Origin of the sequence: Desulfovibrio desulfuricans (assembly GCF_024460775.1) — a bacterium.
GTDB classification, from domain to species: Bacteria; Desulfobacterota; Desulfovibrionia; order Desulfovibrionales; family Desulfovibrionaceae; genus Desulfovibrio; species Desulfovibrio desulfuricans_E.
This window is the reverse complement of the sequence record NZ_JANFYZ010000003.1, coordinates 230551-288221: the sequence shown is the minus strand read 5'-3', so window position 1 is coordinate 288221 and position 57671 is coordinate 230551. Positions and strand designations below refer to the sequence as shown.

Genomic DNA, 57671 nt, shown 5'->3' with positions numbered 1-57671 from the left:
CCCACTCCGGTGAGACCGTCCACCAGCGACATTTTTTGAAAGTGGTCATGTTCCGAGGCCAGTTTTTGCGAACGCACCGTGGCAAGCGACAGATAGGTGCCAAGATTTTCAAGCGCAGCCGATATGTTGTGCAGTTCGGTGATAAAGCTGTGTTTGGGCGGCTGGCTGGGAGAGCCTGTGCCCAGCTGGTTGAGAAAGACCATGATGCTTTGCAGCGGGCGCGCAAGGTGCAGGCGCAGCAGGCCGAACAGCAGCGCCAGCCCTGCGCCCAGCAGCAAAAAGCCCATGAGCAGGCGGTTTTCAAATTCGTGCGCCAGCGTAGCTGTGCGGCGCAGTTGCAGCAGCATTTCATCGGTTACGGGCTGTGAAGTAGCCAGTTCCGCTATGGCGGCGGAAAGCTCCGCCAGAGCGGCGCTGGCCTCCGGCTCCGCTTGTTTTACAGCCAGTGAAGGCAAGGCCGCCAGTGCGGCCTCTGCGCCTCGCAGGCGCGCCATGTTGCGGCTGTCGGTCAATTTTTCGTTCTCGGCCAGCGTCATGAAAAGCCCGTAGGTTCGTGTGCCGGACACGCTGACCTCGCGCGCCATGCTCATAAAATAGAAAAAGCTGGCAGTAAAAAGCAGGGTCATCACCGTCAGGCCCAAGGCAATATACGCGCGTATGCCCATGCCGGGTGCGCGTCCTGTACGTTTGATCATCATACGTCCATCCAGAAAAAGCGGTACGTCTGATACACGCCCACGGCCATGCCGAAGGCCAGCAGCGTGTTGAAGGCAATGCTGAATGCCACCCACTTCCAGCTTCCCGACTCCTGCCGGATGACAACCAGAGTGACAAAGCAGGGGGCGTAGAGCATGACAAAAACAAGCAGAGCCAAGGCCGTGCCCTGATTCCACGTTGGGTCGGCACGCAGTAGTTCCGCCAGCGAGGCCGGGTCTTCAGGGTCCTGCTCCCCAAGGGCGTAGGCCGTGCCCAGTGTGGAAATGATGGCCTCCTTGGCGGCAATACCGCCGATAAGGGCCACGTCGGTGCGCCAGCTGAAACCCGCGTAGGACGTTGCGCCTTCAAGCCATGTGCCAAGGCTTCCGGCAAGGGTGTGCCGCAGGCGCTCGGCATCCAGTTCCTCCTGCACTTTTGCAAGGGCTTCTTCCTGATTGGCGCGCGCTTCCGCAGGCAGATCTTCGCGTTCAAGCCCGGCGCTCAGGCGGGCGATTTCGTTTTCAAAAGGCAGGGCCGTTTGCGGATCAAGGGCCGGAAAGGTCATGGCCGCCCAGATGAGCATGGACAGCGGCACAAGCACCGTGCCCGCCTTTTTGAGGTACATCCAGGTGCGCTCCCAGCAATGTATGCAGATGCCCCGCACGGTGGGCATGCGGTAGGGCGGCATTTCCATGACCAGAGGCGTCGCTTCGCCGCGCAAGACGGTTTTGCGCAGCAGCAGAGCCACGCAAAAGGCCAGCACCCACGAGAGCATAATGATGGCAAACATCATGTTGGCGGCATTGTGCGGAAAAAACGTGCCCACCAGCAGCAGATACACGGGCAGTTTGGCCCCGCAGGCCATGTAGGGCAGGGTGAGCATGGTGGCCAGTTTTTCCTTGGGGCTGCGCATGGTGCGGGTGGCCATGACGCCGGGGATGGCGCAGCCGCCCGCAATGCCGCCGGAAATGATATAGGGCATCACCGATGCCCCGTGCAGGCCGAAAAACTGGAACACGCGGTCGGCAATATAGGCCATGCGCGCCATGTAGCCGCTGTCTTCCACAATGGCGATGAGCGCAAACATGATAAGCACCAGCGGCACAAAACTCAGCACCCCGCCAACGCCCGCGATCACGCCGTCCACCAACAGGGAGGAAAGCAGGCCTTCTGGCAGTGTGCCCCGCACCGCGCCAGCCAGCGCGCTGAACGCGCCCTCCAGCCAGCCCTGGGGGTAGGAGCCAAGAACAATGGTGATCTGAAACATGGCGTAGAGCACGCCAAGCATGATCAGCGCGCCCCACACCGCGTGGGCCAGTATGCGGTCGAGCCTGTCCGAGAGGCTGAGGCGGTGGCGCTTGCCGGTTTTGACCACGCAGGCGGCGGCAATTTTGCGCACAAAGGCGCTGTGTCCGTCTGCTATCAAGCCTTCCGCATCGCGGCCAATGCTGCCCAGCTCTTCCTGCACAAAGCGGCAAACCTGGGCCATGTCGGCCGCAAGGTCTGCATCCGCCGCCTGCAAGGCTGCCACGGCTTCCGCATCATCCTGGAGCAGGCTCAGGGCCAGCCAGCGCGGCGCACAGTGGGCATAGGGTGAGGATGCCATGCCCTGGCTTTCCGCAATGCGTTTTTCCATGGTTTCCAGTATCGGGTCTAGCAGGGGGCCGTAGCTTATGTGCAGGGCAGAACTGTGGATTTCGCAGGGCGAAGCTGCGGGAATGCCAGGCTGCTGGCTGCTGTTTTCTGCATCAAGGGCAACCTGACGCGCCGCAGAAAGGGCCTCGCGCAGGCCATTGCCCGAGGTCCCGACCGTGGGCACGGCGATGGCCCCCATGAGTTCCGACAGGCGCAAAAAGTCAATGCTGATGCCCGTCGCCCGCGCTTCGTCCATCATGTTGCAGGCAATGACCACAGGGAGGCCCATCTCGCGCAACTGGGCCGTGAGCAGCAGCCCGCGCTCCAGAATGCCAGCGTCCACAACGTTGATGACCGCCTGCACCGCGCCGCTCAGAAGCACGTTGCGCGCCACCACCTCCTCCTGCGAATAGGCAGAAAGAGAATACGCACCGGGCAAATCCACAAGTATGATTTCCTGCCCTTCGTGGCGAATGAAGCCTTCTTTCTTTTCAACCGTTACGCCGCTGTAGTTGCCCACATGCTGGTGCGCGCCTGTGAGGGCATTGAAAACTGTGGTCTTGCCGCAGTTGGGGTTGCCCGCGATGGCAAGCCTCAGGGAATAGGCCAGACCGCCGATAAGCGTACGGGCATTGCCGCCGCGCGCCCCGACAGTTGCGGAAAGGGATTCCGGCATGCTGTGCGCTCCTGTCATCGCCGCACCGGATCAGCCGGGGTGGCTCAATTTGAATGGAATTGAAATCTATTTTCAAATTATAGCGAAGTCAAGCGCATTGCCCGGTATTGACATGCGGCGAACATCGAATAATGTATGTACATACATGAAAACGCGGAGCACCCATGCAACTGCCTTGTCTTTTTCTCCAAATCCGAAAGGCGGATCGGCAACTCAACCAGCTTTACGGCAAATTTCTGGCGCGCAAGGGAATGCGTATCACCCAGTATGGTTTGCTGCGGGCGATTGCTGGTCTGGAGGAGCCTTCGATAACGGAGATTGGCCGGGTTTTGGGCATTGACCAGACAACCGTGACCAGAAATGTGGAAAAGCTGGAAAAAATGGGGTTTGTTGCGAGTGCCCCGGCCCCGGCGGATTCACGCAAAAAGATCATGCAGTTGACGGCCCTTGGTGCAGACAGCCTCAAAGAAGCCCACCCCCATTGGGAAGAGGCGCAGCAGCTTATGATTTCAGAATTGGGGGACGATGATGTTCAGGAATTGCTGCGACTTTTGCTCAAGGTTTCCCGTATTGCAGAAAAGGACAGCGCCTAGTGCAGACTGCAAATTGTGAGTGTATTGGGCTTGGTGCATCCATATTCATGTATATACATATAAATTAACAGGCCAGGAGACGCCATGCGTAAAGTAGTTGTAACAGGCTTTGGGGTTATATCTTCTTCAGGAAACGACCCTGAAACCATGTGGAAGAACATCAGTTCCGGAAAATCCGGCATCAGGTATATGGACGATCCCGCGTTTGATGAATCCCCGGTGAGAATCGCCGGGAAGGTGGACGATTTTTTGGCTGAAACGTATTTTTGTGCAAAGGACGCAAAAAAATACGACAAATATATCCAGTTTGCCGTTGCTGCGGCCTTGCAGGCCGTTGAAATGTCCGGTCTGGAAGGTGCCGATTGGGATCCGGAACGCGCCGGGGTTTATGTGGGTTCTGGCATCGGCGGCATAGAAACGATCATGAAAAATCATGAAGCATTTCTGGCCAAAGGCGCACGGCGGGTTTCGCCTTTCATGATTCCCATGATGATCGTCAACATGGCTTCGGGCGTGGTTGCTATCAGGACGGGTTTTAAAGGGGCGAACTATGCGCCTGTGTCCGCTTGCGCCACTGCCAACAATGCCATCGGCGAGGCATTTTTGAGCATCGCCCACGGGCAGGCGGATGTCATGCTGGCAGGCGGAAGCGATGCTGGCATTCAGCCGTTTTTGCTGGCGGGTTTTTCCAGCATGAAGGCTCTTTCAACCCGCAATGATGTGCCGGAGCAGGCCAGCCGTCCCTTTGACAGCGGGCGTGACGGCTTTGTTATGGCTGAGGGCGCTGCTGTGTTGCTGCTGGAGGAAGAGGAACATGCCCGCCGCCGTGAGGCGACAATCCTTGGCGAGGTGGTTGGGTACGGTGCAACGTGCGATGCGGGGCATATCACATCGCCAGACTTTCTGGGCGGAGCGCGGGCCATGGAAATCGCCATCCGCCAGTCCGGCGCTTCCGTGGCAGAAATTGGCTACATCAATGCCCACGCCACAGGAACAAAAGAAGGCGACAGGTCTGAAGCCGCAGCAATCAGGAGCGTTTTTGGCGACAGACTTGAAACGGTAAAGGTCAGCGCCACAAAGTCCATGACAGGGCATCTGTTTGGGGCGGCTGGCGGCATAGAAGCCATCATTACTCTTGAGGCCTTGCGGCATGGCCTGTTGCCGCCGACAATAAATCTGGATGCACCCGATGCCGAGTGCGATATCCCGCATATCTGCAACCGGGCCGAACAAACATCTACCTGTTATGCGCTCTCCAATTCTTTTGGTTTTGGGGGGCATAACGCTTCGCTCGTCTTCAGGAAATATGAAGAATAGACGGTAGTAAACATGCAAAACGGCCCGGCATCTGCCGGGCCGTTTTGCACAAAGTGATGTTCCTTCTAGCCCTCGTCAAGCAGGGCGGCGCGTATGCGGCACACGCCGCAACGGTCGCCGGAAGATGTGGGGTAGCCGCATTCCGTGCACGGGGCCAGTTCCAGGCCTTCCTCCGCCTCACGGCGGGCAAAAACGGGCCGCCCGCGCGAGAGAAAACCCTGATAGAAATCCAGCTTGCGGCCGGGCATGGCGGCCTCGAGATTCTGCATCAGACCCTTGAGCGTGGTGAAGCTCGCGCCGGGGCTGTACGGGCAGGGGGCGTAGTGGTTTTCTATGCCCATAAGAAAGGCGTAGTTGGCCGTTTCAAATTCCGAGAGCCGCCACAAGGGCTTAACCTTGCGCGAAAAGCCGTGTTCGCTTTCCAGCCGCGGCCCCTGATCTGAAAGATAGGAGGTATCCCAGCGCAGGGTGTTGCTGAAAAGGCGGGCCACTTCATCGTCCAGGTTATGCCCCGTGGCAAGGGCGTCAAAGCCTTCGTCCAGGGCGACCTTGTTGAAGAAATGGCGTTTGATCTTGCCGCAGGCCGAGCAGATGGGGCGGTGCAGCCTTTCCTTGACCAGCGGAATGGAGAGGCCTTCTGCGGCCATTTCCTTGACCATGAGCTTGAGGCCGTGCTTGGCGCAGAAGCGTTCAACCACGCCGCGCGCCGCGGCGGAAGAAACCGGAATGTCCAGATCAATGTGCAGGCCGGTGACGTTGTAGCCCTGGCGGGAGAGTTCGAGCATGAGCGCCAGGGAATCCTTGCCGCCAGAAAGGGCCACCAGCACCCGTTCATCGCGGGTAAACAGCTTTTGGCCTTCAATGCCGCGTTCTACCTGGCGGGCAAAAAAATCCTTGTAACAGTCAGGGCAAAAGGCGGCGTTGTGGCTGCGCAGGGCCACCACGGCCTCGGCTTTGCAGATTTTACATTTCATACGGTTCCTGTATGTGTTTGCGGTATTGCCTCACGCTCAGGCGGCATGCTGCCGCCACTGGCGCGGGGCGCGCTGATGATCGTTGCTTGTTTACTACTGTTGCGGGGCTTGCGGCTGACCGCTTTTTTCAAGCCAGCCAAGCTGACTGCACCAGCCTTCGTGCCGGGTGCAGGTCGCAAGGGCAAAGGATTCATGGCTCAGACCGGGCCGCAATGCGTTGCCCGCTTCCACAATACGGCGGCGCTGGGTTGCATCCGTCATGACGTTTATCATGCATTCGGCCAGCGATTGCGGATTGTTTTCTTCAAACATGCAGGCGGCATCAGGGGCGACGGCAAGCCGCTGCTCATGCAGGGCGCTCTGTCCGCAGATGACGGGCGTTTGGGCCGCCAGTCCAGCCCCGAGTGTTTCCGGCAGTTCGTCCGGCGCGGAGCCGGGCGCTATCCATGCATGGCAGGTGCGCAGCAGGTGCGGCAGGCTTTGCTCGTTGAGCAGGCACAGGCGCGACTGCACGCCCAGCGATTCCGCTTCGTCCAGTACTTCCAGAAAGCGGGGGCCACCCCCGGCGGCGCGTACTTCCCATGCGGGCAAATCGCGGCGCTGCCAGATGGCGGCCATGGCCCGGATGACAATATGCGCGCCCGAGCGGGGCGTGAGGGCATCACCCATGCAAAAAACAAAACGCTGATCCTCTGCGGGTTCAGCAGGCCATTCGGGCGCAGGTTCAAAACCTTCAATGCTCATGCCCGGCGCTGCCAGTGTGAGCGTGTCGCCCGGCAGGGGCAGCGCGCGGTTTTTGGGACCGCGCCATGCCGTTTCGCCCTCGGTGATGCCGCTGGCTTTGGCAATGCGGTCGCGCACATAACTGGAGCCGCAAAGTATTTTGTGGGCTGCCAGCATTCCCTTGCCAAAGCAGACTTCCGGGCGCGGCGCGCGCAGCAGAAATGCATGGCTCAAAAGAGTGGAGGCCGGGGGACGCATGATCAGCACCCGGCGGCCAAGGGGCATGCCGCTTTCTCCAAAAGTCTGCACCAAAAGGTGCTTGTGCTTGCGCTGCCAGAGCCACAGACGCATGAAATCCATTGGTCCGCCTGCCGTGAGTATGGGCAGGTTCAGCGCGGCGGCGCGGCGGTGCAGGCGCGAATTTTTCTGGCACAGCAGCATGGGGGCCAGCCTGCCGCCGTCTCGCATGGCGCAGGCCAGGGCCAGCGCGTGGTCTTCTTCCAGCCGGGCAAGGCGTATGGGCGCGCCCATTTCTGTCCAGTGGCGCTGCTCTTCGGGTGAGGCGGGGCCGTCAGTGGTCTGTTGCAGGGCAATAAGCAGAACACGCATCAGAGGGGCGCGCCTTTTTTCAGCATATAGTCCAAAAGAACATCCTTGAGCCACAGGGCCACAGGGCCGGGCTTGCCAGCATGCGCGCCATGACCCACGGGCTTGCCGTCAAAATGGGTGATGCCCACGCAAAGGGTGGAGCTGGTGAACAGCAGCATTTCACTGGCGCTGTCTATGGCTGCGCGGGGAATGGGCATCTGCACGACAGGCATGCGCTCTGCGGCAACTTCCATGGCGGCCAGCAGGGTGGTGCCCGGCAGAATGCGCCTGATTTCAGGGCAGAGCAGGCGGCCCTGCGCGTCCACAAGGCCCACGTTGGCCACGGCCGCCTCGCCCATGATGCCGTTTTCGTCAAAGGTCACGGCCACGTCCATGCCCTTCTGGCGGGCTTCCATGGCCATGAACACATTGGGCAGATAGTTGGTATTCTTGATGCGGGCCAGATATTTCTGCTTGGGCGGGATGGCGCTGGCAAAGGCTGTGAGGCCTTTTTCATAGAAGGCCGCCGTGGGCAGGGCCTTTTTGAGGGCCACAATGTACAGGCCAGCCTGGGGGCATTCGGCGGGTGAAATGCCGAATCCGCCGGGGCCTCGGCTCAGAAAAACGCGCAAGTCGCCATTGTCCACGCCTGCGGCAAGGGCCACATCAAGTATGTGCTGGCGCAGGGCTTCCCATGTGCAGGGCGGCGTGATGGAAAGGGCCGCAGCGCCGTCCACCAGCCGGGCCAGATGCGCATCCAGCCCAAAAATTGTGCGTTGACGAAAACTGATGCTTTCAAAAAGGCCGTCGCCGCGATGGCAGATATGGTCATCAAGGGGCAGCAGCAGAAGACGCGGGTCGGTGCAGATATGCCCCACCCGGTGGTCATAAAAAGCGAGAACCTGCTCCGACCCTGGCCGGGGCGCGGAAAGCAGGGCCTTGAGATATGTTTCAGCGTCTACAGCTTGCACCGCAAAGGCCTCCAAAGCGCACGGGCGCGCAGATCAACGAGACCCGCGCGCCCGTAGGCAATTACTTCAGGAACACGTTTTTGTCGGTCACGCGCAGCAGATCGCGCTTGATCAGTTCTTCGCCGATCTGCACGGCGTTGAGGGCTGCGCCCTTACGCACGTTGTCGGCCACAATCCAGAGGTTCAGGCCGTTTTCAATGGTTTCGTCCTCGCGGATGCGCCCCACGTAGGTTTCATCCTCGCCCACGCAGTAGGAGGGCATGGGGTACATGAGTTCGCGGGGATTATCGACCACGCGCACGCCGGGAGCCTGCGAAAGCATGACGCGGGCATCCTTGGCTGTGAGTTTCTTTTCGGTTTCAATGTTCACCGATTCGGCGTGGCAGTAGAACACCGGCACGCGCACACAGGTGGCCGTAACCTTGACCGAAGGATCTTCAAATATTTTGACGGTTTCATGAACCATCTTCATTTCTTCCTTGGTGTAGTCGTTATCAAGAAAGACATCGATGTGCGGCAGTGCGTTGAAGGCAATGCGGTAGGGATAGGTATTGCATTCCGGGTCGCGGCCATTGAAGAGGTCGCGCACCTGGCGTTCCAGTTCTTCAATGCCCTTCTGCCCGGTGCCGGAAACCGCCTGATAGGTGGAAACCACAACGCGCTTGATTTTGACGGCGTCGTGCAGGGGCTTGAGCACCACCAGCATCTGGATGGTGGAGCAGTTGGGGTTGGCAATGATGCCGTTGTGGCCCTCAAGGGCGTGGGCGTTGACTTCCGGCACCACCAGGGGGCAGCGGTCGTCCATGCGCCATGCAGCGGAATTGTCCACCACCACGCAGCCAGCCTTGGCCGCATGCGGGGCAAATTTTTGCGAAGTGCTGCCGCCGGCGGAAAAAATGGCCAAATCAATGCCCTCAAAGACATCTTCTTTAAGCTCTTGCACGGTCAGCTCTTTGTCGCCATACGGCACCTTGGTGCCCGCAGAACGGGCGGACGCAAAGGCGCGTATTTCAGTGGCGGGAAAGTCCCTTTCGTGCAGGGTCTTGAGCATTTCACGGCCTACGGCGCCTGTGGCGCCTACAACGGCTACAGTCAGCTTCTTGCTCATGGTATTTCGCTCTCCTTGGGCGATGGGCGGCGGCTCGATGCCTCCAAAAAGGTGAGCGCGTACTATACCCGGCAAAAAGGCAAATGTGAAGGGCATGGCGGCCCAGCTACGGCGCTGCCTCGGGCTTTTTTGCGTTTTTTGCGGTTCGCGTACAGGCGGGTTGAAAAAAGCCAGCCCGCCGCTTTCGCAACAGGCTGGCCAAAAGGTATCCTATCGGAATCGTTCTAGAATTCAAGATTTCCCGGAGTACGGGGGAAGGCAATGACGTCGCGAATATTGGTGATGCCGGTCAGCATCATGAGCAGACGCTCGAAGCCAAGGCCAAAACCGGCATGGGGCGCTGTGCCGAAACGGCGCAGATCCATGTACCACCAGTAATCTTCCGGATTCTGGCCAAGCTCCTGAATGCGGGCGGTCAGGCGGTCAAGGCGTTCCTCGCGTTGCGAGCCGCCGATGAGTTCGCCGATGCGCGGCACCAGCATGTCCATGGCGGCAACGGTTTTGCCATCGTCATTCTGACGCATGTAGAAGGCTTTGATTTCCTTGGGGTAATCATACACAGCCACAGGCTTTTTAAAATGCTCTTCCGCCAGATAGCGTTCGTGCTCGGTTTGAAGGTCCGTGCCGAATGAAACAGGAAAGGCAAATTCCTTGCCGCATTTTTGCAGGATTTCCACGGCTTCCGTGTACGAAACGCGGGCAAAGGGCGCAGCCACCATGCCCTTGAGGCGTTCAATGAGGCCCTTGTCCACAAAGCTGTCAAAGAGCTTGAGGTCGGATTCGCAGTGGGCGAGGGCGTGTTCGATCACGTGCCGGGTAAGGCTTTCGCCCAGTTCCATGAGGTCTTGCAGGTCGGCAAAGGCCATTTCCGGCTCAATCATCCAGAACTCGGCGGCGTGCCGCGGCGTATTGGAATTTTCGGCGCGAAAGGTGGGGCCGAATGTGTACACGCGCCCAAGGCCCATGGCGAGGGCCTCGGCCTCAAGCTGGCCGGAAACAGTCAGGTTGCACTGGCGGCCAAAAAAATCGGCGGCTACATCCTTGTCGCCGGGTTCAAGGCTGGTGACGCGGAACATTTCGCCCGCGCCCTCGCAGTCCGCTCCGGTGAGCACCGGCGTATGCACCCATGAAAAACGGCGGCTCTGGAAAAACTGATGCACAGCCTGGCCCGCTTCGGAACGGATGCGGAAGGCCGCGCCGTATTTGTTGGTGCGGGAACGCAGATGCGCAATTGTGCGCAAAAATTCATCAGAATGGCGTTTTTTCTGCAAAGGGAAAGTTTCGGGATCAGCCAGGCCGAAAACAGTAACGCTCTGTGCCCTGATTTCCCACATCTGCCCCTTGCCGGGCGAAGCCACAAGTTCGCCCGTAACGCTGATGGCGGCGCCCGTGGCGGCCTGATCAAGCTGCGCGTGGGCGGTGGTGCCCGCGTCAACAATACACTGCATGTTGCCGAGGCAGGAGCCGTCGTTGAGCTCCACAAAAGAAAATTCCTTGGCATCGCGGCGGGTGCGGATCCAGCCGCAGATGGTGATGGAGGCTTGCGCTTCGGTCGCTGCGAGAGCGTCTATGATAAGGGTTCTTTGCATGGCATGTTCCTTGTGATGCGGCAATTTGCAGACACTGTAGCTCTTAGTGCGTCGCAGCTCAAGATGGCGCGTGCAGTGAAAGCCCTGTGCTGGCGTCACCTTGCGTTAAAAGACCCGCACAAGCCATGCGCCCGCAAAAAGCAGGGCAATGCCCGCAAGGCGCAGTGGCGAAACAGGGTGCTCGGGAAAGCCCACGAGGGCATAATGGTCAAGCAGCACGGAGGCCACCAGCTGGCCCGACAGCATGACGGCGGTCATGGTGGCAGCCCCCAGCCGGGGGGCAAGAAAGATGGTGCAACTCACAAAAATTGCGCCAAGCACACCACCTGTCCACATCCACCACGGAACAGCGGAAAGCTGCGAAATGGAAGGCCATGTGTGCCTTGCCGCCAGGCTGTATACCCACAGCGCCAGCGTGCCCACGGCAAATGAAACAAGCGCAGCCTGCATGGGTTCGCCCAGAAAGCGCCGCAACAAGGTGTTTATTCCCGCCTGCACAGGGAGGCAGCAACCGGCCCCAAAAGCCAGCAATAAAAGAATGTGCTTCATGAAAAAATCCTTTGATCGGTGTCATTACCCCGATGGGCTTGAGCGCGGTAACATGGCGGCAGGCAAGGCCAATCTGGTCAGGGCGCGGATTATATACATTTTTGCCAGTTTGCGCATGAAAAAATACCCGCTTCACCTTTTTCTAAAGATTATATAGAATGGATCAAGGTCAAGAACAAATCAGTTTCCTGCGGGCGTTCTGGTGTCCTTGCCCCGGCATTCGCTGACAGCGGGTATATTCTGAAATTGAGGGATAGGCATGAAAAAATTTTTTGGCGTTTTTACCCTGATATGCATTCTGGCGCTCACGGGCGCGGCCTTTGCGGCTACCCCACAGGCAGGCAAACCCGTGCAGGACAAGCCCGAAAAGACCGTTGACCGTGTGACCACGGTCAGCGTGTCGCTGGAAGGCACAGACAGCATTGGCGCGCGCCTCGGCACCAAGCTCAAGGAGCGCTTCAACCAGAGCAGCCTGTTCACCCTCAATGATGATGAAGAAAAAGACATCCCCAAGCTCTACGTCATGGTGAGCACGCAGCCTGAATTTGCCGGTCGCCCCGCTGTGGGGTCTGTGTATTCGGTATGCTGGGTGTTCAAGCAGGGCCGTGGTTACCTTGGCTACCTGCTGGCCCGGGATCTTGGCACGGCGAGCGTGGAAGATGTGGATGGTCTGGTGGACAAACTGGTGGAACGTACTGACGGCATAGCCGCCAAATACAGCAGCCTGTGGAAGTAACAAAAGGCCAATGCTTGGCGCTTGCAGCAACATGCTGACGAGCATTGAGACTGGTGAATTTTATCGGCTGATCTGATGGCTCGAACCAGAGCCGGGAGTGTACGGCTGAATCGAACAAGCTTCCTTCCAACCCCGCGCGCGCCGAAATTTGTGGCGCAAATAAAAAGGCTTCCCACGTGGCGGGAAGCCTTTTTATGTATAGCGGCAAAATAAGACGCGTCCCAAATGTTCATTGCAGGGATTACGTCGCTGCGCTTTCGCTAACTTGCTTGGCTGTATCCGTATCGTCAGCCCAGGCTTCAGGGGTTTCATCATAAAAGCGGTAGCAGTTCTTTCCAGCCTGTTTTGCCAGATACTGCGCATTGTCCGCGCGGTGCAAGGCCACATCGTAAGACGCCTCGGTGCCGTCAAACAGATAGATGCCTATGCTCGTGGTGATCTCCACGCGCTGACCCTCGTGCTCGATAAATTTGTGCAGTTCTGAGAGCAGGGCCTCGGCCCGCTCCTTGAGCGCTGCGCGGGTGATATCCCTGACAAAAACGCAGAATTCATCGCCGCCGAAACGGCCCACAGCATCAGCATTGCGGAAGATGCGCTTGAGGGCATCGCTGGCTTCAAGCAGGGCGGCATCGCCCCTGACATGCCCAAAGGTATCGTTAATCAGCTTGAAATTATCCAGATCAAGGAACAGGAGCGCGTCTGTCTTATCCTGCTGCGGCTTGGCGGGCATGGCTGCGCATATTTTGTCGCGGAAGGCGGTCTTGTTCAGGAGATCCGTCAAACTGTCGCGCTGGGTGCGGCGCTCAAGCTCGGCACGGCGTCTCACTTCTTCATCAATATCAACAATTTTACCCACAAGGCGCAAGGGTGCGTCTTGCTTGCTGATGCGTGTGGCCTGCACTCGGCACCAGATATAGCGCCCCTCGGCAGTGGGGATGCGCATGACTGCAAAAGCAGTGGGGTTGCCGCTGCGGATGCGCCGCCGCAGTTCGTTGAGGGCGGGCAGATCTTCAGGATGGATGATGTGCCTGTTGGTTGGGCGGCCGGTTTCGTTAAAGAGGGGCGTGGCCTCCCTGCCGAATTTCAGCAAAAAGTTCGGCGAACAGCGGAACTGGCGTTTTTCGGTATCCACATCGAAAAAAATGTCCTGCGACTGCTCAAGCAGTATCCGGTAGCGCTCTTTTTCCTGCTCAAGCTCTTCCTGCATGCGCTTTTGCTCGGTGATGTCCACCACCACGCAATCAATGGAGCGGTGCGCATTCTCATCGCCGGAAAATGTGCCGCGCAACAGCAGGGGCAGCCATTGGCCATCCTTGTGGCGAAGCCTCAGTTCCGTGGTGTTTGTCACAGGGCCGTTTTTTTTGTCTGCCAGCATGTCGAGCAGCTTTTTTGTGTCGTCAGCATGCAGCAGATCAATAAACGCGGTAGTCTGCGGCTTGTCGGCCTCGTAGCCAAGCAACTGCCAGAATCCGTTGTTGGCATCAAGAATCTGCAAGGGAAGTTCTGTAGATATGCTGATGACGCCGCCGTTGATGTTGTCGGCTATGTGGGCAAGGCGCTGCTCGCTGGCAATCTGGTTCGACAGGCTTTTGCGGCGAAGGTGCAGGGCGTAGGCCACAAGAGCGGAAACAAAGAGCATCAGCTCTGCTACAACCATCAGCAGCGAGCGGTTTTCATACACAATATCCGCCAGAGTCGGAGAAGTAGCTGCCGCTGCTATATTGCTGGAAATGATCTGGGTTCGGCTCTTTTCGTCAATGGTCAGCAGGAGGTTGTTCAAAATGCCCAGCAACATATCGGGCAGCCCCGGCCTGATGGTCAGGCGCGCTTCTTCAACATCGCTGTAGCTGGTGACAGGGTTGAACTCGCTGAAACGCGGGGAGCTCGTAAGGTTATTGAGAACCATGGAATTGCCCAGGATGGCGTTGGCTTCGCGCCGGCCAGCGGCAGTCAGGCATGCTTCCTCATCAGGAAAAAGCTTGATTACCGCATTGGGAAATGCGTGGGAGGCGTACTCTGCTGCATTATAGATGCTTGCCGGTACTGCCAGTGTGAATAACGACTGTTGTTCAAGTTTTGTGTCGGGCTTGGCGTAAAGATACAGGCTGCTGCGTGTCAGCGGTGCGGTCAGGCGAAAATTTTTGTGCGATTGAAGGGCTGAAGAGGTAAACGAACCAAAGGCCATATCCAGTTTATTCTGGGTATAGGCCTCAGTAAAATTTGCGGGGCGTACAGCATAAGGTTCAAAAGTGACCTGTAAACCGCTACGCGCCGATGCATCGCGGAGGATGTCCGGGAGGATGCCACGTGCGTTCCCGGTCACAGGGTCCTGCCACGAATAGGGCTTGCGGTCAGGATCATAGCCCACGCGCAGGGGCGGCTGCTGGGCAATGTAAGCCAGTTCCGCCCGTGAAAGCGGCGTCTGAAACATGCGCGGAAGATACATGCGCCCCAGGCGATACTCCAGATCGGGCTGCTCCATCTTGAGCTGCACCATGGCCTGCTCAAGTTCCTGTATAAGTTTTGGGTTTTTGGGTGAACCTATGTAGAAAAAAGGTGTGAGCTTGCACTTTGCCAGAATTTTTTCGTCATTCCGCAACGAGAGTACGGTTTCCAGAATGGCGTCCACCTGGCCGGAGTGCATGGCTTCCCGCAGCTCTTCCCTTCCTGGGTACTCCACAATGGTGGGCATTGTGCCGCCGCGTTGCATGATAAAGTCGGTAAAGTCCTTAAGCCAGATGGGGTTGCCCATGCTCCCCACGCGTAATTGCGCGAGGCTTTCCAGATCATCGTAAATAACCGGTGAATCATTGGGGGCCAGAATGGCCGTATAGGAAGTGCCGCCGGCGTATGCACAGTAGAGATACTGGCGGGCGCGTTCAGCCGAATACCGGGCGGGCGTGCAGATGTCGACCTCGCCCTTGTCCAGCGCGGCAAGACAGGCGGCCCAGTCTTTTTCAACAACGTAGGTGATGTTCCACCCTGTATAGCGGGTGAGCTGCGCCAGATAGTCGGGAATGTAGCCCGTAACCTGCCCGTTTTCTACACGGTTAAACTGCGAAATGGGGGGGAGCGCCACACGCACGGTGCGCTGCTGATCAGCTAAAGCCGGATGTACAGTGATCTGCAGCGGGCAGAATAAGGCAAAGCAGAACAGGAGCGTAAGAAGGAAAAAATGCCTGTTGCCCATATGCCTTAACCCAGTGACGCAGAACGCCTGTTACGATTGACCCGCCATACGCCGCAAGGCAAAAAGCCGGGCCGCCAGCGCCTCAAGGATTCTGGCCGGAGTAACTCCGTAGTTCAGGGCATCCTGAGCTTCGGCAAACCATTGGCAGGCTACCGCGCGGGCCTTGCCGCGCAGCCCGGCCAGAGCCGCATCCAGCGGGCGCGCCGGGTCATGCCTGTCTGAAAGTATTCTGCTCATGGCCTTTTGGCAGCACAGCAGCAAACGGGTAGCCCCTGCTGCGTCGATAGCTCCCTTGGCAGCAACACGGTCAAAAAAACCTTGCCCTTGAACAAGAAATTGCGCAAGGGCGTCTTCCCAAGGGCGCATGTCTTCATCATCGGCGCGGCTGTCAGGCCAAGGCAGCGTGAGGCAGAATGAGCGGGAAACCAGGGTGGGCAAAAGCTGTTCGCGCTGGGGCGCAAGCAGAACGAAGACGGTGGTGCTAGAGGGTTCTTCCAGGGCCTTGAGCAGGGCGTTGGAAGCTTCGTCGCGGGTGAGGCTGAGCCCCATAAGTATAACAACCCTGCGTCCCTGCCCGTGCGGAGCATCCCGCAGGCGAACCTTGAGTTCGCGCACGCGTTCCATGTTGAACGCACGGACAGGGCCAGGGTTTTCTTCATCTTCACGGTTGCTTATGCGACCATCATACGCTGCCAGATCAAGGTGCTCCCCAGCGGCAATCTGCATGCACACCGGGCATGTCAGGCAGGGAGCGCCCGATGCTTCCGCCTGCGGGCAGTTGATGCGGGCGGCCCAGTAGCGTGCCGCATCAAGGCGCTGGGCCTCGCTGCCGCCTTCAAGCAGCAATACCTGCGGTGGAGTCGCACCCAGATTGTCGAGTACGCTCTTCAGCCGGTCAAAGGCGGCATCAGCTATGGCGGGCAGCAGGGTGTTCATGACCTGTAAGGCCGCTGCGCCTCCTAGCGCACGATGGTCTGGCGGCGGTCAGCGCCCACCGAAACCAGCGAAACCTTGACGCCCGTCAGTTCTTCAATGCGGGCGATATAGGCGCGCACAGTGGCGGGCAGCTCTTCATAGCTGGCGCACTGGGTGATGTCTTCTTCAAAGCCGGGCATTTCTTCGTAGAGGGGCGTTACGCTGCCAAGGGAGCATTCTTCCTGCGGCAGGTAGCTCAGGCGCTTGCCCTTGTATTCGTAGGCAACGCAGATTTTCAGCACCGGCAGGTTCTGCAACACGTCAAGCTTGGTCAGGGCAATGTCCGTGAGCCCGTTCAGGCGAACGCTTTCGCGCAGCACCACGGCATCCAGCCAGCCGCAACGGCGGGGACGGCCCGTGGTGGCACCGAATTCATGACCCTGGGTGCGCAGGTAGCTGCCTGTGTCGTCCAGCAGTTCGGTGGGGAAGGGGCCGGAACCCACGCGCGTGGTGTAGGCCTTGACGATGCCCACAATGCGGTTCAGGGCCGAGGGCGCAATGCCGCAGCCAGCCGATGCATTGCCCGCCACCGTATTGGACGAGGTCACAAAGGGGTATGTGCCGTGGTCGATATCAAGATGGATGCCCTGAGCGCCTTCAAAAAGGATATCGCCGCCTTCGGCCTGCACTTCCTGCATGCGTTCTTCCACCTCGGTGAGGTAGGGAACAAGGCGCGGTGCAAGAGCCAGCAGCTCTTCACTCACGGTGTTTTCATCGAGAGGTTCAAATTTGTAGAGCTCGCGCAGCAGAACGTTTTTTTCCTGCAGGGCGTGGGCTACCTTGGCGCGAACAAGATCCGGGTCGGTCAGGTCGCCTGCGCGCAGGCCCACCCGGGCGGCCTTGTCTTCATAGCAGGGGCCGATGCCGCGGCCAGTGGTGCCGATCTTGTGTCCAGCGCGTTTGGCTTCACGGGCCTGATCCAGGCTTTTGTGATAGGGCATGATCAGATGGGTCTTCTTGCTGATGCCAAGGCGCGCGGGTGAAACGTCAATGCCTCTGGCGGCAAGGTGATCCACTTCTTCCAGGAACACATGCGGGTCGAGCACAACACCGTTGCCGATGAGGCAAATTTTGTTTTCGTGCAGTATGCCGGAGGGGATAAGGTGAAGAATGGTTTCCTCGCCCTGCACCTTGATGGTGTGCCCTGCGTTGTTGCCGCCCTGAAAGCGGACGATAACGCGGCTCTGGGCGCTCAGCATATCAACAATCTTGCCCTTGCCCTCGTCGCCCCACTGAGCGCCGATGATGACCGTATTCGCCATGGTGTTACCTGCCTGCAATGCCGCCGCGCAACGGCGGGTGATGTAAGGCGCGTTCGTACGCCGGACGCGACAGATCGACCGAAGGGAGTCTACCCTACGGCCCCACTGCCGCTTAAGCGGGACGCAAAGCCTTTGATGATACGTATCCCGTATGCAACTGCAAGTCAAATGACCATCCAGGGCCATCTAACCTGCATGCGCGTCAACTTTCGGGCTTGGGGTCAGTCTGTTCCCTTTCGCTCGATCTGGAGGGCTTAAACTCAAGCACTCTGCACTTGCTGGCCGCCGGGGCGGCCTCCGGCCCTTCAAGCTCAAATTCCGGCATGGGATTGACCGCGCCTTCAGGCTCCTTGCCAAGCGGCTGCGCCTGCCTGGCCCAGTGGTAGTTGAAAAGCTGGTTTTTCCAGCGTTTAGCCTGAATCAGCGAAAATACGAGCGTAGCTTCCTCCCACCTCTTGGTGGGTTCAAAGCGACTGGCCGTCGTAGCATACTTGCTCCACAACGACATAAGCGAGGCTTCGTCAATGGCGTCCAGTTGCTGGGCCAGCCTGACAAGCAGCTTTTCCATATTACCTCCCATGTAACGAGGTACTGTAGTGTGCGCATGAAATTTCGTCAACGCGGGCGAGGGCCGGGCAGGTTTGCCGTCAGGCGGCGTCAGGCTGCGGCTGTCGCGGGTCGGGTACCATAAGAGTACACTCCCCTTGCCAGGCGTGCGCCTTCCTTGACTGACAACAAACGTGCTCTGGCCCTGTCATTGTAATCCGGGCAGGTTTGCCGCCATGCGGCGTCAGGCTTCGGCTGTCGCGGGTCGAGTACCATAAAAGTAAACTCCCCCTTGCTATCCGCGCGCCTTCCTTGACTGATGGAATCCCCGGCCTCCTGCCGATGGGCTTTGCCGAACCGCAACCTCCAGGCCGCCCCAACCGCCGTCAGCAGCGAATCGGGGCTGGTTGTCCGGCATGTTTTATGGTATGCGAATGCCTCACTTGATCGGCGAACATCTGGAGGCAAGCATGTCGGATCTCAAGTCCATGTACAGCACCGTCCACAAGGACGCTTTCCCTGACACCATGACCATCATTCTGGGCGATGAAAAACTCGTCTACCAAAAGCGCACCTGGACGCTGGACAACGAGGAAAAGGGCCTGCGCTACGGCGAAAATCCCGACCAGCCCGCAGCCCTCTACGCACTTAAGGAAGGCTCCATTACGTGCGGCGGTCTGAACTGGCGCGGTCCCGGCAACGGCATTGTTTCCGCACTTACCGAAAGCCAGATGATTCAGGCCGGCAAACACCCCGGCAAGACCAACCTTACGGACGTGGACAACGGGGCCAATATTTTGCAGTACCTCACCGAGCGCCCTGCGGCGGTGATCTTGAAGCACAACAATCCCAGCGGCGCGGCCTGGAGCAATGACGGCATTGCTGCGGCCCTTGAAAAGGCCTTCTGGTGCGACCGCATCGCCGCCTTTGGCGGGGCAGTGGTGGTCAACCGTCCCTTTACCCGCGAAGCTGCGGAAATTGTTGCTGCCAACTATTTTGAAGTGGTTGCCGCTCCCGCCTTTGAAGAAGGCGTGGTGGATATCCTCAAGGGCCGCAAAAATCTGCGCATCATGGAACTGCCCGGCCTTGGGCGGCTTGAAGAGCTGACCAGCTCGGCCTTTCTTGACATCAAGAGCCTCGCTGACGGCGGTATTATTGTGCAGAAGTCCTTTGTGAACCGCATTCTTGAAGCCAAGGACTTTTTGCCCGCCACCGCCACCACCAAGGAAGGCGTTTCTGTGGCCGCCCGCGCTCCCAGCAAGCAGGAACTGGACGACCTGCGCTTTGCCTGGGCCGTGGAGGCAGGGGTTACGTCCAATTCCGTTATTTTTGTGCGCGATGGCGCTACCCTTGCCATCGGCACGGGCGAACAGGATCGCGTGGGCTGCGTGGAACTCGCCATCCACAAGGCGCATACCAAGTATGCAGACACGCTTGCCTTCCGCGAACTGGGCCTGTCGCTCTACGAACTCAAGGAAAAGGCCGCTACCGATGCGGCAATGGCCGCCAAGCTTGCGGATATTGAAAGCCGCACCGAAGCCTCCCACGGCGGACTGGCCGGGTCAGCGCTTGTTTCGGACGGATTCTTCCCCTTCCGCGACGGGGTGGACGTAGCTGTGGCCCAGGGCGTTGCGGCCATTGCCCAGCCCGGCGGCTCCATGCGCGATGCGGAAGTGATTATGGCCTGCAACGAGGCCAAGCCGCAGGTTGCCATGGTGTTTACTGGGCAGCGCTCCTTCAAGCACTAGGGATTTTTTTTCAATAATTCTTTTGTCAGAGGACTGTGTCAGCCAGCATTTTTTACTCCAGTCATGGACAGAAAGAGTCCACTCCTGTCGTAAAAAACACTGTTTTCCTTGTCCTCGGCGCAAAATCTTTATTGAGAAACAGCCCTTGGAGCAGATTAACACTGAAAATGTTTATCTGCGCTGCACTGTGATAAATGGCATTTGTCCCTGACGCTGTCAGGTAGCGCGGCCCGGCCTGGTCAACGTGGATTTTCGCGTTCCGGTCGGGCCGCAAGCCTTTGAATCCAAAAACTGCCCCCATATTTGTGCGACACAATTGGGCGTATGATAATTGAGCGCACTGCTCCACAGGGTCACCGCATGCAGCACTCCTTGCCACAATCCGACCTTTGTCACTCTGCCTGCGGTTCAGCGGCTGCATCCATGCCCCGGCTGTGCGTATCGGCTCTTTCTGGCGGCGGCGGCAAAACCCTGCTTTCTCTGGGGCTTACGCGCGCGCTTGCCGCGCAGGGACATACGGTCAAACCCTTCAAAAAAGGGCCGGACTACATTGATGCCGCGTGGCTGACCATGGCCGCCGGAAGGCCCGCTACCAATCTTGATCCCTACATGCTCCAGCCAGGGCGCCTCAAGGCCCTGTTTGCGCATGCCATGCGCAAGGCCCAGGCGCAAAGCGGCGCTGTGGAAGTGCTCGGCATTATTGAAGGTAACCGGGGGCTTTTTGACGGCATGGATGTGGCTGGCTCATGCTCTACAGCGGAGCTGGCGCGTATGCTTGGCTGCCCCATCATCCTCAGCATCAACTGCACAAAGATGACGCGCACGGCAGCGGCACTGGTGCATGGCATGACAACCTTTGAGCCGGGGCTGCAGTTTGCGGGCGTGGTGCTCAATCAGGTGGGCACGGCACGGCACGAGGCCCTGCTGCGCAAGGTTATTGAGGAATATACGGATGTGGCAGTGCTTGGGGCCCTGCCGCGCCTGAAAGATAACCCGCTGCCCGAACGCCACATGGGCATTGCCTCCTGCGGCGATGATCTTTCGCTCGAGGCGCGCGCGGTGCTCGACAAGCTTGGCGGCTTTGTGGCCGAACACATAAATCTTGATGCCGTGATGGCTGCTGCCCGCGCAGCGGCCATTGCCAATCCCTGGCCGGAACAGGCCGAGCCTTTTTGGCCAGCCAATGGGCCGGTATATGTGGCGGTCGGCATGGCGGTGGAATGTTTCAGTTCTGCGGAAGCGCCAAAGGAAGCGCCGCTCACGGATGCCTCCACTCCGGCTGAAAATTCGGGCGGCACGATGCCCGATGCGCAGGCCGTCAAATCAGCCCGACCGCCGCGCATAGCCTATGTGCGCGACAGCGCCCTGTGGTTTTATTATGAAGAAAATCTTGAGGCCCTGGAGCGCGCAGGAGCGGAACTGGTGCGGCTTGAAATCGTGGGGCCGCGTTCCGGCGTCTGGCCTGTACTGCGCGGTGAAAAACCGCAGCATGCCGATGCTGGAGAAATAGACGGCCTCTACCTTGGCGGTGGCTTTCCCGAAGATTGCGCGGCAGACCTCAGCGCTTCACCCCATCTGCGCACCTTGGCCGCATGGGCTGGAGCTGGCCTGCCCATCTATGCCGAATGCGGCGGTTTTATGTTGCTGGCGCAAGGCATAGAACGCGAGGGCGTGCTCTGGCCCATGAGCAATATTTTCCCTGTTGTCGCCCAGTTTTGCGGCAAACCGCAGGGACTTGGCTACGTGCACGGCACAGTGGTGGAGGAAAATCCATTTTTCCCCAAGGGGCTGGAAATTCTGGGGCATGAGTTTCATTATTCGCGCTGCTGCTGGCAGGGCGCAGCTCCCCGACACGGCCTGCGCCTGCGCAAAGGGCAGGGCATGGGGTGCGAGGCAGAGCAGGCCGGGCAGAAAATGGGCAACGCGGCTCAAGCCAGCCGCGCGCCAGCACTGGACGGACTGCTGCGGCAGAATGTCTGGGCTTCGTACACGCATATTTTTGCCCCGGCAGTCCCTTGCTGGGCCCCCAATTTTGTGGCGGCTGCCGCCCGTTTTGCTCAGGGGCGCTGATGCCCGGAGGGTGCTGAAATGTCGGAAGCAAGCCGTGTTTCTGTGGTCATTCCTGTCTGGAATCTCTGGGACATGACAGAGCCTTGCCTGCGTTCGCTGGCCGAGCATTCCGCAGGCGAGAACATGGAAGTGGTGGTTGTGGACAACCACTCCACAGATGCCACGGCTTCAGAACTTGGACCCTTGGGCGAGGCCCTGTTCGGCACGGCATTCAAGGCCGTGCGCATGGCTGAAAATGCGGGTTTTGCACGGGGCTGCAATGCCGGGGCTCGGGCGGCTGGCGGAGATCTGCTGTTTTTTCTCAACAACGACACCACGCTTACCCCGGGCTGGTTGCCGCCTTTGCGTGCGGTCATGTCCGATCCCAAGATCGGCGCGGCTGGGCCGTTGCTTCTGTATCCTGACGGCACCGTGCAGCACTGCGGCATCTATGTGAATCCCTTCAATGCGGTGGGGCACCTCTACGAGCACTTGCCCGGCAGCTTTGCCGCAGCCCGCAAACCCCATCCCCTGCAGGCCATCACCGGCGCGGCCATAATGCTGCGCAAAACGCAGTTTGAATCCTGCGGCGGCTTCCATGAAGGGTTTCGCAACGGATTTGAGGACATTGACCTGTGTTTTGCCCTGCGCGCGCAGGGACTAAAACTGCGTGTGGAGAGCCGCAGCATCATTTACCATCATACAAGCCGGACGCCGGGCCGCTTTGCCCATGACAGGGAAAATTGCACCCTGCTCATGCAGCGTAAAGGCGGGGCAGTGCGCCCTGATGAACACGTGCTGGCAAAACTGGACGGATACGACCTGCGTATTGGTGAAAATCTCGATACCTGGATGGTGTTGCCCGAGGAACAGCAGCAGCGCATCAGCGCGGAGTTCTGCGCTAAGCCCTTTAACAGCGAAGCCTGCAAGGCTTTGTTGCGTGCCGAACCTCTTTGGCTTGAGGGCTGGCTCTTGCTGGCGCGGCATCAGGAGCAGGCGGGCGACCTTGTTGCCGCAACGGGCACGCTTATGGACTGCCTGCGGCTCATGCCCGACCCACGGGTGTGCAAAGCGTTGTCGCAGCTTGATCCTCAGGCAGTATTTGAGGGCGGCACGGGCGACCCTGCAATGGCAAAAGTCCGTGTACAGCAGGCGCGCCGTGCGGCTTATGCCAACGGCGATACAGCTCTTGCACAGTTGCTAGGCCAGTGGCTTGTGGAACATGCTGGCTGAACAGGGCAGGCTCTGAAAATATAAAAAATCGCGGTAGAGGCAAGCTCTACCGCGATTTTTACCATCAATTCAGGCGATAATGACCTAGAATCGTGCAACGATCAGGTCTTCAAGACTCCGCTTCGGCACATAGTGGACGCCTTCGGCATCGCGCCAGTAGGCAGTTGCGCCACCCTCGGGCATAGGGGCCACAACGCGCTTTTCCTTGGCAACGCCGAGGCCCAGCACCAGAGCGATTTTCATGTCTTCCGGCACGTTCAGCAGGGAAGGCGCGGCCTGATGGTCAAAGGACTGAATCATGCAGCAACCCCAGTCTCGGCTGGTGGCGGCAAGCTGGATGGTCTGGGCCGCAATGCCTACATCCATGCAGGTTAGTTCCTTGCCGGTCTTGGGCATAAGAATGACCACAAAAGCTGTAGGGCGATCACCGGGGTGCGGGCCGCCCCAGTCTTTCAGCGCGCCTGCCCAGCGGGTGAGAGCGAACAGCTTCTGGCAGGTTTCGCCGTTGCCCACAAGCATGAAGCGCAGTTCCTGCCCGTTTTTGGCGCAGGGGGCGAGGCGTGCGCAGTCCACAAGCCATTCCAGGTCGGCCATGCCAAGCGGCTGGTCTTCATAAAAGCGGCGGCAGGTGCGGGCCGCTTCCGCAAGCGCTTTAAAATCCATAGCTGGCTCCTTGGTTTTTCCGGGACAAACCCGGTCGTTTGCGTCAGTCAGACTCAGCTTACACTGTTACCAACAGGAACCACAACTGGCTCCACTGGATACACGCGCCAAGAAAATCTCCGGAAACTCCGCCGTGTTCCCGTGTAGTGTCAATCAGGCTGTGGATCAGCAGAAATTGTCCAAAGGCCAGCAGGGGCAAGCGCCAGAATGGGCAATTGCCCAACAGCAGAACCAGCACAAGCATGCCCGTTGCCAGCACAACTTGCCAGCGGGCCAGTTGCGGGCTTGAGCCAGCGCAGGCAAGGCCTCCGAGCGAGCGCTCATCGTGCGGCACTGTATATGCCGCCAGCCAGATGCAGGCTGCGCGACCCCAGGCGGGCGCGAGCAGGGGGGCAATCCACTGGCCGTTGGCAAGCTGCCATGTGAGGGCCAGCCACAAGCCGCTGAAGGCCACAAGAAGATGCAGCGCCCCAAAAGCGCCCAGGCGGCTATCCCGCAGCACGGCCCAGAAGCGCTCGCCGCTGGCTCCACTGCTCGTGGCGTCGCCAAGGTCTGATAATCCGTCCCAGTGCAGGCCTCGCGTTGCCCATATTTCGCAAAGCATCCAGGCCCAGGCGGCAAGGGCGGCGACAAGGCAGCGGCCCGCAAAGCCTGTGTCTGGGGCGTCAAAGAGCCACAGGCAGAGAAAGGCGGCTGCCGTGCAAAGTGCGCCAAGCACCAGACCCACAGGGGCAAAAAAAGGCATGGCCGCGCTGAGTGAATCTGCGGTGCAGCAGGGCCGGGGAGGGACTAGGCGGGTCAAAAAAGCCAGGGCGTCATGAAAGCGCCCTGGCCAGGATGTCACAGAAGCGAGTGCCACGGTTGATTACCGCGTCTGGGGATGATTGAACGCCAGCGCATAGAGATGGTGGAAAAAGTCCACGTACTCCACGTTGATTCTGTCCGGCACCTTGATGCGCGAGGGGGCAAAGTTCAGAATGGAGGTAATGCCTGCGTCCATCAAGTGCTGTGCTGCCCTTTGCGCCCGCTCCGGCGGTGTGGTGATGATACCGATCTCGATGTTCAGATCAGTCACCATATCTTTGAGGTCGCGTGTGCAGTGCACTTCAAGACCGTGGACAATTTCGCCGATTTTGAAGGGATCGCAGTCGAAAATGCCCACAATGTTGAATCCGCGTGAGCGAAATTCGCCGTGGTTCAGAATGGCCTTGCCGAGGTTGCCGACGCCGATCAGCGCCATGCGCCATTCGCGGTCAACACCCAGGGATGAGGTGATGGCGGCAATGAGCGATTTGACATGATAACCAACGCCACGGATGCCGAATTCGCCGAAGTAAGCAAGGTCTTTGCGCACCTGCGAGCCGTTGACGCCGCAGGCTTCTGCAAGGGGATTGGATGAAATGACTTCGACACTGTCACGTGCGAAATTTTCCAGCACCTGAACATATGTGGCAAGGCGCTGGATAGTCGCGCGGGGGATGTGTTTGCTTTTGGGTGGGTTGACCATGTTGTACCTTCTGGGATGCCAAGCGTGTCTTGTTGTTACAAACTTTGTGAATTTGATTTTATAGCAGAAATACACACAGGCGCAAGCTTTGTGAATACATGGCGCACATGGCAGGCAACTTCGCTAAATAGCAGGAAAAGAAGCGTGTTATGCCTGCAATGTTCAGCTGGGACCAAGAACAGTGGAACCGAGCCTTGGCTTTTTCCTGCTGACTTTTTTGATAAAATTTATTTCACCACTTAGCAAGTTGCAGCTAACGCAAAGACACAAGTTCGCCATCTGTTATTTCAATACGTTAGGTTCTAAAAGCGATGTAGGACATAATCTATACCATAAAAGTTAACAAAGGTTAAGCCTCTTACGAAGCTTGGTGAATGCTGACTCAAGGAAAGGTATTTGCTGTGTGGTCGATAATGGTCTTTCTCTATATATCAAGTCTATCCCTGTGGAAGTGTGTACTCAACAATGTTTGACATTCTTTGTCAGGTATTGTGACTGAGGCAAAGTTTTATCTTCATGGTTTTTGCTGTTGCAGGCCGTTAGGACTTCAAAAAATTGCTGGTTGGAAGCAGTAGCGGATTCGAATCGATAGCTACAGACGTAACAGATCAAATCTGTTGCAAATAAAAAAGGCGGCCCAAGGGCCGCCTTTTTTACAAATCAATGTGATCCGGACTTACGCGTAGGGGTTGGCGTACAGCAGGATGAAGCTGATAACCAGGGCGTAAATGGCCAGCGATTCGATGAAGGCGAAGGCCAGAATCATGGTACCGGTGATCTTGCCGCTCACGTCAGGGTTGCGGGCAACGCCTTCGCAGGCGCCCTTCAGACCAAGGCCCATGCCGATGCCGCAACCGAAAGCGGCAATGCCGATGCCAAGGGCGGCGGCCAGGCAGGTGTAGCCCAGAGCCGAGGCGTCGAGCTGGTTGGCAGCAAAAGCCATGGTGGCCATGCCGAGAAGGGCCACGGTGTTCAGGGCGATCATCAGAAACTTACGCATGAGACACTCCTTGCACTGTTGTATTGTTGGGTCGTTATCGACCATTCCCCACTATGTGTCGTGTGTAACGTCCCGCAATTTGCCGATGATTATTCGGCGGGCCGCAGGCAGCCCGGTGGCCATCGGCCTAATGCTCGGGTGCTTCAAGCGCGCCCTTGATGTAGAACATGGTCAGCATGAAGAACACGAAAGCCTGCATGGTCTTGCCCAAAAGGAAGAGGGCGTAGATGGGCAGGGTGCCGAGTATGGGAGCCATTACGAAGAACAGCACCATAACGATTTCTTCACCGCGGATGTTGCCGAAAAGACGGAGAGAAAGCGAAACCGGGCGCGAAAGATGCGAAACCACTTCAAGCGGAAACATGAGCGGAATGAGCACCTTGGAGGGGCCGGTAAAGTGGTGGATGTAGTGCGCCTTCCAGCGGATCAGACCCACGGCGTTGTAGAACACGAGCACAAACAGCGCCATGCACACGGTGGTGTTGAGGTTGGCTGTAGGAGCGTCAAAGCCGGGCACAAGACCCATGAGGTTCATGCCGAAGATGTAGATGAACATGCCAGCCAGGAGGCCAACGAACTTGCGTCCATGCTCACCCATGGTGGCAAGGATGAAGTTCTCGATGGTATCCACCAAGGCTTCAAAAAAGTTTTGCAAACCTCCGGGAACCATGGTCAGCCGACGGCGCATGATCAACGCTACGGTGAACAGAATGGCCATACAGACCCAGGAGTAGAACACATGTTTGAATTCCACCATCGTTCCACCGATGGTGATCTCGTCCATGCCCATAAATGTGGAGAGCAATACCGGATGCGGCAAACCACCTGCCATGAGCCATGCCTCCTGGTGAGTACGCGCCAAAGCGCGGCGTTAATGTTAGACCCGTGCGGGCCATTCCCCAAAATTTGCGGCCTTGGGCATTTGCCCTGCCGTGCTGCGGCTGTAGTGCCCCGGTTTAGTCTGCCCGGCGTCGCGGTCCACGCGCTGCCAGGGCATAACTTGCCAGAGCGCAAGCTCCGGCTGCGGCCATGCCGCCTACTATGGCGAAAACAGGTGCCTGATACACAATCAGCGAAACATAAAGAAGCGCGCCGATTATAACCAGCCGACCCATCCAGCGCACAAGTACTATGCGCAAAAAGGCCGTGCTGTAATCCCCCAGGCCCTTGCGCAGAAAAAAGCGCGCCAATCCCCAAAAAGTCCAGGCCATGATGGTCAGGCCCACTCCAAACCAGAAAAACCAGGGTGTGGCCGCAAAGGCCAGCCCGCCGATCAAAAGACTGCACGCGGCGAACAAAATTTCGTTACGCAGCAAAACACGGATAGCCGGGTGATCTATGCCGCGCCGCCAAAGCCAGGCGTCAAGGCTGTGTATCATCTGTTTCAGTCTGCGCACGGCTGTTTGTTTTGCCTTGCCCCGCTGGGGGTGTTTCGCTTTGCTGTTCCGGCACAAGGCCTTTCCGGCGGGCGTCTTGCGCCGCCATTTTGCGCAGCAGGGCCTGAGTGTCGCGATACACGTTCAAAAAACCCGCCGCAATGCCGATGAACAGAAAAACCAGCTTGCCCCATGGGCTGGTGCCAAACCAGTGGTCAATGCCGTAGCCTATGGCAAAACCCACTGCGGGGCCGCTCACCAGATGCAGGCCAATGACCCCTGTGTTGGCCATGGCTTCCATGCCGGTTTGCTGCTGCTTAAGAAAATCCTTGAACGACATTAAGGCCTCCGCGCACGTGGCTGGAACCTGTAAGCGTCATGGTCCCCTTAACGCTGTTCAAATTATCACAGGCGACCCGACGCGTCAATGACTTTGGGCGGAAACTTGTGATTACGCTGCATTCCTTAGGGGCCACAGACGCGGAAAACTGGCTGTTGATACCAAAAATCGAGCCTCGTGAATATGAAAAAAAATGTCTGCCCGCAGCTCAGTCGAGCCTGCGCCAGAGGCTCAGGCACTCAAGGTGCGGCGTGTGGGGAAAAAGATCAACGGCTTCAAGCCGCTCCAGGGAATACCTGTTGCGCAGCTGGGCGGCATCGCGCGCGAGCGTCGCCGGGTTGCACGATATATAAAGGATTCTGTCTGGGGCAATCTGCATGAGTGCATCCAGCGCGCGCGGCGAAAGCCCGGCCCTGGGCGGATCTGCCAGAGCGTCTGTTGCCTGCGGAATGCTGGCTGACTCGTCAAACCCAGCTGCCAGCCAGCGGCTTGCAGGCTCCAGAGGCACAAGGTGCTCAAGGCGGTACGCCGCATCCCCTGCCTCATACTGGCAGTAATTGATGTCATTGGCCCTGGCATTTATGGCGGCAAGCTTCACGGCCCGACTGTCCTGCTCCAGGCCCAGCAAGGCGGAATAGTTACGCGCCAGCAGCAGGCCCGGTGCGCCAACGCCGCAATAAAGATCGAGCAGGCCTCGGGGGCGGGCGTCCTGGTGACTCGCCGCCGGGCTGTCAGCCAAAAGAATGCGCTGTGCCGCATGCGCAAGCGCCTGCGCCCCGCCAGTATTCACCTGAAAGAATGAAGCCGCATCGAGGGTAAAGTTCATGCCGGCAAGGGGCAGAAACAACCGTGCGGCCGAGGGATTTTCCCGGCCAGTGTCGTCCAGGGTCTGCACGCGCTTTTCGCCAAAAGCAAAGGCATCGGCGGTGGCGCGTTCTTCATGGATAAAGGCCGCCAACTGGGGGAATGCGGCCAGTACCTCCCTGCCGAGCATCCGCACGGCTGCACGCTGTGCGGTATCGCCAGGGCTTGTGATGCACAAGGCCCACCAGCGCGGAGTGCGCATGTCCGCTGCAAGGCCTCGCCTCAGTACAAAAAAACGCCAGAATCCATAGTCCACGGCCTCGTGAATCGGGATGGCGTGGCTGCGCGGGGTGCGCCGGGCAAAGCCGCCCCGGCGGCCCTGTCTTTGTTGACCTTGCGTGGGGCGAAAGGGCTGACCTTGCCTTGCATCGGGCGCTGCATAGGCGGCAAGGCCGCTTTGCGCCGCCAGTTTGCCCACCATACTTACTATTTGAAGCGCTTCGGATGGCATGAGGGCGCAGTGCGGCACATCCACTACATCGCGGCCATTGCGGCGGCGTAGGCCAAGTTTCAGTCCCGTTCCGTCTTCAGTGTCGTGCCCGAAGGCAAATTCCATTTTATTGCGAAACCGCGTCAGCGCGGGCGACCCTGTGACGGGCGGCAGCATTGATTCAATCTGAGCGCGGTCAAACTTGCCAATGCGGGTCAGGGCGTCCACTGCCAGAGTGCGCTTCCAGTAAAGTTGCTGCGCATAGGGCATGGTTTGCAACGGGCAGCCGCCGCATCCAGCATGGTGGGGGCATATGGGATCGACGGCGTCCGGCGACTGGCTGAGCAAGGTCGAGGCTTCTGCATCTATAAAGGAGGTTTTGCGCCGCAAAACGCTCGCGTTCACCCGCTGGCCCGGCAGGGCATTTGCCACAAATACGACGGTGCCCTTGCTGGCATGGTCGTCGGCTGGCGCAAGGCGTGCAATGCCGCGCCCATCGTGCGAAAGGGCGGTGATATCAAGCGTGAGCTGTGTGGGGGCTGTGTTCATGCGCCCCACAGATAGCAGCAGGCTTGCGGCTGTGCAAGTGCGGCTGGAAGAGGAAGGGGGAGGACGGCGCGTGGCTGGGTGCAGAAAGGCATTGCTCCCTGCCATGAAGTTGTGTATTCTCGCCACTCGCGCAAGTCGCGGACTGTTGTAGCGAGTTTTGCAAAAATTTCTGCGAAACGCGCTTGACATTTGTCGGCCTGTGGGGCAAATATGCCTTTCTCTTTTTGGAGGTTGATATGTACGCGATTATCGAGACCGGCGGAAAACAGTACCGCGTCGAAGAAGGTTCTAAAGTAGTTGTGGAAAAGCTTGCGGTTCAGGCCGGAAGCGAAATTTCCCTGGACAAGGTGCTGATGGTCGGCGGCGCTGAATGCAAAGTCGGCGCTCCCTATCTTGCCGGGGCCGCCGTTATGGCGGAAGTGGTGGATCACGGGCGCGGACCCAAGATCAAGGTGTTCAAGCGCTGGCGTCGTAATGACTCGCGCAAGCTGCGCGGTCACCGCCAGGATTACACCACCATTCGCGTTAAGAGCATCAACGCCTAGAACCCGGCTTTTGCTGAGGTTCGGCAGGCCGCGGGCATGGTCTGCCAATAGCCCCGCTTTCGTGCAGGGCGCGTTGAAAGATATTTATTTTGCCCCGCCGGTCCACAGGGTCGGCGCCCCAGGGAGGCTACCATGGCACATAAGAAAGCAGGCGGCTCTTCGCGCAACGGTCGCGACAGTGAAGGCCAACGCCGCGGCGTAAAGCGTTTTGGCGGTCAGAGCGTTCTGGCTGGCAATATTCTGGTGCGTCAGCTCGGCACTACCGTTTACCCCGGTGTGAACGTGGGCATGGGCAGGGATTTTACCCTGTTTGCCAAAGTGGCCGGCGTTGTGCGCTTTGAGAAGTATATCCGCAAGCGTCGCGTTCACACGCGAGTGCATGTGGAGGCGGCCGCCGACTAAGCGGCCGCGTGGAATTTGCCGATGAGGGAAGGGGCCGCGAGGCTTCTTCCCTCTCGGTGTTTGTGCTGGGGTATGTGTGGCGCAGGCCACAGACCGAAAAGCAGGGAACGTGGGGCAAACAGGTGTTTGCCATGTGGCGTTGACCTGCATTGCTGCAATATTTGCGCGGTTTTTCGGAACGGCAGCCCCTTATACATTACGGCGAGCGCCAGCATTGCAGGCGCAGCCGCGCGGACTGACCGCAAGGATATCCCATGCGATTTGTAGATGAAGCTCGAATTCAGGTGCGCGCCGGTAAGGGCGGGCACGGTTGTTTGTCTTTTCGGCGCGAAAAGTTTGTGCCGCGCGGCGGCCCGGACGGCGGCAACGGTGGTGACGGCGGTTCAGTGCTGCTGAAAGCCGATGGCCGTTTGCTGTCATTGTACGATTTTCGGCTCAAGCGCCTTTACGAGGCCCGGAATGGTCGCCCCGGCGAGGGTAGCCAGTGCGATGGCAAAAAAGGTGAAGACATGGTGCTGCACCTGCCGGTGGGCACGCTTGTTTTTGTTGAAGGGCCTGATGGTGAAGAGCTGCTGGCCGACCTCAGCGATCCCGAAGCGGAAGTGATGGTTGCACGCGGCGGACGCGGCGGAAAGGGCAACGAACATTTCAAGTCTTCCACCATGCGCGCACCGCGTTTTTGCCAGCCCGGCGAACCGGGTGAAGAAAAGAATCTGCGCCTTGAGCTGAAGATTCTGGCCGATGCCGGTCTGTTGGGCTTGCCCAATGCGGGCAAATCCACCTTTATTTCGCAGGTCTCTGCGGCGCGTCCCAAGATCGCGGCCTATCCCTTCACCACGCTCACGCCCAACCTCGGCGTGATGATTGACGAAGTGGATCCTGACAGGCGCATGGTCATTGCCGACATTCCCGGCCTCATCGAAGGCGCGCACGAAGGTCAGGGGCTGGGGCTGCGCTTCCTCAAGCATGTGGAGCGCACACGCTTTCTCGTGCACATTCTCAGCGTGGAAGACGTGGGCGAGGATGACCCCTGGGCGGGCTTTAACCTCATCAATGAGGAACTGTGCCGCTTTGACGAAGAACTGGGTGAGCGTCAGCAGATCGAGGTGGTCAACAAGATCGACCTCATCAGCCCCGAGCGCCTGGAAGAGCTGAAAAACAGGGCCAAAGCCGATGGCCGGAATATCTTCTTTATTTCCGCGCGGGACAACATCGACCTTGAGCCTCTGGTGGAAGAGTTGTGGCGTATGCGCGATGAAACCGTCAGCCACGCGCCTATCCTGCATTTTGCCGATACTGACGGCGATGAGGAAGAGGACTTCCCCGAAATTGAAGTGATCTATACCCGCGAATAGCGGTCTGTGGAGCATATATGACAGCGCCGACGGAAGACTGGCGGCAGGAACGCGCACGGGTGCTTGCCCAGGCGCGGGTGGTGGTCGTCAAGGTAGGCAGCGCCGTACTCACCGATGCCCAGGGCCTGAGCATGCCTGTGCTGGAAAATCTGGCCGGGCAGTTGGCGCGTCTGCGCAACCTGCTGCCTGCGGGCGATGTCGCATCCAGTAACGCGGGGGGCGCGGAGCCGCGCCGTCTGGTGCTTGTTTCTTCCGGCGCTGTGGCCGCTGGGCGGGCCGCGCTTGCCACGCGCGGGCATGTGGTTGAAACCACGGGCCTTGCGGCGCGTCAGGCCGCGGCAGCAGTGGGGCAGGGGCAGCTCATGCAGAGCTGGGACAAGGTGTTTTTTGCGCACCGCATGCCCACCGCTCAGGTGTTGCTGACCCGCGATGACCTGCGCGCGCGTCAGCGCTTCCTCAATGCGCGCAATACCTTTGCCGAACTGCTGGAATGGGGCGTGCTGCCCATTGTCAATGAAAACGACACCGTATCCATCAGCGAACTGAAGTTCGGCGATAACGACTGCCTTGCAAGCCTTCTGGTCAATCTGACCGGAGCTGATCTTTTCATCAATCTCACTTCCGCCTCGGGCGTTCTGGCTGCCGATCCGCAAAAAGATCCCAACGCCCCCATCATGGATCACATTGATGATGTGGCGGCCCTCGACCTGGGTCAGCTTTGCGGCGGCAAGACTTCCGTAGGCACGGGCGGCATGTATTCCAAGTTGCTGGCGGCCCGTCGCGCCGCGCAGATTGGCGTTCCCACGCTGATTTTGCCGGGGCGCGAGCCGGAGATCATCACGCGGGCCTTTGCCGCCAGCGGTATTTGTCCGGCTCCGCAGGGGCACGAGCCATTTACGGGCGGCACATGGGTTTGCCCGGCGCGGCATGCCATACCGCGCCGTAAATTCTGGCTGGCCTATCAGTCTGATCCGGCGGGCAGCGTGCATGTGGACGCAGGCGCGGCCAAGGCCCTGCTGCACAAGGGCGGCAGCCTGCTGCCCGGCGGCGTGTTCCGCGTTGAGGGCAACTTTCAGCAAGGCGGGCTGGTGCGCGTGCTGCACGAAGGGCAAAGCCTTGGCGTGGGCCTCTCCAACTACAGCACCTCAGACCTGAAAAAAATTATGGGCCTGAAACGGCACGAAGTCGCAGCTATTCTGGGTGATGCGCACTACCCTGAGGTGATTCATAGGGACAATCTGCTGCTTGATGCGGCAGTGTGAATACAAAGGGCCGGATTTGATATGCCCTCATCTGAGTAGCTTGCGATAGAAAGGTCACCCAGGCTTCGCTGCTATGCTCCCCATCAGATAGGCAACATAAAAAAGCGTCACAGGCGGAACATGTGCAAGAGCCGCTTGTGACGTCTTTCAATAAGGTGTCAGTGCCACTGGTTGCTGCGCGGGGAGAAATGCAAAAATCCGGAATGTTGGTGAATGGGAGCATTGCCGGGATATAAACTGATGCATGCCCCAGGGAGATTTGCGCAGCGACAGTACTCAGGATGTTGTGGAAATAATACTGCCAATATCCCGCAAAAGAGGGTCTTCCTCACTCGGCATCGCATCCTGCGCGGCCTTCTTCAGAATGTCTGCTTGTTCCACCAGGACATTCGCCTCGCTTGTGTAAGACCCTGACAGCGAATTATTCCGGCTATATATCACATCGACTGTGTTTATTTGTGTCGAAAGATCACTGATAAGCGCATCTATATCAAGCGATCCGCTGCTTAAATCAACACTCTTCAGGTAATTCAGATACGACAAATCATTCAGTGTAAAGGTTGAGCTACCGTATCCCATCTGTAGTTTAAACGTCGAGGATTTCCCATCGCCGCTGATGGTGAGGCGACTGTCATTCGTCCAGCCAGTTTTGTCTAACAGAGAAATATTATTGTATTTTGTGCCAGAAGCAACTGACGAGAGCTCTCTGGCAAGGGCTGTAAACGCAGCGCCGTTGACGCTGCCCTTGGTCGGATCGGCCTTTACCTCTTGGGCAAGGGTTAACATCTGGTTCAGGTTGTCGCGCACTGTGGATGTGGACGTTGCGATCAACGTGGCTATATTTGCCCCTTCCGTGGCGTTTTTCGCCCCTTGCCGCAGCATGGATGCATCAGTCCGGATTCGCCCGGTCAACGCTGCGGCAAGCATTTCTTTGCCGGATGTGTACGTTGGGGGCACAGACTGCGGCAAACTATCCAGCAGAAGGCTCAAGCTTGCCTTCTTTAAATATGTGGCTGTCAAAATATCATCAAAAAAGTCCATTCCGACACCTCACTTGCGCACAGTTTGGCACTCCTCATCTCCCTAACGACATTTTTTTTAAAAAGTTTACCTGAATTTTGCCGCTCCTTGCAATGTGGAAGCCACGAAATATGAAGCCTGAAAACAGCTTACTCCTGTATTGCTTTATTTTTAGTGCACTTACCAAACGCGAGAAACATCCCATAGCAACCATCGCCGATGGGTAGGACTTTAAATCTGCATGAAGCAGGCCCTATCGCGCGGCAAAGATTAAGTCACACAAATTGCTACCATAGCCACCTGTCCCTTAAAAAACTAACTGAAGCGTTCACATGGAAGAGGTGTGCAGCTAGCAGGAAACCGTCGCTCTGCTAGAAGAACACATACGTTTTTATACTGCGAAGAGATTTCAAAAAAGGTTCGGCCAGCTCTCTCCGATAGAATTTCGGGAAAAGCTGGCCGATTGAATATTCGCCCTGGCCTTTTTGGCCTGTCCACTTGATGGGGAGCAGACCACAGTCCGGCCTTCCCATCTTTTTGGGCAGGGTGTTAGCCGTGTGACCTGGATTTGCTGAACCGGATGAATACTTCGCGCAATTCCTGCCGGGAAAAGCCCATTACAGCGGGCATGCCCAAGCAGAGCAGCCCGATAGCCGCGGTGTAGATGACGCCGGAAACAAGAAAACGCGGCAGGGAATCCACATCGCCAATGCCAAGATAGAGCGTAAGCTGGCGGCAGCCAAAAGCCAGCAGCAGCAAAACGGCTAGGCTCCATATCTGGTGGGCCACGTTGCGCCAGAACTTGAGCGGAATAAAGCGCGATGCCAGCCAAAGATAGACGTTGACCGTGATGATCTGCACGCACACGGTTTTGATCGCCAGCCCCACAGCACCGAGCCCAAGGCCGAAATATTCCGGCGGCGCAAGCAGAAACCACGCTGTGCTGAAACCGTAAATGCATTCCAGCGCCGCCATGTTGCGCAGCACCTTGGTGCGGCCCGTGGCGTGAAAAACCGATCCGGCAAGCTGCCCATAGGCCTGATGCAGGGGATAGAGCGCCATGATCTGCACAGGCAGGGTCGCAGCGGCAAACTGCGCGCCGCCGAAAAAGTTCACCAGGGCGGAACCCTCGGCCAGCGTAAAGCACGAAAAATAGGCAGCCACCACATACAGCAGTGGGGCAAAACGCGTGAGCAGGCGGCCCATGGCCTCGCGGTCGTTGTTGCCCCAGGCGATGGAAAGCTCGCGCATGACCAGAGGCGTCATGGCTGAAACAAAAAGAAAACAGGCCATGCTGACTTTTTGGGAAAGGGCAAAAAAGCCCTGTTCCACGCTGCCGTCAAACCATTGCAGTAGCCAGCGCTCGGCAGTGAGGAGCAAAAAGGAGAGCAGGGCCTGCACGAACAGCGGGTGGCTGTAATTGAAGAACTCCCGCCCATAGGCGCGCGTCTGCTCAGGCGTGAGCCGAAAGTGCAGGGGAATGCCCGCCTGCCGCCAGTAGGTGCGCGTAACCAGCCAGTAGCCAAGGGCAGTTGCCCCCAGCATGAGGTATTGCTGGGCAAAGAGCGTGTGAATATTCAGCCAGTCGGCCCAGAACATGAGCCCCAGCAAGCCCACTGTAAACAGCGACACAACGGTGCGCACCATCTCGGAAGAAACAGTTGCGCCCACGGCATCGTTCATGGAGCGCAGCACGCGGCCCCACCATGTCAGAAAAGCCCACAGGGCTGCCAGCGGTGCGAGCCACAGGGGCACATCGGGCATGAGCAGTTCGCCAGCCGCAGGAATTTGCAGCAGACCTGCGGCCAGCAAGATAATAGCGAATACCGCCACTGTAACGCGCATGTAAAAGCCGATGAGGCCGGTCTCTGCCTGCCGCCGCGAAAGGGAATTGTAAAAGCAGGTGGAGGTTCCCATATCCAGAAAGCCGGAAAGCTGCTGGAACAGGTTGGTGGCAAAGCTGTAATTGCCGTACATCTGCGGCCCGAGAGCGCGGGGCAGAATGGCCTCCATGACAAGGTAGACCGGGACGGAGGCGATATTGGCCACGAGCTTGAATATGTAGCGGCGGGCCAAAGTTGGGGTAGAGCTTTGCATGCCGGGAAATTAGCTCACTTCGGCGGCGCGCTCAAGTGGCTGAGGCCAGTGCGGAAAAAATACCTGCTCAGCCGATTACCCGCATCCGGTTGCGGTGGGGCACTCCGGCAGGGCGGCAGGAGGGGCCATGCCGTGTTTACGGGCGTAAAAAATTACCGTACGATTCTCATTCCGATTGCGGGCGCAAGAGGAATGTTTGTTGTTCATACCATAAGGATACCGTCATGGATGATGAAGCACGCAGCAAAAAAATGAAGTCCGGGCTGGAAAAAGCCCCCCACCGCTCCCTGCTCTATGCTCTGGGCCTCACCAGAGAAGAAATGGAACGCCCCCTGATAGGTATTGTGAACGCCGCCAGCGAGGTCGTTCCCGGGCATATGCACCTGAACAGCCTGGCCGACGCGGTCAAGGCCGGTGTACGTATGTCGGGCGGTACGCCGCTGCAGTTCCCGGCTATTGCCGTGTGCGACGGCCTGGCCATGAACCATGAAGGCATGCGTTTTTCCCTGCCCTCGCGTGAATTCATTGCGGATTCCATTGAAATTATGGCGCGCGGTCACGCCTTTGACGCCCTGGTGTTCATTCCCAACTGCGACAAGTGCGTCCCCGGTATGCTTATGGCCATGATGCGCCTGAACATTCCCTCGGTGCTGGTTTCCGGCGGCCCTATGCTGCCCGGCGATATAGGCCCCGGCAAGCGTGGCGATCTTATCACCGTGTTTGAGGCCGTGGGCAAGGTGCGTAGCGGCGCCATGACAGAAGAAGAGCTGGAATATATGGCCGAACGCGCCTGTCCCGGCTGTGGCGCCTGCGCGGGCATGTTCACGGCCAACTCTATGAACTGCCTGTCTGAAACCATCGGCGTGGCCCTGCCCGGCAACGGCACCATCCCCGCTGTGAGCGGCGCGCGCATTCGCCTTGCCAAAACGGCGGGCATGCGGGTTATGGATCTGCTGCGCAAGAATATCCGCCCGCTGGACATCGTAACGCCCAAGTCTGTTGCTAACGCCGTGGCCGTGGATATGGCCCTTGGCTGCTCCACCAATACCGTGCTGCACCTGCCCGCCGTGTTCGGCGAGGCCGGGTTGAAGCTTGGCCTGGAAATTTTTGACGAAGTCAGCAAAAAAAGCCCCAATCTGTGCAAGCTTTCCCCGGCGGGCAAGCATTACATGGTTGATCTGGATAACGCGGGCGGCATCCCTGCCGTCATGACCGAGCTGGACAAGCTGGGCCTCATCAACAAGGACTGCATGACCGCCACGGGCAAGACCGTGGGCGAAAACCTCAAGATCATGAACGCCCGCGTCATGAACCCTGAAGTGATCCGCAGTGTTGAAAATCCCTATTCCAAACAGGGCGGCATTGCCATTCTGCGCGGCAGCCTGGCCCCCGAGGGCGCTGTGGTCAAGCAGTCTGCGGTTGCCCCGGAAATGATGTGCCGCGATGTTACGGCCCGCGTTTTCGAGTCGGAAGAAGACGCCATGAAGGCCATTCTTGACGGCAAGATCAAGGCCGGGGACGGCGTTGTGATCCGTTACGAAGGCCCGCGCGGCGGCCCGGGCATGCGCGAAATGCTCTCGCCCACGGCGGCCATCACAGGCATGGGCCTTGGCAAGGATGTTGCCCTGCTGACGGACGGCCGTTTCTCAGGCGGCACCAATGGCGCGGCCATCGGGCACATTTCGCCCGAAGCGGCGGACGGTGGTGTTATCGCCCTGGTGCACGAAGGCGATACCATCCATATCGACATTCCCAACCGCAAGCTGGATCTGCTTGTGGACGAGGCCGAGCTTGCCAAGCGGCGCGCCGCCCTTGTGGTGCCCAAGAAGGATTGCCCTTACCCTGTGCTGCGGCGTTATGCCTATCTGGTCAGCTCGGCTGCCAATGGCGGGCGTTACAAGGAAATCTAAGTAACTTGCCGAAATGATTCAAAGCCCCCACGTGCCGGATTTGTTTTTGGCACGTGGGGGTTTTCTGGCCCCTGGGCCAATATTGCGAAATGGTTATTTGAAAGGATAAAGAAACATGGCGTTTTTGCATGCGCTGGGCGGTGTATTCGGGCTGATGCTGCTGGGTTTTGTGGGTTTCATGCTGGCGGCGCGCAACTGGTTTGGCGCGGAAACCCGTATTGTTCTGCCGCGTCTGATCACCCAGATCGCCCTGCCGCCCTTTCTTATGTACACCATCATGCACTCGTTCCATCGGGACGACCTGATCATGCTGGCAAAGGGGGCGCTGCTGCCGTTGGGCTCTGTGACCCTCACCTTTGCGTTGGCCATTGCGCTTGCCAAATTGGCCCGCGTCAAAAGGCAGCATTTTGGCCTGTTTTGTGCCAGCGTCGCCAATTCAAACACCATTTTTATAGGTATTCCCGTCAATCTGGCCCTGTTTGGCGAAAGTTCCATCCCCTATGTATTGCTGTACTATGCTGCCAGCACGGTTTTTTTCTGGACTGTGGGGGTCTACTCCATTACATGCGATATTACTGAAAACAGAGGAAAAATCCCCCTGCGCACCAGGGTCAGGCAAGTGTTTTCCCCGCCTTTCCTGGGTTTTATCACAGGGTTGATTCTGACCATGCTGGGCGTTGAACTGCCCGAATTTTTGCAGAACGTCGCCCGCTCGCTGGGCAATCTCACTACGCCGCTGGCCATGATTTTTATCGGTATTTCCATCTACGATATGGGATTGCGCAGCATCAGGATTGGCAAGGATATGGTTCTGCTGGCGCTGGGGCGCATGATGCTTGGCCCGTTGGTGATGACTGGCCTGCTGTATTTCTTCCCGGTGCCTGCGCTTATGGGCAAGGTTTTCATCATCCAGGCATCCCTGCCTGTGATGGCCCAGGCGGCGATTTTGAGCGCCCACTATCATACTGACCCGGAATTTGGGGCGCAGGCCGTCAGCCTGACGACGTTGCTCTCCATGATCACCATTCCGCTTTACATGGTTATTTTTTAGAGCTGTTCGGGCATCGAACCGCCTTTATTCAGCGGTGGCATTTCAATTAACATCCCTGCTTTTTCCCTTTTTTCAAATGCAAAGGCCGCAGATTTTGCAATCTGCGGCCTTCAAATTTTTGTGGCGGGCTTGGGCTACTTGGCGCTTTCAGCCAATACGTCCAGCATGAGGGAATCGGGCTTTTTGCTGCAAGCGTCGAGGTAGGCCTTGAGGGTGTCATCGCTGTTAAGCACGGATGCAGGCTTGCCGCTCTTGCCCCGGTTGTAGCCGTCAAGCCAGATCACAAAGCCGCTGCCATCGTCGGGGTTGGCGGTGTAATCCTTGCACAGGGTCTTGTCTGCGCGCCATGTGCTCTCTGTATCGACTGGAAAGGTCTTGCGGGCTTCCTGCCACACGGCGGCAACCTTCTTGGTGGGGTCAACCTGGCAGGCGCCGTAGACCTGGCCCAGCATGGGGGCGAGGGTTTCCGGGTCTGCAATGGGGTTGCCCATCTTGGCGCTCACATAGCCGTCAATTTGCAGGCCTTCAAATATGGGCGGCTGGCCGCCTTCGGTCATGGGCTGGGTCACGAGTTCGGCGCAGATATACGTGGAAGGATCAATCTTGTCGTTGCTGGCCTGAACAGCCACGGGCAGTCCAAGCATCAGGCAACAGAGAATCAACATTTTTTTCATGAATACTCCCTTGAAGAAAGCGTTGTACTTCCTTGACCCACTGCGCCCGTCCTGTCAACTGCCGCCGAATGGCTGTGCAGCGGCAAAACCGGCCTGGCTCAGTGGTCTGTGCGATTGTGCAGGCAGAACTCCACAGGGGCACAAAAAAGGGGAGGCTCCATTATGGCTGCCCAAGGGCAATCACAAGGGAACCCCCCGCAAACAGACTATGCTGAATGCCGCGGAATCCTACAGTTCCGGCGGCAGATCCTGCAGTTCCTGCCAGGTGAACACGGGGCCGTCCACGCAGACGTAGCGGCCGCCGATGTTGCAGCGTCCGCAGATGCCCACGCCGCACTTCATGCGTTTTTCAAGCGTGGTCACGATGTTTTCAGGCGCAAAATTGAGTTTTTGCAGGGCCTGCACCGTGAACTTGATCATGATGGGCGGGCCGCAGAGCACAGCCACGCAGTTTTTGGGATCGGGGTTGAGTTCCAGCAGCACATTGGGGATCAGGCCCACCTTGTGCGGCCAGCCGTCAAAGGGGGCGTCGATGCACAGGGTGCAGTCCAGATCATCGCGGCGCAGCCAGTCTTCCGTTTCATAGCTGAAGGCCATGTCGCGCGGGGAACGTGCGCCGTAGAGGAGGCTCACCTTGCCGAAATCGGCGCGGTGTTCCAGCACGTGCAGCATGATGGTGCGGATGGGGGCCATGCCGATGCCGCCGCCCACAAAGAAGATGTCCTTGCCCTTCCAGTCGGCGTAGGGAAAGTAATTGCCCAGAGGTGCGCGCACGCCCACCTTGTCGCCGGGCGAGAGCCTGTGGATGGCCGAGGTCACTTCGCCCGCCTGCATGACGGAGAACTGGAGGTAGTTCTTCTGCGACGGCGGCGAGTTGATGACAAAGGTGGATTCGCCAGCGCCGAATACGGAGAGCTGGCCCACCTGGCCGGGTTCGTAGGTAAAGGACTTCATGGCCGCATCATCGTCCAGCACCACGCGCAGGGTCTTGATGTTGCCGGTTTCCTGTATGACTTCGGCCACAGTGGCGGGCATGGGCAGGTAGGGGTTGCCCTGCATCATGGGACGGGCCGTGATTTCGCGCAGCATGCCGCCGTCGGGCGCGGGCTTGAGGCCCGGCTTGGCGGCTGGCTTGGCGGCGGCAGTTGGCTTGGTATCCACAGCGGGTTCTGCCTTTGCAGCGGCCTTTTCAGGCGCGGCGGTATTTTGGGGCTCAGTCTTGGGAGTGGTGGCTTTGCCGGTAGTTTTCTTGGTTGCCATGTCTGCTCCTACTTGTCCGTGGACTTCTTGTCATCGTTGCCGTCTTCAATGGCGGCCAGCACGATGGAGCGGATGTCCAGGCAGACGGGGCAATTGCTGATGCAGCGACCACAGCCGCTGCACGAGAACGAACCCCAGTTTTCAGGATAGGTGGAGTACTTGTGCGAAACGCGGTTGCGCATGCGGAATGCCTTGAGCATGCGCGGGTTGTGGCCGCTGGCCTCGCGGGTGAACAGCGAGGACATGCAGTTGTCCCAGCTGCGCAGACGGCGGCCACCTTTTTCGCTCAGTCCTTCGCCCTCATCGGTGATGGTGAAGCAGTAGCAGGTGGGGCAAAAGTAGGTGCAGGCCCCGCAGGAGAGGCAGCGGTCGGTCTGATCCTGCCAGAACTGCGTATCGTTAAAGCGGGCAGCCACTTTTTCGGGCGCGTTTTTGATATTGGGTGCTGGCACAAGGCTGGCCCAGGCTTCCTTGCGGGCGGCTTCCGCCTTGGGGAAAAGTTCGGCCCCTTCCGAGAGGGAAGACGCAGCCAGCAGTTCTTCGCCCTTGGGCGTGATGCCTTGCAGCACATAGCCGCCCTCGATCTCGGTCATGAGCACGTCCGAGCCTTCGGGGGAGGTTGGGCCGCCGCCAACCCAGTGGCAGAAGCAGGTGTTGCAGCCGCTGCCGCAGGTGAGCGTAACCACCGTGAGCTGGTCGCGCCGCGCCTTGTAGTAAGGATCGGCGTAAGGCCCTTTAAGGTAGGGGCGGTCAAGCACCGCATAACCACGCGCATCGCAGGGGCGGCAGGCAAAAACCACGGTGGGCTGAGCCTCGGGCTTGTCGTCCAGGCTCATGGTGACGCGTTCGAGGTTTTCAGGGTCCTTGGTTTTTTTGTAGCGCACCAGGGTTTCGCACTGGGGCAGCACGGCTTCCTTGGCGGGCACGGTGGCCTTTTCCAGAGTAAAGGGCTTGCCTTCCTGCCACGGCTCAAAGACCACAGAACGCTTGTTGGCGGGCTTTTCTACCGGCACAAGCACACGGCGGCCATTCTGCGAGAGGTAGGCGAGAAACGCGGGCAAGCCGTCAGGGGTAACAAAGCGGATCATGCTCATTTCCAGTCCCTCTCATGAATGTTCTTTTCAACCACTTCATAGCCCAGCAAGGGCGGCACTTCATCCGGATTGAGGCCGGGCTGGTAGCCGTCAAAAAGCTGGGCCACAGCGCGGGCAATCTGCTGGCGCAGGGCCAGGATGGGAATGCCCACGGGGCAGGCGCGCTGGCATTCGCCGCAGCCTGTGCAGCGGCCAGCCAGATGCATGGCGTGGATGGTCTGGAAGAAGAGTTTTTCCTTGGCGCTGTCTTCCTGCGTCATCCAGTGCGGATCGCGGCTGTCGGAGACGCAGTAGTCGCGGCACACGCACATGGGGCAGGCGTTGCGGCAGGCGTAGCAGCGCAGGCAGCGGTCCATCTGGCCACGCCAGAAGGCGAGCCGTTCGTCCAGAGTCATGGAATCGAGCAGGGCCAGTTCCGGCGGGGTACCCGCCGCGCCGTCCACCTTGACGGGCTGACCAAGCAGGGTGTCGGCCAGCACTGCCGAAGGCGTGGTGCAGCCGTAGCATTTGCCCTGGGCGTAGTCCGTCATGCAGAAGCGGTGATCCTTGCCGTCGGCGGTGATGGTTACACCGGCCTCGTCGTAGGTCACGCCGTCGATCTTGGTGTAGCGGCCCAGATCCTGATTGACGCGGGCCATGTCCAGCGTGCCTTCGCAGGGCAGGGCAAAGATGGTCACATCTTCGCGGCGGATCAGGTTTTCCTGCAGCAATTCAACCACCGAGCGGGAATCGCAGCCCTTGACCACAATGCCCACCTTCTTGCCCTTGAACGAGGGCAGGTACACGGCGGGATTGTTGACGTTAAAGGGCCCCCATACCAGCTTGTCCACGTCCTCGGGGGTCTTCATGAACAGGGGCACGGTGTGCGCGGCGTCATAGCCCTGCTGCCAGCCGAGCACGCAGTCCAGCTCGGGCAGCTTGGCCTTGATGGCTTCCTTGAGCTCGGCAAGGGCGGCGTTCTGCCCTGTGCCGAGGGAGCGCAGGGAGGTCAGGGCCATGTCTGCTATTTTGAGCAGCGGTTCCGGGTCTTCCAGCTTGGGCGCGGGGCCGAGCTTGTGGATGCGGTCGGTAAAGACCGTGACCACCTGCTGCCAGCGCTGGCCTTCGGAGGCTGAAACCCAGGTGTATTCAAAGCGGCGTTCGTCAATGCCCAGCACGGGCAGGAACTGCTTGAGCACCTCAAGGCGGCGGCGGGCGTAGAAGTTGCCCGCTGCGTAGTGGCAGTCGCGGGGGTGGCAGCCGGAAACCAGCACGCCGTCCGCGCCGTTGAGCAGCGCCTTGACGATGAACAGCGGGTCAATACGGCCCGAGCAGGGAACACGGATGACGCGCAGGTCTGTGGGCTGGGTGGCGCGGGCCACACCGGCAGTATCCGCGCCGCCATACGAACACCAGTTGCAGAGAAAACCTACAATTCTCAGTTCTTTGCCGTTTAGCACTGGCATAAGGCGTTTACCTCCGCAAGGATCTGGTTGTCAGTAGCGTGTGAAAGCTGGATGGCCCCCTGCGGACAGGTGGACGTACACAGGCCGCAGCCCTGGCACACGGTCTCGATGACCTGAGCCTTGCCCTCGCCCCGGATCTCCACTTCCTTGATGGCTCCGAAGGGGCAGCAGCGGATGCACTTGCCGCAGTTGACGCAGCGGCGGATGTCCACCTGGGCGATCTGCGGGTCGCTTTCAAGCTTGTCCTTGGAGAAGAGCGCCAGCACCTTGGCCGCAGCGGCGGAACCCTGGGCCACGGAGGCGGGAATGTCCTTGACCCCCTGGCATACGCCCGCCAGATACACACCGGCGGTATTGGTTTCCACAGGCTTGAGCTTGACGTGGCTTTCCATGAAGAAGCCGTAGCTGTCGTAGGAGATACGCAGCTTTTCCGCCAGCTGGGGCGAACCCTTGCTGGCCTCGACGCCCACGGCAAGCACCACCAGGTCGGCCTTGATTTCCACTGGCTGACCCAGCAGGGTATCCACGCCCATGACCGTCATCTGGCCGTTGCCGTCGGGGTAAATCTGCGACACGCGGCCACGGATGTATTCCGTACCGTATTCTTCCATGGCGCGGCGGGTAAACTCGTCGTACATCTTCCCTGGAGCGCGGATGTCCATGTAGAAGACAAAGGACTTGGAATCGGGAATGTGATCCTTGGTCAGGATGGCCTGCTTGGCCGTGTACATGCAGCAGAAGCCGGAGCAGTAGGGACGGCCCACGGATTTGTCGCGCGAGCCGACGCACTGCACAAAGACGATGTTCTTGGGTTCCCTACCGTCAGAGGGGCGCTTCACATGCCCGCCCGTGGGGCCGGATGCGGAGAGCAGGCGCTCGTACTGCAAGGAGGTGATGACGTCGGGGTACGCGCCGCCGCCGTATTCCTTGTACACGGTCCAGTCCATGAGGTCATAACCGGTGGCGGCAACAATGCTGCCCACTTCTTCGGTGATGACTTCATCTTCCATGTCGTACTTGATGGCCCCGGTGGGGCACACCTTGGCGCACACGCCGCACTTGCCCTTGAGAAGCTGGCGGCAGAACTGCGGATTGATGACGGCCTTCTTGGGGATGGCCTGCGGAAAGGCAATGGTGATGGCCGTGGTGTTGCCCGTCAGTTCATTGAAGGTGTCGGGCGTTTTCTTGGCCGGGCATTTCTCTGTGCATGCGCCGCAGCCCGTGCACAGGCTCCAGTCCACATAGGTGGTGCGCTTGCGGATCTTGACCGTAAAGTTGCCCACATAGCCCGAAATGTCTTCCACTTCGGAATAGGCGTAGAGCGTAATGTTGGAGTGCTGGGCCACGTCCACCATCTTGGGGCCGAGAATACAGGCCGAGCAGTCAACGGTGGGGAAGGTCTTGTCGAGCTTTGCCATCTTGCCGCCGATGGTCGCATCGCGTTCCACCAGCACCACCTGAATGCCGCCGTCGGCACAGTCAAGCGCCGCCTGAATGCCCGCAACGCCGCCGCCGATGACCAGCACGCGCTTGTTGACATCAAAGCTCTTGGCCAGCAGGGGCTTGTTGTTGCGCAGCTTTTCCACCGCAAGCTGCACCAGTTCGGCAGCCTTGTTGGTGTTGGCTTCCATGTCTTTGCCGATCCACGAAACATGCTCGCGGATGTTGGCCATTTCAAGCATGTAGCGGTTCAGCCCCGCGCGTTCCACCGTGCGGCGGAAGGTGGGTTCGTGCATGCGCGGCGAGCAGGAGGCAACGACCACGCCGTCAAGCTTGTGCTCGTGGATGGCAGCCTCAATGGCCGCCTGCCCTGGTTCGGCGCAGGTGTACATGGGGTCGTCGGCATAGACTACGTCCGGGTAGGTGCGGGCAATGGCCGCCACCTGGGCGCAATCGACGGTTCCGGCGATGTTGCTGCCGCAGTGGCAGATAAAGACGCCTATTCTCATTACCTGCCTCCTTCAGCGGCCTTGGCCTTCTGCTCTGCGGGTTTGGCTGCTTCCTCGCGGCGCAGCTCGCCCAGTTTGCGGATAAGGCCGTTGGGGCTCACGCACAGCTTGTTCAGGCCCAGTTCTTCTTCCGGCAGATCAAAGGCAATGCCCATCATCTGGGTGAAGTAGAGCACCGGCATACGGAACTTGGTGTCCATGGCCGCGCTGGCCTGATCCTGGCGCAGGTCAAGGTTCATCTGGCAGAGAGGACAGGCCACTACGATGGCGTCCGCGCCGAGGCGGGTTGCCAGCTCAAGGATGCGGCCCGAATTTTTGGCTGTCATGGGGCGCTCGGGAATGCCGAACGATGCGCCGCAGCAGGCGGTCTTGAGCGGGAAATCAAGCATCTCCGCGCCGCAGGCTGACATCATTTCTTCCATGAGCGTGGGATTTTCGGGGTCGCCAAAGTTCATCACTTCCGCCGGGCGGCTCATGAGGCAGCCGTAGTAGGCCACGAGCTTGAGCCCCTTGAGACTCTGGCGCACGCGGGCGGCGATGGCGTCCATTTCCATCTGCGCGGCAATGCCCTGCATGACGGAGGTGACAGGCGGAAACTGCTTGGCCGAGGGGCCGTCCAGCAGCTCGTCAACGCGGCTGCGGAAGGCGGGATTTTCCATGCGCTTGGCAGCCATGCGCAGGTTGGAAAGGCAGCTGGGGCATGGGGTAAGCAGAACTTCAGCTTTTTGCTGGGCGGCAATATCAAGATTGCGCACGCACAGGGCGGCGGAAAGTTCCGTATCCACGGCATGGGCCGGGGTGGAGCCGCAACAGTTCCAGTCGGGAATATCCACAAGTCTCATGTCCAGGGCTTTGCACACAGCCTGAGTGGACATTTCGTAATCTTTTGAAGAACCCCTGGCGGAGCAGCCGGGGTAGTAGGCAAAATTCATGGGCGCACCCCCTCGCGCTTGGCGCGTTCCTTGTAGCGCGTAAAGATACGGGTAACCGGCCCTGCCCCGCCCGGCAGAATGTGGGGCTTGAGTCCCAGCTTGCCCTTTTTGAGAGCTTCGGGCGCGAGGTCAACGTCGGTAAACACGCGCAGTGAGCGCATCATGTAGAGTGCCATGGTGCCGATTTCGTGGGTGCGGCCAAAGGTGCGCACCGTATCCAGGAAGGAAAACCAGAATTTTTCCACCTTGGGAACGGCCACGCGGCCTTCCTTGCGGGCCATGTGGCGCAGGGTCTCCATGACTCCGGCCACATCGATGTTGTTGGGACACCGTTGGCTACAGGTGGAACAGGACAGGCACATCCAGATGGAACGCGAATCAAGTACCGCGTCCTTCAAGCCCAACTGTACCGCCCGCATGATCTGGTTGACCTGCATGTCGTAAACGAACCCTGCGGGACAGCCGGCAGTACAATTGCCGCACTGATAGCAGGTGGACACTTTTTGCCCGCTGTGCGCATCCACTTCCTCCGTAAAGGCGGGGTCGCGCAGGCGGTTCAGGTTAATGGCTTCGTTCATGGGAACTCTCTGGTTAGAAGCTGATGGGGTGCCGCTGTGACAAGACTATCTACAACGCTACAGCAGAAAAAGTCAAAAATCTAGGCTCGCACCCCAGCAAATTATATACTGCGTCTTTACTACGCTTTGGCTGCGGCTTTAGCCGCCAGCGATTGCGCGGCTCGCAGCCCGAGAAGATAACTCTCAACGCCGAATCCGCACACGCTGCCCGCGCACACTGGCGACAGCACAGAATGGTGCCGGAACGCCTCGCGCGCGTGAACATTGGACATGTGAACCTCCACCACAGGCACAGGCAGAATGGCCAGGGCGTCAGCAATGGCATAGCTGTAGTGCGTCCATGCGCCCGCATTGATAACCACCGCGTCAGCGCCCTCGCCAAGCGCCTGGTGGATGCGCTCCACCATCAGGCCCTCGTGGTTGGTCTGAAAGCATTCCACAGTCGCGCCCATTTCCTGGGCAAGCGATTGCAGCGCTGCGTCAATGTCCGCCAGGGTGGCCGTGCCGTACTGTGAGGGGTCGCGCTTGCCAAACATGTTCAGATTGACGCCGTGCAGCACCAGAATTCGCATGGAAGCCTCGCTTTTCATGTCGGTTTATTGGGGCTGTTGCCCAAGGGCGTCCTCAAGGGCGCGGCGTGATTCGGGCGGCAGGCCCTGCCCCGTCCAGAGGCGGAACTGCGCGTCGCCCTGACCAAAAAACATTTCAAGGCCCGATATGCAGCAACGACCAGCAGCGCGGGCCTCGCGCAGAAAACGGGTTTCGAGGGGGTTGTACACAATATCGTAGGCAATGGGTGTTGCCTTGGCAGCACCGTTGGCGGGAAGTGCCCCTGCCAGCGAGAAATCGTATGGGGTGTCATCCTCTGCCTTGCCGCGCATGCCAAGGGGAGTGGTGTTGACCACCAGCAGGGCCGAAGGCTCGTGACGGTCTTTCCACAGCAGGGGCGTAAGGCCGAATTCGTCGGCCAGCGGCAGGTGCGATTTATCGGAAGGCGTGGCCACAAAGATTCTGGCAGGGCGCTTTGCATTGTCCGGCGCGGCAAGGCCAGCGGCAACGGCCCGGGCAGCGCCGCCCGCACCCAGCAGCAGCACATCCGCCCCGCCAAGAGGCATCTCTGCAAGCGGAGCCATGAATCCGGCCACATCGGTGTTTTCGCCGCAAAGGTGGTCGCCCTTCCAGTAAATGGTATTGGCCGCGCCCACCTGACGTGCAAGGGGGCTGATTTCGTCCAGCAGGGCCAAAAGGCCAACCTTGTGCGGGATGGTCACAGAACAACCGCGAATATCGAGCAGGCGTACACTTTCCACAAAGGCGGGCAGTTTCTCGGGCGGCACTTCCCATTTCTGGTACAGTGCGTTGATGCCCAGCGTCCGGAAGCCCGTATTGTGCAACAGGGGCGAAAGTGTCTGGGCCAGCGGCCAACCGGTGACGCCATAGAGAGCGGTACCATTGGTGGAGGATGCTGCGACGCTCATGCGGGGTGCTCTCCTGCGGGAAAGTGCGGCAAAAAAGTGTTTCTTTACAGGGTGATCCACATCTTGAGGCAACACTGTACCCTATGGGGCGGTACGGAGCAATGCTGCTGCGTCCGGATCGCCCGGATAACCAAAGTGGTCAAATGGTATGGGCGCATCCGCCTGGCAGCGGTATCCTGCCAGAAATACAAAAGGCCCCGGGTTATGCCGGGGCCGGAAAATCATTACACCAAACAAGGGGCTGAGCCCATGCGGCTATGACCGTTTGAGTTCCATGGCCTTTTGCAGCATCTGATCTGCCGTGGTCACAACCTTGCTGTTGGACTGAAAGCCACGCTGGTTGACAATCATGTTGACCATTTCCTGGGACATGTCCACGTTGGAATGTTCAATATTGTATGCGTTTATCTTGCCGTAGTTTTCCGTACCGGCAACGCCCATTTCCATATTGCCGGAATCTTCAGTGGCGGAAAAGAGGTTGTTGCCCTCGCGGCGCAGGCCGTCTTCGCTGGTGAAACGGCATACGGGAATCTGCCAGAGATCCATGCTTTCGCTGTTGGAAAACTTGCCCACCACAGTACCATCGGCGTTGATGCTGATATTGTTCAGTGTGCCTTCGGCATACCCATTCTGGGTTCTTGTGCGCGTCACAGGAGAGGAAGAGGTGTAGTTGGTTGTGGCGTCTGCTGCGCGGGTGTAGGCGTTGCCCATGCTTGCCAGCGCAGTGGGATCGGTGCCCACGCTGGCGGCATTGCCTGGGCTGTTTTGCCAGCCGCTCTTGGCGGTGATGCCCAGGTTCACAGTGACAGGCGCACCGTTGACAGTCATCTGGGGTATACCGTCCTTGGAGAGTGTGGCCGCGTTCCAGTCCGCAAGGTTTGTACTGCCTGCAGTGGATGGAGTGTAGGCCGACATTCCGGTAACTTCGCCCTTGGCATTGAAGCTGAGGGTACCCGCCATCAGGGGCTGGGCCTTGCCGCCATTGGCGTCGGCATCCGAGGCAATGAGGTACTCCACAGTGCTTCCGGAGCCTGTGGATGGTGCGCCGTCAAAATAGATGGTGGCCGAGTGGGCCGTGCCATCGGCGCCATACATGGTAATGCTTTGCCCGTATCCGTAGCTGGAACTGGCCAGGGGTGGATCATTGGCGGCGTTATACTGGCCGATGAGGCTGAAATAGGGATTTGCGGGGTCACTGGTGGTGTCTTTGGACTGCCCCACATTAAACCGCATATCAACGGCCGTGGTGGCCTTGGCGGGCATCTTGGCGAATCTGTCAACTGTAACCTGCGCCAGACCGCCCTTGGTGCCATCCTCAGCGTACTTGTAGCCCATGAGGGCCATGCCGGCAGGCGTGCGCCAGACGCCCTGGTTGTCGGGGCGGAAGTCGCCCGCGCGGGTGTAATACTCCTGGCCGGTTTTGTCCGTTACCTGAAAGAAGCCTTTGCCGTTGATGGCCATATCCGTAACGGTATTGGAAGATTCAAGGGCCCCCTGGTTGTACCATGTGAGTACTGCGTCCAGCTGTACGCCCTGACCTACCTGCCCAAGGGCTACCTTGGAATTGGTCTGCGCATCCCACCAGTCGCCTATGGCCCCTTGCTGCGCGTAAAAAACGTCAGAGAACAGAGCGGTTTGCTGCTTGTACCCGATGGTGCTCACATTGGCGATGTTGTTTGAGATAACGTTCATGCCGCTACTCAACGTTTTCATGCCTGTGGCGCCGATAAACAATGACGAGTTCATGCTCTGCCTCCTGTCGGGAGGGAATAATTTTCCCTTGCCCGGAAACGATGCCCCAAACGGCAAGACGTTTCTGTTGCGAAAGCGTCAGCCGCAGCGCCGTCCATATGTGCGGCGCGCCTTGCCTGCTGTGCGTTAGTCGCACATATGGACAGGCAAAGAAAAAGGGCGGGAGGAAAAATCTTCCTCTCCGCCCTGAATAGAAGCAGAATCCGTGCCAGCGTAACGCTGCTCGCGCTACTGCGGCGCGCTATTTTTGCAGCGGCAGGCCTTGTTTCTGCCAGCCCGTGATGCCTTCATTCATGTGGAGGATATTGGTTATCCCTTCTTTTTCCATGGCATCGTAGGCTCCGGCAGAGCGGTTGCCCGTGCGGCAGTAGAGCAACACGGGCTTGTCCTTGGGCAGGCCAAGTATCTGCGAATCAAAGGATGCGCCGAAAAAGTCCATGTTGATTGCGCCTGCAAGATGCCCTTCGCGGAATTCCGCCGGGGTGCGCACGTCAACAATGGTCAGCCCCTGTGGAGGATTCTGCAACAGGGTTGCGGCGTCCTTCACGCTGATATCCTTGGCGGAAACCTGAACGGCAGCCAGCAGGAGGAAGCATGCGAGCGCCGACATCAGGCCGTAAAGCCTGCCGTGCGATGGCGTTGCGGAGTGGGTGTGCGTCATTTCTGCTACCTGTAGTGGTTTGAGATCTGGGCCTTGGGCCAGCCTGCGATGCTATTTTACGGAGGCGCGGGCCTTGGCAAAGCCGTCGGCAGCCTTGCGGATCACTTCTTCGCCCACGCAGAATGCCAGGCGGAAGTAGCCGGGGCAGCCAAAGCCGGAGCCGGGAACCGCCAGCACGCGTTCTTCGACCAGCCTGTTCACAAAGGCCACATCGTCCCCGCCGGGAGCCTTGGGGAAGAAGTAGAACGCGCCTGCGGGCATCTGGAATTCATATCCGGCGTTCTTGAGCACTTCGCCCATGGCCTTGCGGCGGGCGGCGTAGACGTTCAGGTCAACCTGGCTGCCCAGGGCGGCGGCCATGATGTGCTGGCCCACCACGGGAGGGTTCACAAAGCCAAGAATACGGTTGGTGAGCGTGAGGGCGGCCATGAGCTCGGCCTTTTCGTGCAGCAGGGGTGAAACAGCGGCAAAGCCCACGCGTTCGCCCGGCAGCGAAAGATTTTTGGAGAAAGAGCTGATGACCACTGCGTAAGGATAGAGCGGCAGCACCGAAGGCACTTCCGCGCCGTCATAGGCAAGGAAGCGGTACGGTTCATCGGCCACCAGCCAGATGGGCTTGCCGTATTCCTGGCTCTTGTTTTCCAGCAGTTCGGTCAGCGCCTTGAGGTCTTTGCGGCTGTAAATCACACCTGTGGGGTTGTTGGGCGAGTTGATGAGCACCACACGGGTTTTGGGGTTGATGGCTTCTTCAAGCGCGGCAAGGTCGGGCGCAAAGGTGTCGGCCTTGCTCATGACAGCGCGGAAGGTGCCGCCGTGGTTGGCTACATAAAAGCCGTATTCCACAAAGTAGGGTGCAAAGCCCAGCATTTCTTCGCCGGGATTGATGACTGCGCGCAAAAAGGCGTTGAGCACACCAGCAGCGCCGCAGCCCAGCAGCACATCATTGGCGGTGAGGTCTACGCCCTGCTCCTTGCTGAGGTGGGCGGCCAGTTTCTCCCGCGCCCAGACAAAACCGCCGTTGGGCATGTAGCCAAAAGCAAAAGGTTCGCCAGCGTGTTCTGTGAAGGAACGCAAACCGTCCACAACGGCAGGGGGGGCTGGCAGGTCGGGGTTGCCCAGGCTGAAGTCATAAACGTTGTCCGCGCCAAAACGGGCCTTGAGCTGGCCTCCGGCCTCGAACATGCGGCGGATCCACGAAGAGTGTTCCAGATACCCCGTAACGCTGTCTGCAAGAATGGACATATACTGCTCCCACTGGTTGTTGTATTCGACCTGACTATTGGTTATGCTTCCAAAAGCCGCATAAAGCAATTGTCATTTGGAGGCCCTGATGCGTTTTGAAATTTTAGGCAAAGCCCGGCGTGCGCTCTTCCCTGTGCTGTGCGCGGCAGCCCTGCTGCCCGCTTGCGCCTCCAAGGAGACGCAGGAAATTCCGGACGGCATGGCCGTTACCGTTACCTTGCGCGAAGTTCACCGCTGTTCCCGGATATCGCCTGAAATTCAGGTGGCACAGACCCCCGGCAGCACCGATTACTATGACGTGCGCCTGGTGGAATTTACCAGCGATGGCCAGGATCTGTTCCTTGGCGGTGGCGAGTGGAACAACGATGGCAGCGGCATTATCCCCGAGGGCGGCCTGACGCGCCACTATCGTGGCCCCTGCCCGCCCGCCGGACAGCCCCGAAACTATGCCTTTATTGTTTCGGCCATGAATCGGCAGAACATGCAGCCCCTTTCCGTGCGGCTGTTCCGCTTTACTCAGGAATAATTTTCGCAGCCGCGTTTTTTGTCCGCTATTGCGGAGTGGGCATGGCGGCCCAAACGGAATTTCCGTCCCGTTGCAGATATGCTGCGCGGGGCGGATTTTTTTTGTCGTTGCACCGATTTTGCCGGACAGAAAATTTTTCCTGTGCCCCGCATAGCATTGCAATAGCGCAGGGGCAGAGACTTGCCGCTGCGCTCCGGCCTCGTGCAATGCCTGCGTGCCTGCGCTTGCCTTTGTAAACGCCAACAGGCGCTGGGGACGATATTTCGCCGCCAGCGCCTGTTGTTTATTCTTTATCTAATAGTCGTCTTCGTCTTTCAGTTCCGGCGGCACAGCCACTGCGCCGGTGATAATGCGGCGTCTGGGAGCGGCAGCCGGAACTTCCGGCGCGGCCGAGCGGCGCACTGCCGGTTCGGGCAGGGTATTGTACAGCGCCCAGAAGGGCGGGTACAGCCCGGTCATGATGCCGGGGTTGCCCAGCTTCTGGTGGGGGCTTGCGCAAGCAGCCAGTGCAAGGGCCATTGCCCAGACCGGATCAGGGGCATTCCAGCCCGTGCGCGGGCCAGATTGTTCTTTTTTGCACAATCTGCTGTTTTCATCCAAATCCAGACCCACAGCAGAAAGAAAACTTTCTACCGTTGTGCGGTCTGTGCCAGAGGGCAGGGCGGGCAGAGCGGCCTTGTCGCCCCTAAGGGCTGCACAGGCGGCCAGAGCCACTGGCAGCGGGGCCCATGCCGCGGGGAATCCGGCGGGCAGATCACCCTTTGCGTACTGTTTCAGGGGCGCGGCAGCGCGGGCGCAGACTTCGCCGCCGTTTTTGCCCGCTTCGTAGCGCAGGTCAAGGCCAAGCTGCTGCAAAAGATCCCAGCCAGCTTCAGCGGCGGGCAGAGCGGGCCACTGGCCGTCAAGCAGGGCTTCGCCGCCCAGAGCCAGGGGCAGGGCCAGGAGAAAGAGCGCAAGTTCCGGCTCCATGCCAGCCTGAGGCAGGGCGGGCAGGCTGAGGGGGCCGGGGTTGACGCGCACCTTTGCGCCTTCCACCTGCGCATCTGCGCCAGCTGCGCGCAGTATGGGCAGTATGCGGGCAACAATGAGCCTGTGCTCGGGATGCGAGCCAAGATCAAGTGTGATTGCCCTTTCGTAGCCGGGAGCCGCCAGCAGGATGCCCTCGGCCAGTTCGGCGGGCACATCGGCAGGCAGTTTGACGGAATCGGGCAAAATGCCGGAGCACTCAAGGCGCGCGGGCAGGCCGTCGCTCTTGGGCACCACATGCACGAGGCGCGCGCCCAGAGTGGGCAGGAAGTGCCGCACAGAAGAAAAGTCAGCCAGTTTCAGGCTTGCATCGCCAGTAAACTTGGCACGCGAGGGGCGGCCAAGATAGTGCCCCAGCAGCATGAAAAAGTTCCAGGCGCTGTCGCCCGTGTGGATAACCTTGTCAGACGCGCCAAGCGGAGCAGCCGGGCGGGCGGAAACGCCTTCATCCTCGCGGGTCAGCGAGGCGCCTGCCTGATTGAGCATTTTGACGCAGTCCACGATGGGATCATTCATGAGGCAAGGCGCTATATGCAGGGGCTGACCTGTGGCTGCGGCCAGCATCAGCCATGCGCGCGTGGCCCGGCAGGCCAGAGGTGCAGGCATGTGCAGGCGTACGTGTTTGGCGGGCGGCGCAAGGTTAAAGGCCGTGCGCGGCGGTTCTTTCGCTGCTGCGCCGCCGGGTTCGCCGCCTTCATCCGCGCCGTCAGCGCGGGTAGAGGCGGGACGGGGCTGAAATTCCACTTCCTGCATGAGCGAAAAAAAGTGGCCCGAAAGGCGCGCATCGCGGCTGATGTGGGAAACGGCGGCTTCCCACGACTCACGGATGGTTTTTTCTTCCGTGGAGTCAAGCCGGGGTTTGTCGCCGCGCATGCGGACAAGAATATTATTGCGGCGAAGCAGCAGCCGCAGAATGTCGCGGTCGATCTCGCAAACCACTTCGCGCAACGGCTTGCGGGCGCGCGCATCGCCGGTTTCGTGCCCGTTACGGGGGCCGCGCGGGGCGCGCTGGCCCCGTGCTTCGCGCGCATCGCGGGGAGCGCGGGAATCGTTGGAATTGTCGGTCATGCCTTGTCCTGTACTGATAATGAAATTTGGATAGGAGGGGTCCGCCCGTGGCGCAGCATTGAAAAAACAACAGGTTGCCGACTCATGGCTCGTTTTGCCGCGGGGGCTTCCCTTATCTGCCCAAGCGTGTTAGCTTGAAATGACTTCTCTTGCAAGGGTTGCCCATTGGGCAGCCCCGCGTGGCATGATCCGTTAACTTTTGAAATGGTTGTGACGCAAGAGTGGCGAAAATGTGAAATAGATTTTTTTTCACAAGGCAGTTAACTTTCTGAATTTGCTGTAAATCCACATGACGGCTCTGTGAAGTTTCCACGAATTTTTGCAGAGGGGGGTTGACTCAAAGGCTAAGTGCTTGTTACTAATTGCGCAAGCCATACGCCCAACCTTCGTTGTGGAGGCGCTCGGCTAACCCCGGCGTGACGGATTTGCCGCGCGCCTCGCCGAACCCGGCGGGTTTTTCTGAAACACTTTTAAAAGAGTTGGAGGATACGTATGCCGACGTTTGTCGATCCGTCCAAGTGCGACGGCTGCAAGGGTGGCGAAAAGACGGCCTGCATGTACATTTGCCCCAATGACCTCATGATTCTTGATTCTGAGGAAATGAAGGCATACAACCAGGAACCCGATGCCTGCTGGGAATGCTATTCCTGCGTTAAGATCTGCCCCCAGGGCGCCATTACGGCCCGTCCCTATGCAGACTTTGCCCCCATGGGCGGGACCTGTATCCCCATGCGTTCGGCTGACTCCATCATGTGGACCGTCAAGTTCCGCAATGGCAACGTGAAACGCTTCAAGTTCCCCATCCGCACTACGCCGGAAGGTTCCATCAAGCCCTTTGAAGGCCATCCCGAAGGCGCCAACATCGAAGATGAACTGCTGTTCACCGAAACTGCCCTGGCCGTCCCGAAGACCGCCCTTGGCAAGAAGTTCGATGTTAAGGACGCTAACAAGACCTTCACCTGCATGGAACACGGCCGCTAGGCTATTGCAACCGCTAGTGCGATAAGGAGAAACAATTATGCCAATGATTCCCGTCAAGGAAGCGACGAAGGGTGTGGCCATTGCCGAGCCTGAAGTTAAGGAACATGCGGTTGACCTGCTGATCGTGGGCGGCGGCATGGGTTCCTGCGGCACCGCTTTTGAAGCAGTGCGCTGGGGCGACAAGCACGGCCTGAAGATCATGCTGGTTGACAAAGCCACCCTCGAGCGCTCCGGCGCCGTGGCCCAGGGTCTTTCCGCCATCAACACCTACCTGGGTGAAAACGACGCCGATGACTACGTCCGCATGGTCCGCACCGACCTTATGGGCCTGGTTCGCGAAGACCTTATCTTCGACGTAGGCCGTCACGTTGACGACTCCGTGCATCTGTTTGAAGATTGGGGCCTTCCCTGCTGGATCAAGGGCGAAGACGGCCACAACCTGAACGGCGCTGCCGCCAAGGCCGCTGGCAAGAGCCTGCGCAAGGGCGACGCCCCTGTGCGTTCCGGCCGCTGGCAGATCATGATCAACGGTGAATCCTACAAGTGCATCGTGGCCGAAGCTGCCAAGAATGCCCTGGGTGAAGACCGCATCATGGAACGTATATTCATCGTGAAGCTGCTTCTCGATAAGAACACCCCCAACCGCATCGCCGGCGCCGTGGGCTTCAACCTGCGCGCCAACGAAGTGCACATCTTCAAAGCCAACACCATCATGGTGGCCGCTGGCGGTGCCGTTAACGTGTACCGTCCCCGCTCCACCGGTGAAGGCATGGGCCGCGCCTGGTATCCTGTGTGGAACGCCGGTTCGACCTACACCATGTGCGCTCAGGTTGGCGCTGAAATGACCATGATGGAAAACCGCTTCGTGCCCGCCCGCTTCAAGGACGGTTACGGCCCTGTGGGTGCGTGGTTCCTCCTGTTCAAGGCCAAAGCCACCAACTCCAAGGGTGAAGATTACTGCGCCACCAACCGCGCCATGCTGAAGCCTTACGAAGATCGCGGCTACGCCAAGGGCCATGTCATCCCGACCTGCCTGCGTAACCACATGATGCTTCGTGAAATGCGCGAAGGCCGCGGCCCCATCTACATGGACACCAAGAGCGCCCTGCAGAACACCTTCGCGACCCTGAACGAAGAACAGCAGAAGGATCTTGAATCCGAAGCTTGGGAAGACTTCCTCGACATGTGCGTTGGCCAGGCCAACCTTTGGGCCTGCACCAACACCGCGCCTGAAGAACGTGGTTCCGAAATCATGCCCACCGAACCCTACCTGCTCGGCTCCCACTCCGGTTGCTGCGGCATCTGGGTTTCCGGTCCCGACGAAGCTTGGGTGCCCGAAGACTACAAAGTGAAGGCTTCCAACGGCAAGGTCTACAACCGCATGACCACCGTTGAAGGTCTCTTCACCTGCGCCGACGGCGTGGGCGCTTCCGGCCACAAGTTCTCCTCCGGTTCGCATGCTGAAGGCCGCATGGC

The 57671-nt window shown here is 58.9% G+C and carries 51 protein-coding genes (2 of these 51 only partly in view); 16 read left to right on the top strand and 35 right to left on the bottom strand.

Annotation, left to right across the window (positions count from 1 at the left end):
* Nucleotides 1–698, bottom strand: the 5' portion of a protein-coding gene (locus tag NE637_RS05555; protein WP_227118689.1) for a diguanylate cyclase. 487 nt of this gene lie to the left of the window's left edge; the window shows 698 of its 1185 coding nt (coding positions 1–698); the start codon lies at nt 696–698; its stop codon lies off the left edge, out of view.
* Nucleotides 695–3007: a ferrous iron transport protein B gene (gene feoB, locus NE637_RS05550; RefSeq protein ID WP_192112609.1), complete on the bottom strand. Its 2313-nt coding sequence runs from the start codon at nt 3005–3007 to the stop codon at nt 695–697. Before feoB ends, NE637_RS05555 begins: the two co-directional genes overlap by 4 nt.
* A 164-nt stretch (nt 3008–3171) precedes the next feature.
* Between feoB and NE637_RS05545 the strand changes: the two genes are divergently transcribed.
* Both NE637_RS05545 and fabF read left to right on the top strand, forming a co-directional pair.
* On the top strand, nt 3172–3600 hold the full coding sequence (locus NE637_RS05545) for a MarR family winged helix-turn-helix transcriptional regulator (RefSeq protein ID WP_227118690.1): 429 nt from the start codon (nt 3172–3174) through the stop codon (nt 3598–3600).
* Nucleotides 3601–3684: 84 nt separating this feature from the next.
* Complete coding sequence (gene fabF, locus NE637_RS05540; RefSeq protein ID WP_227118691.1) at nt 3685–4917, top strand: beta-ketoacyl-ACP synthase II; 1233 nt, start codon at nt 3685–3687, stop codon at nt 4915–4917.
* Nucleotides 4918–4982: 65 nt separating this feature from the next.
* Here fabF and NE637_RS05535 read toward each other — a convergent pair whose 3' ends face one another.
* From NE637_RS05535 to NE637_RS05510, 6 genes are all read right to left on the bottom strand, one after another.
* Nucleotides 4983–5891, bottom strand: coding sequence for a PP-loop family protein (locus NE637_RS05535; RefSeq protein WP_192112612.1), 909 nt, complete (start codon nt 5889–5891; stop codon nt 4983–4985).
* 93 nt (nt 5892–5984) lie between these two features.
* Nucleotides 5985–7223: a glycosyltransferase gene (locus NE637_RS05530; protein ID WP_227118692.1), complete on the bottom strand. Its 1239-nt coding sequence runs from the start codon at nt 7221–7223 to the stop codon at nt 5985–5987.
* Complete coding sequence (locus NE637_RS05525) at nt 7223–8173, bottom strand: aminotransferase class IV (RefSeq protein WP_256267611.1); 951 nt, start codon at nt 8171–8173, stop codon at nt 7223–7225. Before NE637_RS05525 ends, NE637_RS05530 begins: the two co-directional genes overlap by 1 nt.
* A gap of 61 nt (nt 8174–8234) precedes the next feature.
* Nucleotides 8235–9281 carry an aspartate-semialdehyde dehydrogenase gene (locus NE637_RS05520; protein WP_192112615.1) on the bottom strand — a complete coding sequence of 349 codons (1047 nt, stop codon included), beginning with the start codon at nt 9279–9281 and terminating at the stop codon, nt 8235–8237.
* 224 nt (nt 9282–9505) lie between these two features.
* Entirely contained in the window at nt 9506–10870 is a 1365-nt protein-coding gene (gene asnS, locus NE637_RS05515) for an asparagine--tRNA ligase (RefSeq protein ID WP_227118693.1), read from the bottom strand.
* Nucleotides 10871–10975: 105 nt separating this feature from the next.
* Complete coding sequence (locus tag NE637_RS05510) at nt 10976–11419, bottom strand: DMT family transporter (protein WP_192112617.1); 444 nt, start codon at nt 11417–11419, stop codon at nt 10976–10978.
* A gap of 259 nt (nt 11420–11678) precedes the next feature.
* Here NE637_RS05510 and NE637_RS05505 point away from each other — a divergent pair, with 259 nt between their 5' ends.
* Nucleotides 11679–12155, top strand: a complete 477-nt coding sequence (locus NE637_RS05505) for a hypothetical protein (RefSeq protein WP_192112618.1) — start codon at nt 11679–11681, stop codon at nt 12153–12155.
* Between the two features lie 241 nt (nt 12156–12396).
* Here the strand turns inward: NE637_RS05505 and NE637_RS05500 are convergent, their stop codons facing one another.
* The 4 genes from NE637_RS05500 to NE637_RS05485 form a co-directional block, all read right to left on the bottom strand.
* The gene (locus NE637_RS05500; protein WP_227118694.1) at nt 12397–15240 is read right to left on the bottom strand and encodes a transporter substrate-binding domain-containing diguanylate cyclase; all 2844 of its coding nucleotides are present in this window, start codon (nt 15238–15240) and stop codon (nt 12397–12399) included.
* A gap of 135 nt (nt 15241–15375) precedes the next feature.
* Nucleotides 15376–16281, bottom strand: coding sequence for a DNA polymerase III delta subunit-related protein (locus NE637_RS05495; protein WP_227118695.1), 906 nt, complete (start codon nt 16279–16281; stop codon nt 15376–15378).
* A 23-nt stretch (nt 16282–16304) separates the two neighbouring features.
* On the bottom strand, nt 16305–17582 hold the full coding sequence (locus tag NE637_RS05490) for an adenylosuccinate synthase (RefSeq protein WP_227118696.1): 1278 nt from the start codon (nt 17580–17582) through the stop codon (nt 16305–16307).
* A gap of 202 nt (nt 17583–17784) precedes the next feature.
* The gene (locus tag NE637_RS05485) at nt 17785–18150 is read right to left on the bottom strand and encodes a hypothetical protein (protein ID WP_192112622.1); all 366 of its coding nucleotides are present in this window, start codon (nt 18148–18150) and stop codon (nt 17785–17787) included.
* 448 nt (nt 18151–18598) lie between these two features.
* Between NE637_RS05485 and NE637_RS05480 the strand changes: the two genes are divergently transcribed.
* The 3 genes from NE637_RS05480 (at nt 18599) to NE637_RS05470 (ending at nt 23158) form a co-directional block, all read left to right on the top strand.
* Nucleotides 18599–19876 carry an IMP cyclohydrolase gene (locus NE637_RS05480; protein WP_227118697.1) on the top strand — a complete coding sequence of 426 codons (1278 nt, stop codon included), beginning with the start codon at nt 18599–18601 and terminating at the stop codon, nt 19874–19876.
* Nucleotides 19877–20236: 360 nt separating this feature from the next.
* Complete coding sequence (locus NE637_RS05475; RefSeq protein ID WP_227118698.1) at nt 20237–21946, top strand: cobyrinic acid a,c-diamide synthase CobB; 1710 nt, start codon at nt 20237–20239, stop codon at nt 21944–21946.
* Between the two features lie 18 nt (nt 21947–21964).
* Entirely contained in the window at nt 21965–23158 is a 1194-nt protein-coding gene (locus tag NE637_RS05470; RefSeq protein WP_227118699.1) for a glycosyltransferase family 2 protein, read from the top strand.
* Nucleotides 23159–23242: 84 nt separating this feature from the next.
* Here NE637_RS05470 and NE637_RS05465 read toward each other — a convergent pair whose 3' ends face one another.
* The 8 genes from NE637_RS05465 to NE637_RS05430 all read right to left on the bottom strand — a co-directional run bounded on the left by NE637_RS05465 (nt 23243) and on the right by NE637_RS05430 (nt 29887).
* The gene (locus tag NE637_RS05465) at nt 23243–23821 is read right to left on the bottom strand and encodes a nitroreductase family protein (protein ID WP_227118700.1); all 579 of its coding nucleotides are present in this window, start codon (nt 23819–23821) and stop codon (nt 23243–23245) included.
* 58 nt (nt 23822–23879) lie between these two features.
* Nucleotides 23880–24665 (bottom strand): adenosylcobinamide-GDP ribazoletransferase, encoded by a 786-nt coding sequence (locus tag NE637_RS05460; RefSeq protein ID WP_227118714.1) that lies wholly within the window; start codon nt 24663–24665, stop codon nt 23880–23882.
* A gap of 21 nt (nt 24666–24686) precedes the next feature.
* Entirely contained in the window at nt 24687–25328 is a 642-nt protein-coding gene (locus NE637_RS05455) for a redox-sensing transcriptional repressor Rex (RefSeq protein ID WP_022658857.1), read from the bottom strand.
* Nucleotides 25329–26004: 676 nt separating this feature from the next.
* Nucleotides 26005–26328, bottom strand: coding sequence for an ATP synthase F0 subunit C (atpE, locus tag NE637_RS05450; protein WP_022658856.1), 324 nt, complete (start codon nt 26326–26328; stop codon nt 26005–26007).
* Between the two features lie 127 nt (nt 26329–26455).
* Complete coding sequence (gene atpB, locus NE637_RS05445; protein WP_192112627.1) at nt 26456–27160, bottom strand: F0F1 ATP synthase subunit A; 705 nt, start codon at nt 27158–27160, stop codon at nt 26456–26458.
* Nucleotides 27161–27284: 124 nt separating this feature from the next.
* Nucleotides 27285–27725, bottom strand: a complete 441-nt coding sequence (locus NE637_RS05440) for a hypothetical protein (protein WP_227118701.1) — start codon at nt 27723–27725, stop codon at nt 27285–27287.
* The gene (locus NE637_RS05435; protein ID WP_027180827.1) at nt 27691–28044 is read right to left on the bottom strand and encodes an AtpZ/AtpI family protein; all 354 of its coding nucleotides are present in this window, start codon (nt 28042–28044) and stop codon (nt 27691–27693) included. Before NE637_RS05435 ends, NE637_RS05440 begins: the two co-directional genes overlap by 35 nt.
* Before the next feature lie 208 nt (nt 28045–28252).
* Entirely contained in the window at nt 28253–29887 is a 1635-nt protein-coding gene (locus NE637_RS05430; protein WP_227118702.1) for a class I SAM-dependent RNA methyltransferase, read from the bottom strand.
* 236 nt (nt 29888–30123) lie between these two features.
* Between NE637_RS05430 and rplU the strand changes: the two genes are divergently transcribed.
* The 5 genes from rplU to proB all read left to right on the top strand — a co-directional run bounded on the left by rplU (nt 30124) and on the right by proB (nt 33451).
* Complete coding sequence (gene rplU, locus NE637_RS05425) at nt 30124–30432, top strand: 50S ribosomal protein L21 (protein ID WP_192112630.1); 309 nt, start codon at nt 30124–30126, stop codon at nt 30430–30432.
* Nucleotides 30433–30564: 132 nt separating this feature from the next.
* Nucleotides 30565–30834, top strand: a complete 270-nt coding sequence (gene rpmA, locus NE637_RS05420) for a 50S ribosomal protein L27 (RefSeq protein WP_192112631.1) — start codon at nt 30565–30567, stop codon at nt 30832–30834.
* Nucleotides 30835–30842: 8 nt separating this feature from the next.
* Nucleotides 30843–30977, top strand: coding sequence for a hypothetical protein (locus NE637_RS05415; protein WP_256186036.1), 135 nt, complete (start codon nt 30843–30845; stop codon nt 30975–30977).
* Between the two features lie 111 nt (nt 30978–31088).
* Entirely contained in the window at nt 31089–32189 is a 1101-nt protein-coding gene (gene obgE, locus NE637_RS05410) for a GTPase ObgE (RefSeq protein ID WP_227118703.1), read from the top strand.
* A 17-nt stretch (nt 32190–32206) separates the two neighbouring features.
* Entirely contained in the window at nt 32207–33451 is a 1245-nt protein-coding gene (gene proB / locus NE637_RS05405; protein WP_215648226.1) for a glutamate 5-kinase, read from the top strand.
* Between the two features lie 276 nt (nt 33452–33727).
* Here proB and NE637_RS05400 read toward each other — a convergent pair whose 3' ends face one another.
* Both NE637_RS05400 and NE637_RS05395 read right to left on the bottom strand, forming a co-directional pair.
* Nucleotides 33728–34492, bottom strand: coding sequence for a hypothetical protein (locus tag NE637_RS05400; RefSeq protein WP_227118704.1), 765 nt, complete (start codon nt 34490–34492; stop codon nt 33728–33730).
* Nucleotides 34493–35020: 528 nt separating this feature from the next.
* A complete protein-coding gene (locus tag NE637_RS05395; protein WP_215648240.1) occupies nt 35021–36568 on the bottom strand; it encodes a lipopolysaccharide biosynthesis protein in 1548 nt (515 codons plus the stop codon).
* A gap of 224 nt (nt 36569–36792) precedes the next feature.
* On the opposite strand from NE637_RS05395, the gene ilvD reads away from it, so the two are divergent.
* Together ilvD and NE637_RS05385 are read left to right on the top strand one after the other, a co-directional pair.
* A complete protein-coding gene (ilvD, locus tag NE637_RS05390) occupies nt 36793–38478 on the top strand; it encodes a dihydroxy-acid dehydratase (RefSeq protein WP_227118705.1) in 1686 nt (561 codons plus the stop codon).
* 115 nt (nt 38479–38593) lie between these two features.
* Entirely contained in the window at nt 38594–39529 is a 936-nt protein-coding gene (locus tag NE637_RS05385) for an AEC family transporter (RefSeq protein ID WP_192112637.1), read from the top strand.
* A 134-nt stretch (nt 39530–39663) separates the two neighbouring features.
* On the opposite strand, the gene NE637_RS05380 is transcribed toward NE637_RS05385, so the two are convergent.
* The 12 genes from NE637_RS05380 to NE637_RS05325 all read right to left on the bottom strand — a co-directional run bounded on the left by NE637_RS05380 (nt 39664) and on the right by NE637_RS05325 (nt 52594).
* Nucleotides 39664–40203 carry a hypothetical protein gene (locus NE637_RS05380; protein WP_227118706.1) on the bottom strand — a complete coding sequence of 180 codons (540 nt, stop codon included), beginning with the start codon at nt 40201–40203 and terminating at the stop codon, nt 39664–39666.
* 228 nt (nt 40204–40431) lie between these two features.
* On the bottom strand, nt 40432–41292 hold the full coding sequence (locus tag NE637_RS05375; protein ID WP_051135423.1) for an FAD/NAD(P)-binding protein: 861 nt from the start codon (nt 41290–41292) through the stop codon (nt 40432–40434).
* A 179-nt stretch (nt 41293–41471) separates the two neighbouring features.
* A complete protein-coding gene (locus tag NE637_RS05370; RefSeq protein ID WP_306666369.1) occupies nt 41472–42557 on the bottom strand; it encodes a 4Fe-4S dicluster domain-containing protein in 1086 nt (361 codons plus the stop codon).
* On the bottom strand, nt 42554–44002 hold the full coding sequence (locus tag NE637_RS05365) for a hydrogenase iron-sulfur subunit (protein ID WP_227118708.1): 1449 nt from the start codon (nt 44000–44002) through the stop codon (nt 42554–42556). Before NE637_RS05365 ends, NE637_RS05370 begins: the two co-directional genes overlap by 4 nt.
* Nucleotides 43990–45951: a CoB--CoM heterodisulfide reductase iron-sulfur subunit A family protein gene (locus NE637_RS05360; protein ID WP_227118709.1), complete on the bottom strand. Its 1962-nt coding sequence runs from the start codon at nt 45949–45951 to the stop codon at nt 43990–43992. Before NE637_RS05360 ends, NE637_RS05365 begins: the two co-directional genes overlap by 13 nt.
* Complete coding sequence (locus NE637_RS05355) at nt 45951–46883, bottom strand: CoB--CoM heterodisulfide reductase iron-sulfur subunit B family protein (RefSeq protein ID WP_227118710.1); 933 nt, start codon at nt 46881–46883, stop codon at nt 45951–45953. Before NE637_RS05355 ends, NE637_RS05360 begins: the two co-directional genes overlap by 1 nt.
* Complete coding sequence (locus NE637_RS05350; RefSeq protein ID WP_022658838.1) at nt 46880–47461, bottom strand: 4Fe-4S dicluster domain-containing protein; 582 nt, start codon at nt 47459–47461, stop codon at nt 46880–46882. Before NE637_RS05350 ends, NE637_RS05355 begins: the two co-directional genes overlap by 4 nt.
* A gap of 119 nt (nt 47462–47580) precedes the next feature.
* A complete protein-coding gene (gene aroQ / locus NE637_RS05345; protein ID WP_192112642.1) occupies nt 47581–48033 on the bottom strand; it encodes a type II 3-dehydroquinate dehydratase in 453 nt (150 codons plus the stop codon).
* Between the two features lie 24 nt (nt 48034–48057).
* Entirely contained in the window at nt 48058–48939 is an 882-nt protein-coding gene (locus NE637_RS05340) for a shikimate dehydrogenase family protein (RefSeq protein WP_192112643.1), read from the bottom strand.
* A 255-nt stretch (nt 48940–49194) separates the two neighbouring features.
* Nucleotides 49195–50685: a flagellar hook protein FlgE gene (locus tag NE637_RS05335; protein WP_256267610.1), complete on the bottom strand. Its 1491-nt coding sequence runs from the start codon at nt 50683–50685 to the stop codon at nt 49195–49197.
* A gap of 247 nt (nt 50686–50932) precedes the next feature.
* The gene (locus NE637_RS05330; protein WP_227118711.1) at nt 50933–51352 is read right to left on the bottom strand and encodes a rhodanese-like domain-containing protein; all 420 of its coding nucleotides are present in this window, start codon (nt 51350–51352) and stop codon (nt 50933–50935) included.
* A gap of 51 nt (nt 51353–51403) precedes the next feature.
* Nucleotides 51404–52594 (bottom strand): pyridoxal phosphate-dependent aminotransferase, encoded by a 1191-nt coding sequence (locus NE637_RS05325; RefSeq protein WP_227118712.1) that lies wholly within the window; start codon nt 52592–52594, stop codon nt 51404–51406.
* Between the two features lie 88 nt (nt 52595–52682).
* Between NE637_RS05325 and NE637_RS05320 the strand changes: the two genes are divergently transcribed.
* Entirely contained in the window at nt 52683–53120 is a 438-nt protein-coding gene (locus tag NE637_RS05320; RefSeq protein WP_027180823.1) for an MbtF, read from the top strand.
* Nucleotides 53121–53414: 294 nt separating this feature from the next.
* Here the strand turns inward: NE637_RS05320 and NE637_RS05315 are convergent, their stop codons facing one another.
* On the bottom strand, nt 53415–55214 hold the full coding sequence (locus tag NE637_RS05315) for a 3-phosphoshikimate 1-carboxyvinyltransferase (RefSeq protein WP_227119308.1): 1800 nt from the start codon (nt 55212–55214) through the stop codon (nt 53415–53417).
* A 492-nt stretch (nt 55215–55706) separates the two neighbouring features.
* On the opposite strand from NE637_RS05315, the gene aprB reads away from it, so the two are divergent.
* Both aprB and aprA read left to right on the top strand, forming a co-directional pair.
* Nucleotides 55707–56195, top strand: a complete 489-nt coding sequence (gene aprB / locus NE637_RS05310; protein ID WP_192112647.1) for an adenylyl-sulfate reductase subunit beta — start codon at nt 55707–55709, stop codon at nt 56193–56195.
* Nucleotides 56196–56232: 37 nt separating this feature from the next.
* Nucleotides 56233–57671, top strand: the 5' portion of a protein-coding gene (gene aprA, locus NE637_RS05305) for an adenylyl-sulfate reductase subunit alpha (protein ID WP_192112648.1). The gene runs 550 nt beyond the window's last position; the window shows 1439 of its 1989 coding nt (coding positions 1–1439); the start codon lies at nt 56233–56235; its stop codon lies beyond the right edge, outside the window.

Bases quoted from the DNA above. Each gene is read 5' to 3' on its own strand.
- feoB (WP_192112609.1), bottom strand. From the start codon at position 3,007: ATGCCGGAATCCCTTTCCGCAACTGTCGGGGCGCGCGGCGGCAATGCC.
- NE637_RS05545 (WP_227118690.1), top strand. From the start codon at position 3,172: ATGCAACTGCCTTGTCTTTTTCTCCAAATCCGAAAGGCGGATCGGCAA.
- fabF (WP_227118691.1), top strand. From the start codon at position 3,685: ATGCGTAAAGTAGTTGTAACAGGCTTTGGGGTTATATCTTCTTCAGGA.
- NE637_RS05535 (WP_192112612.1), bottom strand. From the start codon at position 5,891: ATGAAATGTAAAATCTGCAAAGCCGAGGCCGTGGTGGCCCTGCGCAGC.
- NE637_RS05530 (WP_227118692.1), bottom strand. From the start codon at position 7,223: ATGCGTGTTCTGCTTATTGCCCTGCAACAGACCACTGACGGCCCCGCC.
- NE637_RS05520 (WP_192112615.1), bottom strand. From the start codon at position 9,281: ATGAGCAAGAAGCTGACTGTAGCCGTTGTAGGCGCCACAGGCGCCGTA.
- asnS (WP_227118693.1), bottom strand. From the start codon at position 10,870: ATGCAAAGAACCCTTATCATAGACGCTCTCGCAGCGACCGAAGCGCAA.
- NE637_RS05510 (WP_192112617.1), bottom strand. From the start codon at position 11,419: ATGAAGCACATTCTTTTATTGCTGGCTTTTGGGGCCGGTTGCTGCCTC.
- NE637_RS05505 (WP_192112618.1), top strand. From the start codon at position 11,679: ATGAAAAAATTTTTTGGCGTTTTTACCCTGATATGCATTCTGGCGCTC.
- NE637_RS05495 (WP_227118695.1), bottom strand. From the start codon at position 16,281: ATGAACACCCTGCTGCCCGCCATAGCTGATGCCGCCTTTGACCGGCTG.
- NE637_RS05490 (WP_227118696.1), bottom strand. From the start codon at position 17,582: ATGGCGAATACGGTCATCATCGGCGCTCAGTGGGGCGACGAGGGCAAG.
- NE637_RS05485 (WP_192112622.1), bottom strand. From the start codon at position 18,150: ATGGAAAAGCTGCTTGTCAGGCTGGCCCAGCAACTGGACGCCATTGAC.
- NE637_RS05480 (WP_227118697.1), top strand. From the start codon at position 18,599: ATGTCGGATCTCAAGTCCATGTACAGCACCGTCCACAAGGACGCTTTC.
- NE637_RS05475 (WP_227118698.1), top strand. From the start codon at position 20,237: ATGCAGCACTCCTTGCCACAATCCGACCTTTGTCACTCTGCCTGCGGT.
- NE637_RS05470 (WP_227118699.1), top strand. From the start codon at position 21,965: ATGTCGGAAGCAAGCCGTGTTTCTGTGGTCATTCCTGTCTGGAATCTC.
- NE637_RS05465 (WP_227118700.1), bottom strand. From the start codon at position 23,821: ATGGATTTTAAAGCGCTTGCGGAAGCGGCCCGCACCTGCCGCCGCTTT.
- NE637_RS05455 (WP_022658857.1), bottom strand. From the start codon at position 25,328: ATGGTCAACCCACCCAAAAGCAAACACATCCCCCGCGCGACTATCCAG.
- atpE (WP_022658856.1), bottom strand. From the start codon at position 26,328: ATGCGTAAGTTTCTGATGATCGCCCTGAACACCGTGGCCCTTCTCGGC.
- atpB (WP_192112627.1), bottom strand. From the start codon at position 27,160: ATGGCAGGTGGTTTGCCGCATCCGGTATTGCTCTCCACATTTATGGGC.
- NE637_RS05435 (WP_027180827.1), bottom strand. From the start codon at position 28,044: ATGTCGTTCAAGGATTTTCTTAAGCAGCAGCAAACCGGCATGGAAGCC.
- NE637_RS05430 (WP_227118702.1), bottom strand. From the start codon at position 29,887: ATGAACACAGCCCCCACACAGCTCACGCTTGATATCACCGCCCTTTCG.
- rplU (WP_192112630.1), top strand. From the start codon at position 30,124: ATGTACGCGATTATCGAGACCGGCGGAAAACAGTACCGCGTCGAAGAA.
- rpmA (WP_192112631.1), top strand. From the start codon at position 30,565: ATGGCACATAAGAAAGCAGGCGGCTCTTCGCGCAACGGTCGCGACAGT.
- obgE (WP_227118703.1), top strand. From the start codon at position 31,089: ATGCGATTTGTAGATGAAGCTCGAATTCAGGTGCGCGCCGGTAAGGGC.
- proB (WP_215648226.1), top strand. From the start codon at position 32,207: ATGACAGCGCCGACGGAAGACTGGCGGCAGGAACGCGCACGGGTGCTT.
- NE637_RS05400 (WP_227118704.1), bottom strand. From the start codon at position 34,492: ATGGACTTTTTTGATGATATTTTGACAGCCACATATTTAAAGAAGGCA.
- NE637_RS05395 (WP_215648240.1), bottom strand. From the start codon at position 36,568: ATGCAAAGCTCTACCCCAACTTTGGCCCGCCGCTACATATTCAAGCTC.
- ilvD (WP_227118705.1), top strand. From the start codon at position 36,793: ATGGATGATGAAGCACGCAGCAAAAAAATGAAGTCCGGGCTGGAAAAA.
- NE637_RS05385 (WP_192112637.1), top strand. From the start codon at position 38,594: ATGGCGTTTTTGCATGCGCTGGGCGGTGTATTCGGGCTGATGCTGCTG.
- NE637_RS05380 (WP_227118706.1), bottom strand. From the start codon at position 40,203: ATGAAAAAAATGTTGATTCTCTGTTGCCTGATGCTTGGACTGCCCGTG.
- NE637_RS05375 (WP_051135423.1), bottom strand. From the start codon at position 41,292: ATGCTGCGCGAAATCACGGCCCGTCCCATGATGCAGGGCAACCCCTAC.
- NE637_RS05370 (WP_306666369.1), bottom strand. From the start codon at position 42,557: ATGAGCATGATCCGCTTTGTTACCCCTGACGGCTTGCCCGCGTTTCTC.
- NE637_RS05365 (WP_227118708.1), bottom strand. From the start codon at position 44,002: ATGCCAGTGCTAAACGGCAAAGAACTGAGAATTGTAGGTTTTCTCTGC.
- NE637_RS05360 (WP_227118709.1), bottom strand. From the start codon at position 45,951: ATGAGAATAGGCGTCTTTATCTGCCACTGCGGCAGCAACATCGCCGGA.
- NE637_RS05355 (WP_227118710.1), bottom strand. From the start codon at position 46,883: ATGAATTTTGCCTACTACCCCGGCTGCTCCGCCAGGGGTTCTTCAAAA.
- NE637_RS05350 (WP_022658838.1), bottom strand. From the start codon at position 47,461: ATGAACGAAGCCATTAACCTGAACCGCCTGCGCGACCCCGCCTTTACG.
- aroQ (WP_192112642.1), bottom strand. From the start codon at position 48,033: ATGCGAATTCTGGTGCTGCACGGCGTCAATCTGAACATGTTTGGCAAG.
- NE637_RS05340 (WP_192112643.1), bottom strand. From the start codon at position 48,939: ATGAGCGTCGCAGCATCCTCCACCAATGGTACCGCTCTCTATGGCGTC.
- NE637_RS05335 (WP_256267610.1), bottom strand. From the start codon at position 50,685: ATGAACTCGTCATTGTTTATCGGCGCCACAGGCATGAAAACGTTGAGT.
- NE637_RS05330 (WP_227118711.1), bottom strand. From the start codon at position 51,352: ATGACGCACACCCACTCCGCAACGCCATCGCACGGCAGGCTTTACGGC.
- NE637_RS05325 (WP_227118712.1), bottom strand. From the start codon at position 52,594: ATGTCCATTCTTGCAGACAGCGTTACGGGGTATCTGGAACACTCTTCG.
- NE637_RS05320 (WP_027180823.1), top strand. From the start codon at position 52,683: ATGCGTTTTGAAATTTTAGGCAAAGCCCGGCGTGCGCTCTTCCCTGTG.
- NE637_RS05315 (WP_227119308.1), bottom strand. From the start codon at position 55,214: ATGACCGACAATTCCAACGATTCCCGCGCTCCCCGCGATGCGCGCGAA.
- aprB (WP_192112647.1), top strand. From the start codon at position 55,707: ATGCCGACGTTTGTCGATCCGTCCAAGTGCGACGGCTGCAAGGGTGGC.